This window comes from Marinobacter fonticola, assembly GCF_008122265.1.
Lineage (GTDB): Bacteria > Pseudomonadota > Gammaproteobacteria > Pseudomonadales > Oleiphilaceae > Marinobacter_A > Marinobacter_A fonticola.
Window position 1 is genome coordinate 2,528,853 of the sequence record NZ_CP043042.1, and the last position, 57,671, is coordinate 2,586,523.

General features: G+C 58.1%; 49 protein-coding genes (2 of these 49 cut by a window edge). 28 read left to right on the forward strand and 21 right to left on the reverse strand.

The features are described 5' to 3' along the window. A protein-coding gene (locus FXO11_RS11225; protein ID WP_148863055.1) for a LysR family transcriptional regulator crosses the window boundary here: on the reverse strand, positions 1 to 869 show its 5' portion. Its footprint begins 142 nt before the window's first position; the window shows 869 of its 1,011 coding nt (coding positions 1-869); its start codon is at positions 867 to 869; its stop codon lies off the left edge, out of view. Between the two features lie 469 nt (positions 870 to 1,338). On the opposite strand from FXO11_RS11225, the gene FXO11_RS11230 reads away from it, so the two are divergent. Together FXO11_RS11230 and FXO11_RS11235 are read left to right on the forward strand one after the other, a co-directional pair. Beyond that, positions 1,339 to 2,112 (forward strand): hypothetical protein, encoded by a 774-nt coding sequence (locus tag FXO11_RS11230; protein WP_148863056.1) that lies wholly within the window; start codon positions 1,339 to 1,341, stop codon positions 2,110 to 2,112. A gap of 31 nt (positions 2,113 to 2,143) precedes the next feature. Further along, on the forward strand, positions 2,144 to 4,471 hold the full coding sequence (locus tag FXO11_RS11235) for a hybrid sensor histidine kinase/response regulator (RefSeq protein WP_148864889.1): 2,328 nt from the start codon (positions 2,144 to 2,146) through the stop codon (positions 4,469 to 4,471). A 124-nt stretch (positions 4,472 to 4,595) separates the two neighbouring features. Here FXO11_RS11235 and FXO11_RS11240 read toward each other — a convergent pair whose 3' ends face one another. From FXO11_RS11240 to FXO11_RS11250, 3 genes are all read right to left on the reverse strand, one after another. Continuing rightward, complete coding sequence (locus FXO11_RS11240) at positions 4,596 to 5,060, reverse strand: MarR family winged helix-turn-helix transcriptional regulator (RefSeq protein ID WP_148863057.1); 465 nt, start codon at positions 5,058 to 5,060, stop codon at positions 4,596 to 4,598. A gap of 45 nt (positions 5,061 to 5,105) precedes the next feature. Beyond that, on the reverse strand, positions 5,106 to 5,591 hold the full coding sequence (locus FXO11_RS11245; protein WP_148863058.1) for a glutathione peroxidase: 486 nt from the start codon (positions 5,589 to 5,591) through the stop codon (positions 5,106 to 5,108). A gap of 133 nt (positions 5,592 to 5,724) precedes the next feature. Beyond that, a complete protein-coding gene (locus FXO11_RS11250; protein ID WP_148863059.1) occupies positions 5,725 to 6,393 on the reverse strand; it encodes a DNA-3-methyladenine glycosylase I in 669 nt (222 codons plus the stop codon). 135 nt (positions 6,394 to 6,528) lie between these two features. Here FXO11_RS11250 and FXO11_RS11255 point away from each other — a divergent pair, with 135 nt between their 5' ends. From FXO11_RS11255 to FXO11_RS20275, 4 genes are all read left to right on the forward strand, one after another. After that, a complete protein-coding gene (locus FXO11_RS11255; protein ID WP_148863060.1) occupies positions 6,529 to 7,743 on the forward strand; it encodes a pyridoxal phosphate-dependent aminotransferase in 1,215 nt (404 codons plus the stop codon). 26 nt (positions 7,744 to 7,769) lie between these two features. Then, positions 7,770 to 8,234 carry a hypothetical protein gene (locus FXO11_RS11260; protein ID WP_148863061.1) on the forward strand — a complete coding sequence of 155 codons (465 nt, stop codon included), beginning with the start codon at positions 7,770 to 7,772 and terminating at the stop codon, positions 8,232 to 8,234. A 180-nt stretch (positions 8,235 to 8,414) separates the two neighbouring features. Then, positions 8,415 to 9,290, forward strand: a complete 876-nt coding sequence (gene htpX, locus FXO11_RS11265; RefSeq protein WP_148863062.1) for a protease HtpX — start codon at positions 8,415 to 8,417, stop codon at positions 9,288 to 9,290. 277 nt (positions 9,291 to 9,567) lie between these two features. Next, complete coding sequence (locus FXO11_RS20275; RefSeq protein WP_168203161.1) at positions 9,568 to 9,723, forward strand: PA1571 family protein; 156 nt, start codon at positions 9,568 to 9,570, stop codon at positions 9,721 to 9,723. Between the two features lie 25 nt (positions 9,724 to 9,748). Here the strand turns inward: FXO11_RS20275 and pdxB are convergent, their stop codons facing one another. The 3 genes from pdxB to FXO11_RS11280 form a co-directional block, all read right to left on the reverse strand. Next, complete coding sequence (gene pdxB, locus FXO11_RS11270; protein ID WP_148863063.1) at positions 9,749 to 10,897, reverse strand: 4-phosphoerythronate dehydrogenase PdxB; 1,149 nt, start codon at positions 10,895 to 10,897, stop codon at positions 9,749 to 9,751. A gap of 12 nt (positions 10,898 to 10,909) precedes the next feature. Beyond that, positions 10,910 to 12,184 carry a DEAD/DEAH box helicase gene (locus FXO11_RS11275; protein ID WP_148863064.1) on the reverse strand — a complete coding sequence of 425 codons (1,275 nt, stop codon included), beginning with the start codon at positions 12,182 to 12,184 and terminating at the stop codon, positions 10,910 to 10,912. A gap of 128 nt (positions 12,185 to 12,312) precedes the next feature. Next, positions 12,313 to 12,843 carry an elongation factor P hydroxylase gene (locus FXO11_RS11280; RefSeq protein WP_168203162.1) on the reverse strand — a complete coding sequence of 177 codons (531 nt, stop codon included), beginning with the start codon at positions 12,841 to 12,843 and terminating at the stop codon, positions 12,313 to 12,315. A gap of 216 nt (positions 12,844 to 13,059) precedes the next feature. On the opposite strand from FXO11_RS11280, the gene dsbD reads away from it, so the two are divergent. After that, the gene (gene dsbD / locus FXO11_RS11285; RefSeq protein WP_148863065.1) at positions 13,060 to 15,018 is read left to right on the forward strand and encodes a protein-disulfide reductase DsbD; all 1,959 of its coding nucleotides are present in this window, start codon (positions 13,060 to 13,062) and stop codon (positions 15,016 to 15,018) included. After that, positions 15,015 to 15,875 (forward strand): DMT family transporter, encoded by an 861-nt coding sequence (locus tag FXO11_RS11290; protein ID WP_148863066.1) that lies wholly within the window; start codon positions 15,015 to 15,017, stop codon positions 15,873 to 15,875. Before dsbD ends, FXO11_RS11290 begins: the two co-directional genes overlap by 4 nt. A gap of 24 nt (positions 15,876 to 15,899) precedes the next feature. Here FXO11_RS11290 and tusA read toward each other — a convergent pair whose 3' ends face one another. Next, complete coding sequence (gene tusA / locus FXO11_RS11295) at positions 15,900 to 16,139, reverse strand: sulfurtransferase TusA (protein WP_148863067.1); 240 nt, start codon at positions 16,137 to 16,139, stop codon at positions 15,900 to 15,902. 98 nt (positions 16,140 to 16,237) lie between these two features. On the opposite strand from tusA, the gene FXO11_RS11300 reads away from it, so the two are divergent. Next, positions 16,238 to 16,522, forward strand: coding sequence for an antibiotic biosynthesis monooxygenase family protein (locus FXO11_RS11300; RefSeq protein ID WP_148863068.1), 285 nt, complete (start codon positions 16,238 to 16,240; stop codon positions 16,520 to 16,522). Between the two features lie 84 nt (positions 16,523 to 16,606). Here the strand turns inward: FXO11_RS11300 and rlmM are convergent, their stop codons facing one another. Next, entirely contained in the window at positions 16,607 to 17,674 is a 1,068-nt protein-coding gene (gene rlmM / locus FXO11_RS11305; RefSeq protein WP_148863069.1) for a 23S rRNA (cytidine(2498)-2'-O)-methyltransferase RlmM, read from the reverse strand. 117 nt (positions 17,675 to 17,791) lie between these two features. On the opposite strand from rlmM, the gene FXO11_RS11310 reads away from it, so the two are divergent. Beyond that, a complete protein-coding gene (locus tag FXO11_RS11310) occupies positions 17,792 to 19,609 on the forward strand; it encodes a sensor domain-containing diguanylate cyclase (protein WP_227545864.1) in 1,818 nt (605 codons plus the stop codon). A 64-nt stretch (positions 19,610 to 19,673) separates the two neighbouring features. Here FXO11_RS11310 and FXO11_RS11315 read toward each other — a convergent pair whose 3' ends face one another. Next, a complete protein-coding gene (locus FXO11_RS11315) occupies positions 19,674 to 20,318 on the reverse strand; it encodes an alpha/beta family hydrolase (protein WP_148863070.1) in 645 nt (214 codons plus the stop codon). Positions 20,319 to 20,646: 328 nt separating this feature from the next. Between FXO11_RS11315 and ccoN the strand changes: the two genes are divergently transcribed. From ccoN to FXO11_RS11365, 10 genes are all read left to right on the forward strand, one after another. Then, positions 20,647 to 22,077 (forward strand): cytochrome-c oxidase, cbb3-type subunit I, encoded by a 1,431-nt coding sequence (gene ccoN / locus FXO11_RS11320; RefSeq protein ID WP_148863071.1) that lies wholly within the window; start codon positions 20,647 to 20,649, stop codon positions 22,075 to 22,077. Positions 22,078 to 22,094: 17 nt separating this feature from the next. After that, positions 22,095 to 22,703: a cytochrome-c oxidase, cbb3-type subunit II gene (gene ccoO / locus FXO11_RS11325; protein WP_148863072.1), complete on the forward strand. Its 609-nt coding sequence runs from the start codon at positions 22,095 to 22,097 to the stop codon at positions 22,701 to 22,703. Between the two features lie 5 nt (positions 22,704 to 22,708). Then, positions 22,709 to 22,894 carry a cbb3-type cytochrome oxidase subunit 3 gene (locus FXO11_RS11330; protein ID WP_148863073.1) on the forward strand — a complete coding sequence of 62 codons (186 nt, stop codon included), beginning with the start codon at positions 22,709 to 22,711 and terminating at the stop codon, positions 22,892 to 22,894. After that, a complete protein-coding gene (ccoP, locus tag FXO11_RS11335; protein WP_148863074.1) occupies positions 22,891 to 23,790 on the forward strand; it encodes a cytochrome-c oxidase, cbb3-type subunit III in 900 nt (299 codons plus the stop codon). Before FXO11_RS11330 ends, ccoP begins: the two co-directional genes overlap by 4 nt. Before the next feature lie 107 nt (positions 23,791 to 23,897). Beyond that, positions 23,898 to 25,328: a cytochrome c oxidase accessory protein CcoG gene (gene ccoG / locus FXO11_RS11340; RefSeq protein ID WP_148863075.1), complete on the forward strand. Its 1,431-nt coding sequence runs from the start codon at positions 23,898 to 23,900 to the stop codon at positions 25,326 to 25,328. A gap of 28 nt (positions 25,329 to 25,356) precedes the next feature. Continuing rightward, positions 25,357 to 25,872 carry a FixH family protein gene (locus FXO11_RS11345; RefSeq protein WP_148863076.1) on the forward strand — a complete coding sequence of 172 codons (516 nt, stop codon included), beginning with the start codon at positions 25,357 to 25,359 and terminating at the stop codon, positions 25,870 to 25,872. A 3-nt stretch (positions 25,873 to 25,875) separates the two neighbouring features. Further along, a complete protein-coding gene (locus tag FXO11_RS11350) occupies positions 25,876 to 28,365 on the forward strand; it encodes a heavy metal translocating P-type ATPase (protein WP_148863077.1) in 2,490 nt (829 codons plus the stop codon). 100 nt (positions 28,366 to 28,465) lie between these two features. Further along, positions 28,466 to 28,744 carry a cbb3-type cytochrome oxidase assembly protein CcoS gene (gene ccoS, locus FXO11_RS11355; protein WP_148863078.1) on the forward strand — a complete coding sequence of 93 codons (279 nt, stop codon included), beginning with the start codon at positions 28,466 to 28,468 and terminating at the stop codon, positions 28,742 to 28,744. Continuing rightward, the gene (locus FXO11_RS11360; protein ID WP_148863079.1) at positions 28,734 to 29,429 is read left to right on the forward strand and encodes a sulfite exporter TauE/SafE family protein; all 696 of its coding nucleotides are present in this window, start codon (positions 28,734 to 28,736) and stop codon (positions 29,427 to 29,429) included. The genes ccoS and FXO11_RS11360 overlap by 11 nt, the downstream gene beginning before the upstream one ends. 194 nt (positions 29,430 to 29,623) lie before the next feature. Continuing rightward, a complete protein-coding gene (locus FXO11_RS11365) occupies positions 29,624 to 30,115 on the forward strand; it encodes a hypothetical protein (RefSeq protein ID WP_148863080.1) in 492 nt (163 codons plus the stop codon). Between the two features lie 86 nt (positions 30,116 to 30,201). Here FXO11_RS11365 and ttcA read toward each other — a convergent pair whose 3' ends face one another. After that, a complete protein-coding gene (gene ttcA, locus FXO11_RS11370; RefSeq protein ID WP_148863081.1) occupies positions 30,202 to 31,098 on the reverse strand; it encodes a tRNA 2-thiocytidine(32) synthetase TtcA in 897 nt (298 codons plus the stop codon). A gap of 227 nt (positions 31,099 to 31,325) precedes the next feature. On the opposite strand from ttcA, the gene FXO11_RS11375 reads away from it, so the two are divergent. The 3 genes from FXO11_RS11375 (at position 31,326) to FXO11_RS11385 (ending at position 33,811) form a co-directional block, all read left to right on the forward strand. Next, the gene (locus FXO11_RS11375) at positions 31,326 to 31,997 is read left to right on the forward strand and encodes a TetR/AcrR family transcriptional regulator (RefSeq protein ID WP_148863082.1); all 672 of its coding nucleotides are present in this window, start codon (positions 31,326 to 31,328) and stop codon (positions 31,995 to 31,997) included. Positions 31,998 to 32,069: 72 nt separating this feature from the next. Then, on the forward strand, positions 32,070 to 32,741 hold the full coding sequence (locus FXO11_RS11380; protein ID WP_148863083.1) for a DNA-J related domain-containing protein: 672 nt from the start codon (positions 32,070 to 32,072) through the stop codon (positions 32,739 to 32,741). 83 nt (positions 32,742 to 32,824) lie between these two features. Then, complete coding sequence (locus FXO11_RS11385) at positions 32,825 to 33,811, forward strand: polysaccharide deacetylase family protein (protein WP_148864892.1); 987 nt, start codon at positions 32,825 to 32,827, stop codon at positions 33,809 to 33,811. Positions 33,812 to 33,873: 62 nt separating this feature from the next. Here FXO11_RS11385 and FXO11_RS11390 read toward each other — a convergent pair whose 3' ends face one another. The 6 genes from FXO11_RS11390 to aceE all read right to left on the reverse strand — a co-directional run bounded on the left by FXO11_RS11390 (position 33,874) and on the right by aceE (position 43,470). After that, on the reverse strand, positions 33,874 to 35,097 hold the full coding sequence (locus tag FXO11_RS11390; protein ID WP_148863084.1) for a MalM family protein: 1,224 nt from the start codon (positions 35,095 to 35,097) through the stop codon (positions 33,874 to 33,876). Positions 35,098 to 35,155: 58 nt separating this feature from the next. After that, on the reverse strand, positions 35,156 to 36,781 hold the full coding sequence (locus FXO11_RS11395; RefSeq protein WP_148863085.1) for an OmpP1/FadL family transporter: 1,626 nt from the start codon (positions 36,779 to 36,781) through the stop codon (positions 35,156 to 35,158). 42 nt (positions 36,782 to 36,823) lie between these two features. After that, positions 36,824 to 37,849: a transporter gene (locus FXO11_RS11400; protein WP_148863086.1), complete on the reverse strand. Its 1,026-nt coding sequence runs from the start codon at positions 37,847 to 37,849 to the stop codon at positions 36,824 to 36,826. A 63-nt stretch (positions 37,850 to 37,912) separates the two neighbouring features. Then, positions 37,913 to 38,713, reverse strand: a complete 801-nt coding sequence (locus FXO11_RS11405) for a C39 family peptidase (RefSeq protein ID WP_148863087.1) — start codon at positions 38,711 to 38,713, stop codon at positions 37,913 to 37,915. Positions 38,714 to 39,114: 401 nt separating this feature from the next. Then, positions 39,115 to 40,785 carry a dihydrolipoyllysine-residue acetyltransferase gene (aceF, locus tag FXO11_RS11410; RefSeq protein WP_148863088.1) on the reverse strand — a complete coding sequence of 557 codons (1,671 nt, stop codon included), beginning with the start codon at positions 40,783 to 40,785 and terminating at the stop codon, positions 39,115 to 39,117. 21 nt (positions 40,786 to 40,806) lie between these two features. Further along, positions 40,807 to 43,470: a pyruvate dehydrogenase (acetyl-transferring), homodimeric type gene (gene aceE / locus FXO11_RS11415; RefSeq protein WP_202980342.1), complete on the reverse strand. Its 2,664-nt coding sequence runs from the start codon at positions 43,468 to 43,470 to the stop codon at positions 40,807 to 40,809. Between the two features lie 283 nt (positions 43,471 to 43,753). On the opposite strand from aceE, the gene malT reads away from it, so the two are divergent. From malT to malK, 3 genes are all read left to right on the forward strand, one after another. Beyond that, a complete protein-coding gene (gene malT, locus FXO11_RS11420) occupies positions 43,754 to 46,513 on the forward strand; it encodes an HTH-type transcriptional regulator MalT (RefSeq protein WP_227545869.1) in 2,760 nt (919 codons plus the stop codon). 245 nt (positions 46,514 to 46,758) lie between these two features. After that, positions 46,759 to 48,375: an alpha-glucosidase gene (locus tag FXO11_RS11425; protein WP_148863091.1), complete on the forward strand. Its 1,617-nt coding sequence runs from the start codon at positions 46,759 to 46,761 to the stop codon at positions 48,373 to 48,375. A gap of 29 nt (positions 48,376 to 48,404) precedes the next feature. Continuing rightward, positions 48,405 to 49,520, forward strand: a complete 1,116-nt coding sequence (malK, locus tag FXO11_RS11430) for a maltose/maltodextrin ABC transporter ATP-binding protein MalK (protein ID WP_148863092.1) — start codon at positions 48,405 to 48,407, stop codon at positions 49,518 to 49,520. A gap of 104 nt (positions 49,521 to 49,624) precedes the next feature. On the opposite strand, the gene FXO11_RS11435 is transcribed toward malK, so the two are convergent. The 4 genes from FXO11_RS11435 to malE all read right to left on the reverse strand — a co-directional run bounded on the left by FXO11_RS11435 (position 49,625) and on the right by malE (position 54,689). Next, on the reverse strand, positions 49,625 to 50,788 hold the full coding sequence (locus FXO11_RS11435; RefSeq protein WP_148863093.1) for an MFS transporter: 1,164 nt from the start codon (positions 50,786 to 50,788) through the stop codon (positions 49,625 to 49,627). 166 nt (positions 50,789 to 50,954) lie between these two features. After that, positions 50,955 to 51,845 (reverse strand): maltose ABC transporter permease MalG, encoded by an 891-nt coding sequence (malG, locus tag FXO11_RS11440; RefSeq protein WP_148863094.1) that lies wholly within the window; start codon positions 51,843 to 51,845, stop codon positions 50,955 to 50,957. Positions 51,846 to 51,854: 9 nt separating this feature from the next. Continuing rightward, positions 51,855 to 53,351 (reverse strand): maltose ABC transporter permease MalF, encoded by a 1,497-nt coding sequence (gene malF, locus FXO11_RS11445; RefSeq protein WP_264766168.1) that lies wholly within the window; start codon positions 53,349 to 53,351, stop codon positions 51,855 to 51,857. Between the two features lie 141 nt (positions 53,352 to 53,492). Continuing rightward, positions 53,493 to 54,689, reverse strand: coding sequence for a maltose/maltodextrin ABC transporter substrate-binding protein MalE (gene malE, locus FXO11_RS11450; RefSeq protein ID WP_148863096.1), 1,197 nt, complete (start codon positions 54,687 to 54,689; stop codon positions 53,493 to 53,495). Between the two features lie 321 nt (positions 54,690 to 55,010). Between malE and FXO11_RS11455 the strand changes: the two genes are divergently transcribed. Together FXO11_RS11455 and FXO11_RS11460 are read left to right on the forward strand one after the other, a co-directional pair. After that, positions 55,011 to 56,825, forward strand: coding sequence for an alpha-amylase (locus FXO11_RS11455; protein WP_148863097.1), 1,815 nt, complete (start codon positions 55,011 to 55,013; stop codon positions 56,823 to 56,825). Between the two features lie 13 nt (positions 56,826 to 56,838). Then, positions 56,839 to 57,671, forward strand: partial view of an aldo/keto reductase gene (locus FXO11_RS11460; RefSeq protein WP_148863098.1) — the 5' portion only. 22 nt of this gene lie beyond the right edge of the window; 833 of the gene's 855 nt are visible here — the first part of the coding sequence; its start codon is at positions 56,839 to 56,841; its stop codon lies off the right edge, out of view.

A 57,671-nucleotide genomic window follows, 5' to 3' on the forward strand; every position in this document is an offset into this window, starting at 1 on the left:
GGGCTCCAGGCCATTTTCAATTCGAAGGGGGGGATTCTAAACGGCGGCACCTTGACCACCAAATTCGGATTGTCTTTTTGTAGCCATGCCGCCCGGCTGGGCAAGGTGGCGATCAGGTCATGCTGCTCTGCTAACAGCATGGCTACTTGGTAGTGGCGGGTGAAAACGGAAATTTGACGTTTGCGTCCCATCAGCGTCAAGGCTTCATCCACCCAGCCCAAACGCTGTACATCCTTGGGGTTTACCCCGACGCCGACACCGAAACCGGTTTTGCTGACCCAGATGTGACTTGCGTCCAGGTAGGTATCCAAGGTGAAAGGCTCTCTCAGGATAGGATTGCGAGCATTCATCAGGCAGGCGAAATACTCCGTCCATAGGGTTTTTTGGTGAAAGGATTGGGGCAATTTGTCGAAGCGGTTGATGGCCATATCCAGACGGCCCTGTTCCACATCCAAAAAACTGACGTCGCTGGGCGTCAGTACATCAAGCGTCACATGCGGCGCTTCTTGCCGGATTCTGCGCAAGACGCGCGGCATCAGGCAGGATTCCGCGTAGTCACTGGCCATGATACGGAAAACCCGATGACTTTCCGCAGCGGCAAATTCCGACTTGGCCTGCACCGCACGCTCTATGTCCGCCAGCACGTTACGCACTAAAGGCTTGAGCTCCAAAGCCCGCTCGGTAGCGGTCATGCCCTCGCTAGTGCGCACCAGCAAGGGATCGCCAAAAAGGTCCCGCAACCGGCGCAGGCCGTTGCTCATGGCGGGCTGGGTGATGCCCAGGTGGTTAGCTGCCTTGGTGACGTTTTGCTCACGCAAGAGTACATCGAGGTAAACCAGCAGGTTTAGGTCTACACGGGAAATATCCATTCTCTAGCCCTGTAAACGGTATTCGGAAGACCGCAGCATATCATTCATAAAAAAAATGAAAACAGAGCGTGCATCATCCGAATCCATTAACACACTGCTCGCAACGTCAAATCTTGCCAACTGAGCACCTTACACACACAACTTAACCCTTTGACTGATTGTATTGCGCTATACTCGGGCGGACATGCGCCACCTACCCTACCGGAACCGGCGACCACGCTACGTTTAGCGCTGCCGGCAAGGGTGCTGAATCGTTAGTTATTCCACAGATTTTCAGGCATCAGAGGGTGTTGCAAACTGTCGCGAACGGGTTGAGCAGGTCGGAATTTCAGCGAAAGCGCCGTTGACCAAGGAAAAATAGGCACGGTGATCGGATTTGCACCGCAAAAGGAATTCCAACGCCGTAAGGCTGACTGCTGTCGTTTTGCAACAGCCTAACTACAGGTACTGAAAGACGGCCGTAAGAATTATGGATACCACTACAATCGTCATCTTTTTCGCTGTTATCGTCCTGTTGTCGATTGCCGCGATTGTCTTCACTCAGGCGCGGGAACGAGCGAAAATAGATCGCGCCCGGCGGGTAAAAGCCCTTGAGGACAGTTATCGCCTAAGCCGTCGACTGCTGGAGGAACTACCCCCGCAATATTTGACACGCGATCTGAAGTCGATCCTGCTTATGCGGGGAGAGGAAGTCTGCCGCGAACTCGAGCCTCTAAAGAGCAACCTCCCGGTTAGCCAATGGAAAGCCGAAATCCAGACCCGCAGACAGCAGATGGAAGACGGAGCCGATGAGCGCTCGCCCCAGCGCATCGAAACGCCGGCTCGGGCTAATGAAGTCAAAGGCCTGTTGCAGACTTTGTTCAAAGTTGTCGAAGGCATGCAAAAGCGCAACCGGCTAGACAGCAAACTGGCGCGCAAGAACATGAAGCTGATCCTGTTCCTGATCCACAAAACCCAGGCCGATCTGCATGTCTCCCAGGCCAGAGAACACACTCGCGAGCAGCAGTACCGCAAAGCCATACACGCCTACCACTTAGCGTCGACCGAGCTGGGTAAGGCGAAAGACAACCCGATGGCGCTGAAGGCGGTCAAGAGCTTCAGAACGCGCATCAAGGAACTCGAAAGTGTGCTTGCGGGCGAAAGCCCGAAAACCGAGGATGAAGAAAAGCATCGCCTGAACAAGGAATGGGATTCATTCCTCCACGACGAGGAATGGAAAAAGAAAGCGGACTACGACGAGTAAGGTCCGGACAAGGATTGTTTGAACCGTGAGCATGCCCTTCACTAAACGCCTGTCTTTCCGGCTGACCCGTAGCACGGTTCTGTTGGCGATGCTTTTGGGCATTCTGCTCAACATGTTCCAGGTTACCCTGGATTACTTTCACGCACGCAAGAGTATGGACGAGGAAATCCGGGCGCTGATGGACATCAGTTACAGCCCGGCCTCCCAAATCGCCTATAACATCGATACGCGACTGGCTAAGGAATTGCTGGACGGCCTGCTACGCCATCCGGCCATCGTCGATGCCCGTATCGCCGACCCCGATGGCCGCATCCTCGCGGCTTCGAACCGCCAATCCAGCGACTCCCGCTACCGGGTGCTAAGCGACTTCCTGTTCGGCCCCAACCGGGAGTACAGCGAGAATCTTCGCGTTCCCCAACTGGAAGAGATTCCGCTGGGCCGGTTAGAAGTGCGCATCGACACCCATCATTACGGCACAGCGTTTATCAGTCGCGCAACCAACACGTTGATCAGCGGCTTCATTAAGAGTCTGGTGCTGAGCATCATTCTGCTGTTCATTTTTTACTTTATTCTGACCAAACCCCTGCTGAGGGTGATCCAGTCGCTACGCGAGGTCGAACCTAAGGCTCCGGAAAAAATGCGGCTGCCCGTTCCAGCGAAGCACGATGATGACGAGATCGGCCAGATGGTCGGCATTATCAACCAGCACTTGGATACGATCGACAACAGCCTCGACCAGGTTCGGCTTGCCGAGAGCAAGATGAAGCATTATTCCTCCAAACTGGAACGCGAGGTGGAGGACCGAACCCGGGAAATTTCGGAAAAGAACGAGGCCCTGCAGCGAGGTAACCGGGCTCTGATCAAGACCAAGGAAGATGCCGTCCACCGCGCCCGCAGCCGCGCCAACTTCTTGGCCAGCATGAGCCACGAGATTCGCACTCCCCTCAACGGCGTGCTGGGCATGCTCAATCTCGCCCTCGAAGGCGAGCTCGAAGGCAGCCAGCGCAACCGTCTTGAAATCGCTTACAACGCCGGTCAAAGTCTGCTGAGCCTCCTTAACGACATCCTCGACATTTCCAAGGTCGAAGCGGGCAAGTTGAGCCTGGAGGCGATCGAGTTCAGCCTTAGGGATGTCATCGAAGAGTGTGCAACCCTGCTGAGCCAGCAAGCGCGAAACAGACAGATCGAACTGGTCATCGACCTTGATCCGGCGCTACCGGAAATCTATCAGGGCGATCCCACGCGCGTGCGCCAGATCGTCAACAACCTTCTGGGCAATGGTATTAAGTTCACCGAATCGGGCGAGGTGCGGATTCGCGCCCGCAATCAGAATGGCGAAACGCGGATTGATGTGATCGATACCGGCATCGGCATGGCTGAAGATACCCTGCGGCGGATTTTCTCGCCGTTTTCTCAGGGCAAAGCCGATACCACCCGGCGTTACGGCGGTACGGGGCTTGGTCTGACGCTATGCCGGCAGCTGGTCGAACGCATGCACGGTCAGATCAGCGTGGAATCCCGCGAGAACAAGGGCACCCACTTTACCGTGATATTGCCCATGCCGGTCCGAGCACCGGCACGCGCTGCAGACTTCACCTCACCAGCCTTAAAGGAGTTTGGTGTCGCCCTCGATATTTCCCATGCCAATCCGCATCGATTGCCTCTGGAACGCCAGCTTCAGGCTTGGAATATTCCGGTTCTCGAGCCGGATGCAGAAGCACCGAGCGCGTATCTCTGCGAGACAACCGCCTGGACCCGTGGCGCACTCACCGATCGCCGCCTGCCCTGCCCGTTGATTCTGCTCGGCGAACCCCAGCAATCGATCCGGTCGGTATCAGGAAGCGAGCTACGCGTTGTGACGCTGCCTCTACGCCGAAGCCAGCTTGAGGAAGTGCTGAACGTAGCGACCGGCGGTACGGCGAAAGTCCGCGATGGAGGTGAGGAAGCCATTTCCCAGCCGAGCGAAGGCCTGAGCATCCTGTTGGTGGAAGACAACCGGGTGAATCAGATCGTTGCCAGCAGTATGCTGCGCAAGCTGGGCTACCGGGTAGATTTGGCGGAAAACGGTGAACGAGCCATCTCCGCCCTCAATCACAGCCGCTACGATATCGTGCTGATGGATTGCCAGATGCCGGTGCTTGACGGCTACGAAGCGACTGAACGCATCCGTCGCAATCCGGCTTGGCGTGAGCTTCCCATCATCGCGGTCACGGCGAACGTCATGCAGGGCGATAAGGACGACTGTCTTGCCGTCGGCATGAACGACTACATCACAAAACCCTACAACAAGCACGAGCTGCAAAACATTATCGAGCGCTGGGCCGCCAACGGCGGCACACGCAGCCGAGACCCGGAATAGTCGCTCAGGACTTTAGCGCATTGCGCCGTGAATGGTCTGGCCCCCATCCGGAGCCCTTGGCAAAACCCAGCGCCGGACGTGGGCCCTGCCTGGCTGCCAGAGACCCTAGAGTTTCCTTATTACCCTAGGGCAACCGATCCAGCAGGGACTGTAGCGACGCCCTTAAATTCCGCGCCTGTGCCAGTTCCAAACCGCTACGGCACAGCAGAGCCCCGGGGATTTCCAGCGCCCGCTCTCGCAACTGTCTTCCCTCGCCGGTCAAACGGACCGTAACGATCCTTTCGTCGTCTACACGACGCGTGCGGGTGAGCAAACCTCGCGCTTCGAGCCGCTTGAGCAGTGGTGTCAGGGTGCCGGAATCAAGCCTCAGACGCCGCCCCAGCCAAGACACGCTGATGACCTCCTCCGCTTCATTCGCCACCGGGGCAGCTCGATCCGCTTCCCACAACACGAGCATGACCAAATACTGTGGATAGGTCAGCCCAAGCGCATCCAGCAACGGCCGGTATAGTCCTGTCATCGCCCGGTTTGCGGCGTACAGGGCAAAACAGACCTGATTATCGAGCGCCAGCGGGTCGTCGCTGTTCATAATTGACTCTTCGTTTGTGGCCGGCTTCCCGTCCACAGCCGACACCTAAAGAAGTTTCTCGATGTCCTTGCGAATGGCCTCGGGTTTTGCCGTCGGCGGGTAGCGCTTAACCACAGCACCCTTCGGATCGACCAGGAACTTGGTGAAGTTCCACTTGATCTTCTCCGACCCCATAACCCCCTTTGCCTCGCCTTTGAGAAACCGGTATAGCGGGTGGGCGTTCGGGCCATTGACCTCGATTTTGGCGAACATGGGAAAGTCCACACCGTAGTTGAGGCTACAGAACTGGCTGATCTCGTCATCGGAGCCCGGATCTTGGCTCATGAACTGATTACAGGGAAAGCCCAGGACCTCGAAATGCTCTCCGCCCAAATCTTGGTGTAGCTTTTGAAGCCCATCAAACTGGGGCGTGAAGCCACATTTGCTCGCCGTGTTAACGATCAGGAGTACCTTACCCCGATAGTCGCCAAGGATTCGGCTTTCGCCTTTGATGTCTTTAACTTCGATGTCGTACAAAGCCTGCGCAGACATAAGCCTCTCTCCTGAGCTCTGCCGAGAAAATGTCCCGCACTTGCTCAAACGGGCCGGGACATATTTTTGTAAATTGTATTGTGCACAACCAAAATAGATTAACAAGCATTGAAATCCGCCTGGCCCGCCAGGACTAATCGACGGTCATCGAAAGGATTCGACTGATATGAGCCAACGGTCGCCCGCATTGAGATTGCCACTCGATGAAAGCATCGTTGACCTTTTGCCTATCCGCTTTGCGGCTTGGCTTTCCGTCCACAGCGTCGCTGGCGATCAAGGCAGCTATGACATCATCGGTCAGCAGGAACGTATCGCGACCGGCGAGACGCAAAAATCGGGCACCGGATTGCCCGCCCATACGCTGGAAACGTTTGCCCAGCCAAGCCCATAAGCCGAACAGATCGCTGTCTGGCCAAGCCGCGATAACCTGACCAAACCCGCCTTCAGCTTTACTGATTCGATGCATCTCTCCAGCATTGGCCGGAATGGTCCGCAACTTGCCCCAGTGCCGAATCAAGGCTCGATTCTGCATCGCCTGTTCCAACTGCTCTTCAGATAGCAGCATGAGCTTTTCCGGCTCGAACCCCCAAAAGTACGTTTCGAAAGCCGGCCAGCGGTCGTTGATGACGCTATGTTTCATACCGGCCTGGAATATCCGTCGCGTCATCGCTGACAGAAGCTCCCGGTCAGGCCTATTCGCAACCTCTTGCGTGGAAAGAACCGCCGGCATGAGCCCGGCTAGCGCCTCCGGCCCTCCGACCCGGGCTGCGGCGCGATCTTCGATCACCTGAAAAGCGAGCATGACGTCTTCCTTCACTCATTTTTTCGGCATTGTGCCACTTTTCATCACAATTCAGCAGGGCTACGCCCTTTCTACCGTGTGCGGGCTTTAGCTAGAATAACCGCCTTAACACTGAGCATCGGGAAACGCGCCATCATGCAGAATTACAAGAAGTCGTCGAAACTGGATAACGTGTGCTATGAGATTCGTGGTCCGGTTTTGCGCGAGGCGCGTCGCATGGAGGAAGAAGGCCATCGCGTTCTCAAGCTCAACATTGGCAATCCCGCTGCTTTCGAGCTGGACGTTCCCGAAGAGATCCAGCAGGACGTGATCTACAACATGCCCGCAGCCCAGGGCTATGTGGAATCCAAAGGGCTGTTCTCTGCACGCAAGGCGGTAATGCATTATTGCCAGCAACGCGGCATCGACAAGGTGGATATCGATGATATCTATCTGGGCAACGGTGTCAGCGAGATGATCGTCCTCTCCATGCAAGCGCTGCTGAACACCGGCGACGAGGTGTTGGTCCCCGCCCCCGACTATCCGCTCTGGACTGCTGCAATTACGCTCTCCAGCGGCAAACCCGTGCACTATCATTGCGATGAAGCTCAGGACTGGTTCCCGGATATCGACGATATCAAAAGCAAGCTGACCTCGCGCACGCGGGCCATCGTGTTGATCAATCCCAACAACCCGACCGGCGCGGTCTATCCGAAGGAATTGCTGGAGCAGGTGATTGAACTGGCCCGCCAGCACAACCTGATTATCCTGTCCGACGAGATCTACGACAAGATCCTTTACGACGGCGTCGAACACGTTCCCACCGCTTCCCTGGCGGACGATGTGCTGTTCTTTACCTACAACGGCCTATCCAAGAACTACCGGGCGGCTGGCTACCGCTCCGGCTGGATGATCATCAGCGGTGCCAAGCACAAGGCACGTGATCTGATTGAAGGGATTGAAATGCTGGCCTCCATGCGCTTGTGCTCGAACGTGCCTGCACAATTGGCCATCCAAACCGCGCTAGGCGGCTACCAGTCGATCAACGACCTCGTGGTCCCGGGCGGGCGGCTCTATGAGCAACGTCAGACTGCGTGGGAAATGCTCAACGACATCCCCGGCATTAGTTGCGTGAAGCCGATGGGCGCATTGTATATGTTCCCCAAGTTGGACCCGAAGCGCTACCCGATCCATAACGACGAGAAGATGGTCCTCGACCTATTGCTGCAGGAGCGCATTTTGCTGGTCCAGGGTTCGGCGTTCAATATCGAAGATAAGCAGCACCTGCGCGTGGTCTTTCTGCCACGGGTCGATACCCTTGAGGATGCCGTTAAACGGCTGGCCTACTTCCTGTCGACCTATCAGCAGTAACTCACCGGATCGGCAACGGTACACGTATGGCTGACATTCATATCGAAGAATTCTACCGGGATACCGCCATCGTCCTGGTACAGCTCTACAATGCGTTTCCGCGCAAGGTCAGCCTCTACGTCGAAGATATCTCCGGCCCGGATACCCCGGACGAATTCGGGCTGCACAGCCGGCGCCACCGGGCCTGCTTCGGCGCCATGCTTTGGCTGGCCGAAGAGGGGCATATCCGGTATCAGGACACGATCGCGCAGGACGCCGTGGACCAAGTGGTCCTGACTCAACCGGCCTTCACCCGCCTCAACGCGGTCGTCAAGATCGAGGCTCTGCCAGCCTCGTTGGCCGGAACCTACCCCGAAGATACGGAAGGCTTGCCTCCGGCAATTCAGGCCGAATACGCCACCAACATCCACTTGCTCCGGGTTGCCTTGAAAAAGGGCAATTCGTCGCTGATTGCGGATGCCGTCCAGGCGATCCTCTTCCCCGCAATCTAAGAAAGCGTTGGATAATTTTCAGTCCAAGCGGTATCCAAAGCCTATTCGGAGGTTTCGGTGGGAACTTGCCCGTCGCGCGACTGTCGCTAACGTGCAACGGTTAATTTGACGTAAGCCCATTGAAGGCAGCGCTCGCGGCCCCGATATTGATGGCCTAAGCACTTGGTTAATGGAAAACACATGAGAATCCTGCTCTTTCTGGCCACCAACCTGGCCGTTATCCTGGTTGCAAGCATTACCCTACAATTGCTGGGCGTGGATACTTATCTGAATCAGCAAGGCATTGCCTACGGTAACCTGCTGATCTTCGCGGCCGTGTTCGGCTTTGCGGGCTCATTCATCTCGCTGCTGCTTTCCAAGCGAATGGCGATGTGGAGCACCCGGGCCAAGATCATCGAAAGCCCGCGCACGCCGGCCGAGCGTTGGCTGGTGGACACCGTGGGCGAACTGGCCCAGCAAGCCGGCATCAAGATGCCAGACGTGGCTATATTCCCAGCCAGCCAATCCAATGCTTTTGCGACCGGCTGGAATAAGAACGATGCCTTGGTAGCCGTAAGCGAAGGGCTGCTCGGCCGGTTTAGTAAAGACGAGATCCGTGCCGTCCTGGGTCACGAAATCGGCCACGTGGCGAACGGCGACATGGTCACGCTTACCCTGATACAGGGGGTAGTGAACACGTTCGTGATCTTCGCCTCACGGATTATCGGCTCGGTCGTAGACCGGACCGTATTTAAGAGCGAGAACGGCCACGGCCCGGGTTTCTTTATCGTGAGCATCGTTGCGCAGATCGTCCTCGGCATCCTGGCAAGCACAATCGTATTCTGGTTCTCTCGTCGCCGTGAGTTCCGGGCTGATATTGCTGGCGCGCAGCTGGCAGGGCAAGCAGCGATGATCGGCGCACTTGAACGCCTGAAGCGTGAAAGTCAGATTCCCGATCAAATGCCGGATTCACTGGAAGCATTCGGTATAAACCGGGGGACGCGTCATGGTCTTTCTGCCTTGTTCATGACCCACCCGCCATTGGAAGACAGGATTGCAGCTCTGCAACGCATGTAATCTTTGGAAACGCTGCTGTCTGTTTAAGTTGAAGTACGTGTAACCTTGAGTGGGGCGAATTCTTCGCTCCACTTTTGTACACTATTCACTCGCCCCAAGCTCTGGGAATTTTTATTTTTTAACGACTTTACCTCTACCTACTTTGCCTCTAACTGTTGAAAGTTGATGTGATTAAGAAAACAGTCACGCCCTGGCTGTCATCTTGACGACACAATGAGCCAGTAGTCTTCAATCAGAACGTTGAAGAGAGGTCACTACCGTGAAGCAGGAAAAGCGAATGACTGAAAGCTGGATGAATGGCGCTGCCATCGTTCTCTCTGACGGCCGCGAAATACCTATCACGGACACCATGGTCCGCAAGTCCCTGGAAGAGTTGGCCGAAGAAAGCGAGACCAAGGCGGGGTCCTACGAGCGGGCCGCTTCGTCGAATTAACCCGACGTGCACGTGTTGAGGGGAACTAGAGTTTCAGCTTGAACTCCAGCGCCTTGAAAACCTGCTGGAGTTCTTTTGCCCCACCCTTGAGCTGCACCTTCGTGCTAGAGAACTCTCGTCGCACCGGATAATCTCGACGCATCGCGTCGAAGGCAGCAGCACGCTCCCCATCGGACAACTTAAAAACCCTTCGATAACGAGCATCGTCCTTACGCACGTCATAACAGGCCCTGATAGCCACGTGCGCTGCATCACGCGCGTTCGCAGAAGAGGTAAACGAAAGCTTGCTCAGTGCTGGATCAGCCATGAACTGGCCGCTCTTCTTACGTACCGGTAGACCGAGAAAGCGACATAAGGCCTGGTAGACCATTTCCGTGCCGCCGATTTTGCCTTCCAGACTATAACCGGCAATATGCGGCGTCATCAGCCAAACCCGGTTGGCCAGTTCTTCGTCAACCTCGGGCTCCCCTTCCCAGACATCAAGCACCACGCGCGGCGCATCCGGCTGGACGAGCCGTGCGTTGAGGGTATCGCAGTCGATAACGCCGCCGCGGCTGGTGTTGATCAGCAGCTGCGCCTCATGGAGATTCTGCAGCCGCTCGGTATTGATCAGATGGCGGGTGGGGTGATCGCCCTGTTTGGTCAGAGGCGTATGTAGCGTGATCACATCGCAGGCCAAGGCCTCGTCAAGACTGCAGAAATCGTCGGCATCCTCAGCCGCCTCACGAGGCGGGTCGTTCACCTTGATATCGAAACCCAGTTTATCCAGGCGGGTGGCAAGACGCTTGCCAACGTTCCCGGCGCCAACGATACCTACCGAAAGTTCGGTCCAATCGTCCAGGCCGCGTTGCTCGGCATGGACGGAGAGAACGCTGAGAACGTACTCAACCACGCTGGAGGCGTTGCATCCTGGCGAACAGGCGAATGCAATGCCCTGGGATTCGAGCCATTGAACATCGACATGATCCGTGCCGATCGTCGCCGTACCCACGAATTTGACCCTGCTGCCGTTCAACAGCGCCTGATCCACGCGGGTCACCGAGCGTACCAGCAGGATGTCCGCATCTCGGACGTCCGCCGGTGTCATCGTCCGGCCAGCGACCCGGCGGATGGTGCCAATTTCTTCGAAGAACTGATCGAGTAAAGGGATATTCTCGTCTGCGACAATCAGCATGGTTCGTTTACCTTACGCCCTGCGTTGACGACGCCCGCCGCCGGAGGGCGGCCTACGGCGCGCACCGCGCTTACGCTCGACAACGGGTTTTTCGAGCGGCACCATCAATGCCTCATCCGGCAAGGTACACGTCAGCTTCTGGCCGATGTAGGACTCGATAGCCGGCAAGGAGAAGGCATCGTCCTCACTGGCGAAACTGATCGATACACCATGCTCGCCCGCTCGACCGGTACGGCCAATGCGGTGGACATAATCTTCGGCGTTTTCCGGCAGGTTATAATTGAACACGTGCGTCACACCGCTAACGTGGATACCCCGGCCGGCCACGTCGGTCGCTACCAACGCCTTGATCGACCCGCCCTTGAACTTGTCCAAAGTGCGCAGCCGTTTGTTCTGTGCGATTTCCCCGGATAACAACGCCGTACTAACGCCCTGTCGACGCAGGTCTTCCTCCAGGTCGCGGCACTGGTCGCGACGGTTGGCAAAGATGATGGCCTTGCTGACTTCCGGTCGCTGAATATAGTTGACCAGAACCCTTAGCTTTTCGTCTTCGCCCACCATGTAGACTGTCTGCTCGACCCGCTCTGCGGTTTTTTGCTCGGGCTCGATCTCGACGAATTCGGCACTTTGGGTCCACATTGAAGCCAGGTTCAATACATCCTGGTTAAAGGTGGCACTGAAAAGCAGGGTCTGACGCTCTTCCTTCTGCGTACACTTACGGAGAATACGTTTCACATCCGGAATGAAGCCCATATCCAGCATGCGATCCGCTTCGTCGATAATCAGCAGGTCAAGCTGATCGAGGAAGACATCCTGGGAGCCGAGAAAATCAATCAAACGGCCTGGCGTCGCGACCAGGACATCGACCACGTCGTTGCGCAACTGATCCCGCTGGCGGTCATAGTTCATGCCGCCAAGAACAGTGACGACGTTGTGGCCCGTGTGGGCACAAAGCTCTTCGGCATCCTTTGCGATCTGCAACGCGAGTTCCCGGGTCGGCGCCAACGCCAGCACACGGGGTTCGGACGCGTAGCGCTCGTCGTCCGGGATAGGCGATCGGAGCATGCGCTGAATGGCGGTAATCAGGAAGGCAGCGGTCTTGCCAGTGCCAGTCTGAGCCTGGCCGATCAGGTCGTGACCGGCCAACGTCAGAGGTAAGGTTTCCGCTTGTATCGGCGTACAAAACTCGAAGCCGATCTCGCCGATGGCTTTCTGGAGCTTGCCGTCCAGATCAAAAGCGGTAAAGCGGGTCTTGCCCTCATCTACAGGTACTTCAGTCGTATTCAACGGGTCCTCCCCAACTATCGGACGCACCAGTCTCAACGCCAACGGTCTCTGTTGGGGCGATTGACCGATTGGTGCTCTGGTCATCGTATGTTGCCCGGCGCCTTCAATCGGCCCCGGCTGGCCGGCATTCAGGCTTTGAAAAGCTGCAGGTCAAAAACAGCCCGCCGGTTATAGAATATCAGCAGCGTATCAAGAAAAAGCCGCGCCCGCTGAGGCAAGCCGCGAGCCAAGTAGTCTCGGGCCTGGCAGGCCACGCTAGCGCGAAAGCTGGCTTCATCGCTGGCCCCGCCACCGGACAGATTGTCGATACTGATAGTGAACGGTACGCCGGCAGCCGCTGAAAACAACCACTCCAAAGCCTGCGGCTTCACCTCAACCTGTTCGAACGCCGCCTGCTCCGTTTCTGTGCGGCCATCGGCACAATACCAATAACCGTAGTCGTAAAGTTGGCGGCGTTTTTCACCGGCAATACACCAATGGCTAACCTCATGTAAGGCGCTGGCAAAATACCCATGAGCGAAGATGACTCGGTGCACATCGTTCTCGTCACGAGCTGGAATATATTCCGGCTCCTCGCCTCCACGGACCAGAATGGTTCGCCACTGATCGCGAAAGAGATCGTTGAACAACATGATGAGGTCGTCAGGGTGGTGTTTCATGCGTGCGCCATTGTGCGTCTTTCGTTCAACTATTGCCAGTGCCCCTCGCCGCTGGGCAAGTCCTATAGGGCGACGCCGGGCGTGCAACTTCGTTCGGAACTTTCTGATACTATCGGATCTAATGTTTTCGCTCGCCAGCGGGAGCCTGGGCAAATAGCCGCCCCGGATTTCTTTTTACTGCTCTATTCTCCTTATTGAATCGATAAGCATGACCGCATGATCCAGTATTCTACGCAATTCTCAGGTTATCCAATCGGATTAGCTGTTGCGGCCACCCTTCGTTGTTGCGCAGTCCGTTATGCAGCCCGCCAGCTTAGGCTGGCATTACTTTTATTATCCTGCCTGACCCTGATTCTGTTTACGGCGGGAGCCGCAGCCTTCGATCTCAAGTCGGTAACCGGCAATCAGGGCATGGGCGAGTTTTTACCCGTCGACGAAGCGCTGCCTTTCTCCTCCAGCCTTACCGATCAGGGCGTCCAGATTGTCTGGAACATTGCGCCGGAACATTATCTGTACCGTGACCGAATCGCCGTGACCGCGACCGAACCCGGCGTCACCGTCGGCGAGCCTTCGTTTTCGTTGCCCGGACACTTAAAAGACGACCCTTACTTCGGCGAAGTCACGGTATTCACCGAACCGGTACAGGCCACAGTGCCGGTCGAATTGCCGGAAGGAATGACCGAAGCGAATTTGCAAGTGCGCTATCAGGGGTGCGCGGAAGCCGGCCTGTGCTACCCGCCACAGACTCAAGACGTCTTATACGTTGCCTCTGCCGGCGCCGCGCCCGGCACCCCGTCCGGCCCGGGTCCGTCGCCGGCCGCTGCGGTCAATCCGGCGCTGGACACGGCAAGCGCCTCAGGCATTGCATCCGTCCTTGCCAACCAATCAACGCTGGTTATTGTGGGGCTCTTTCTTCTGTTGGGCCTGGGACTGACTTTCACGCCCTGCGTATTACCCATGATTCCCATTATCTCGGCGCTGGTCTCCAACCGCACGACATCGAGTACTCGTCAGGCGGTCATGCTCGCCTTCAGTTACGTTATGGGGATGGCGCTTACCTATGCGGCCGCGGGCGTCCTGACCGGCTTGCTTGGAGCGAGTTTCAACCTGCAGGCCCAACTCCAGGCGCCGGCGGTGCTGCTGGTTTTCGCTACCTTGTTCGCGCTGTTTGCATTGTCAATGTTTGGCCTTTTCGATATTCGCCTTCCCCAGGGCATCACTCATCGTCTCAACCAGGCCAGTTCGCAACTGACCGGCGGCCGCGTTGCCAGCGTGTTCGGCATCGGCGCCCTATCGGCATTGATTGTCTCGCCGTGCGTATCTGCCCCCCTAGCCGGCAGCTTGCTATACATTAGTACCACGCAGGACGCCGTTCTCGGCGGCGTTGCGCTGTTGGCGCTAGGTATCGGCATGGGAATGCCATTGATCCTCGTGGCCGTCGGCGGCCGTCGATTCCTGCCAACCGCGGGGCCGTGGATGAATACCGTTAAAGCTATTTACGGCGTAATGATGATGGCGGTGGCTATTTGGCTACTGGAGCGTCTTGTGCCGGGTTGGATCAGCCTGTTGCTCTGGGGCGTACTGGCCGCGGTTACCGGCGTCCAACTAGGCGCGTTCGAAAGCGCAAGCGCCGGATGGCAGCGAACGTGGAAAGGTTTCGGGCTGGTGCTGTTCAGCTACGCGATCCTCTTGCTAGGCGGCGCGCTGGCAGGTGCGCAAGACCCGCTTCGTCCGCTGTCACCCTTCACCGCCCAAACTCGAATGACGGCGGATAGCGGGGAGGCAGCGATTGAGGAGAGCGTTTTCCGCCGGATCAGCTCGCCGGCCACGCTAAAGCAGGCACTGGCAACGGCGGCCCGCGCCAATCAACCGGTGATGCTGGATTTCTACGCCGACTGGTGTATCAGTTGCAAGGTCATGGAGCGCAATGTCTTTAGCGACAGCCGGGTGCGTTCGGCCATGGCGCCGCTGACCCTGCTACAAATCGACGTAACGGAGAACTCGCCGGACCAACAAGCCCTGCTGGACGAACTCGGCCTGTTCGGTCCGCCGGCGATTCTGTTCTTCGACGCCGATGGCGAGGAAATCGCCCGGTCCCGGGTCATGGGGGAAATGGACCGGACTGAATTTCTGGCGCACCTCAAGCAAACCCTGTCCCGATCCAGCATCCTATGACGCCACTCCAGCGTGGCGCCGCCTGCGTCCTGGCGGGCGAGATGCTGTTAGCCGTAATGGGCGCCATCATTAAGCATCTCGCGCCGGAGCTCCCCAACACGGTGCTCGTATTCCTACGCAATCTGATGGGACTGGCCATCATCTGTCCGCTGGTGCTCTATCGTGACGGATTTGGCGGCTTGAAAACCCGCCATTTACGCTTCCATCTCATGCGCGCAGTCATCGGCGTTAGCGCAATGTACTGCTACTTTTTCAGTCTGGAAAAACTGGTTTTAACCGAAGCGGTATTACTAAAGCTCACGGCGCCTTTCTTTATTCCTATCATCGCCCTGCTGTGGCTGCGCGAGAGCACATCGCGGGTCATCTGGCTGACTATTGCCGCGGGTTTTGCCGGCGTGCTGGTGATCCTCGACCCCACCTCGGCCGACGTCGAAGACTATTTGTTCGTCGCCGCGGGGTTGGCGGGCGCGCTGCTCGGCGCTACAGCGAAGGTCACCATTCGACGCATGGGTGTGTCCGAGCCCAGCGGACGTATCGTGTTCTACTTCGGCTTATTCGGCTCCCTGGTCACCGCGCCTGCCGCGCTGGCCACCTGGGTGACGCCCTCGCCTTCAACCTGGGTGTGGCTGGCGCTGCTGGCGATATGTGCCACAGTGGCTCAGATGCTGATCACGACCGCCTACCGTATCGCGCCCGCCGGGCAAATCGGTCAGTTCACTTATTCGTCGGTGATCTTTGCAGCGCTGCTGGGGTGGGTCTTCTTTATGGAGCCGGTCACTCATTCGCAAATGCTCGGCTGCATCCTGATCGTCGGCGCCGGCCTGATCAATCTTCGCCAGCGGCGCGCACCGGCCTGACCGACTAGAAGCTATGCAGGAAGACTATTCGCCGCGCCGGATGTAATAGACGAAATGCGTGTCGTCATGATCCTCTTGAACCAGCGTATGGTTCAAGAACTGGCAAAAGCGCGGTACATCCCGCGTAGTGGACGGGTCGGTGGCGACCACCTTGAGGATGCCGTCGACCGGCACCTCAGCCATGCGATTATGGAGCATCATCACCGGCTCTGGACAAACCAGCCCTGTCGCGTCAAGTTCAAGGTCGTAGGTCGGATCAACCACAGCTCGCCTCCCGTTACGCCCGGCACTGAAGAACCCGGGCAAGATGTCCATTATGGTGCTAGATTAAATTATAAGAACAATAAGTTGTGGAGGCCATCATGATCCGGGTATTGATTGAACGCCATATAGCAGCCACCCTCGAATCCACCTACGAAGCGGCGTCCAAAACGTTACTCCAAACGGCAATCAACGCACCTGGGTTCGTTTCCGGTGAAACGTTGGTCGATGCCAAGGACATGAACCATCGCCTGACATTATGCAACTGGCGCTCCGTTGCAGACTGGGACCACTGGTTTCACTCCGAGGATCGCAACGCCCTGCTCAACGAACTCAAGCCAATGATGGACCAGGATGAAAAAATCACCATCCTGGAACAGTGCTGATTACTCTTTAGTGTTTCCGGAGAGGCGTTCCTAGAGATGAGTGCTTATGAAAACCAGTGGTTCTGGAGATCGCTTCAGCGCAGATCAGCTCAACCGCTCGATAAAGCAGGTGATCTCTTCGCGATCGTGATACAGATGGCGGGCGCGCAGCCGAACTTGTATCCCTGATGCTTCAAGCGTTTCAAGCATGCGCTCCCGACAAGTCAGCCATTCTTCGTAGCGCTTTTTCATGGGTAGCTTCAGGTTAAAAACGGCGAAGCGGCACAAGCGCCGACAGAGCCAGTCCGTCACCATGTCTGCGGTGCGACGCGGCTTGTCGACGATATCGCAAACCATCCAGTCGACGCTGCGCTGGGGTCGCCAGAGGTAACCATCGGCGCGGACATGCTCAACATGCCCGGAGGCCATCAACTCGGGATCCATTGGGCCGTTGTCCACAGCGGTCACCAGCATGCCCTGACGAACCAGTTGCCAAGTCCACCCGCCTGGCGCTGCACCAAGATCCACCGCTTTCTTGGCGCCGCCGAGGTAATCCAGCCACTGGGATTCCGGGATAAAGACTTTCCAAGCCTCTTCCAGCTTCAGCGCCGAGCGGCTCGGAGCCGAGGCGGGCAAGCGTAAGCGGGGGATGCCACTCAGATAAGGTGAGCGGTTGCTCCGATGACTCAGACCAAGGATCATTCGGTCAAAGGCAGGTAGAAAAATGTCCAGTCGCCAGGGATTGTCGTCGTCATCGACCAAAAAGCCGGTGTCCCGAAGTGCGCGGGAGAGCGGCGAGACCCATTTTCTCGCAAAATTGGTCAGGTCGCGATCGGTGCTGTCGTCGGGAACACGGACTTCAACCCGGGCCGCCGGCGGAAACGTTTCCAGCGCTCTGAGGGCCTCCAGCACCGCTCCAACCCGATCACCCGGCGGCAGCACCAGATCTGCGATAATCTGGAACCAATCACGGGTGAAGACCAGGTCCGACAGGGCCAGTTTATCTAGCAAATCGCTCGGGCTGGCGCCGTCTGCCAACGTAAACAAGACCCGACCCTGGCCTGTCTCAGGCAGGAAGTAGCCGTAATGGCCGACCTCGGCGGCGGCATCGGTGATTTCGCGACCGGCCTCCGTTTCGAATCCGGCTCGACAAAACAAGAAAACCTGACTCATATCTCAACTGTACGAATAATTTTCATGGTTTAACGCCGGAGATCAGGCAGCTTGGTTATAATCCGCCGCATGCTGTATCCGAACATGTTATTTTGGGCCAAATGGGCCTCAACGGCCGTGAAGGTCCTCGTCATCCTGGGCGTTTTTCTCTCCAGTTCGGACGCCTTTTCCCAGCCATTACCCGCCTGTCCTGAACTCACCATTGACGATCCGCAAGCGCGCGCCCGGATCTACCATCACCTCTGCTTCTTTACCGAGAAACGCCCTTCGGCGAGTGACGCTCTCTCACCGGCCATCCGTTCACCGGTACATATCCCCGAAACCGTCGAATGGACCGCGGGCAATGGGCGCGAGCTGTCTTTCGCGCAAACGGACGGCAATTATTGGTTGCGCCTGCGTCTGATTAACACCTCGGCCCATGCCGGCTATTGGTTCCTGACGCTAGATTACGCACCGCTGGACAACATCGTCGTGTGGGTCGGTCAGGACGGCGACTACCGAAGCATCGAAACCGGCGACCGGCAACCGTTCGCTTCCCGGCAGGTAGACTACCGCTATTACCTGGTGCCCGTCATTCTGGAATCCGGCGAATCGACGGAAATTTTTATGCGCATCAGCAGCAATGGCGCTATTAACCTGCCATTGAGCCTTGAAGAACCGTCGCATCTGATTGCCACTACAAATCACCTGACGCTTACCCACGGCCTGTTTTACGGCGGGCTTTTGATCTTTTCCATCTTCAACCTGCTGCTATTCGTCAGCACCGGTACCTCGTATTACTTCTATAACGCCTTTTACATGCTGGCTACCGGGCTCTTCCTGTTCTCCATGGGCGGCTTTTCCTTTCAGTACCTGTGGCCCAACAGCCCCTGGCTGGCCAATATGGCCATTCCGCTATCGGAAGGTCTCAGCACCCTGGCCTTCACCCTGTTCGGCCGCTCGTTCCTGGATATCGACGCCAATCAGCCGCGGCTGTCCGGCCTGTTAAAGGTACTGGCCGGACTCAGTGTATTGGTCATCGCCCTCTGCTTCATGCTGCCCTACGCCGCCATCATCAAGATCGCCACGATCTATGGGCTGGCCTGCATCGCCATCCTTTTCTGGATTGGCGTGCAACGGTGGCGTCAGGGCTACTCTCCAGCCAAATGGTATGTGCTGGCCTGGTCAACCATGGCTCTCGGCACCTGTATCTATGCCTTGGCAGCCTTCGGTTATCTGGCGGACTTTCTCGCTCGGGAGACGCTAATGCAAGCCGCGGTCGGCGTCCAGATCCTCCTGCTCAATTTCGCCATGGTCCAGCGCTGGCGCATGCTTAACGAAAAATTGTTGGGCATGGAAACCGCTGCCAAGCAGGAACTGGAAGCGCGTGTGGAAGAGCGCACAAACCAGCTTAAAGAAACCATGCGCCAACTCAAGAACGCCAACGGTCGCCTGGAACAGCTCAGTATTCGCGACGGGTTGACCGACTTGCATAATCGACGTTATCTCGACGAGACCCTTCCGGGCATCTGCGGCGAAGGGCGCCGAACCCAGTTGCCCGTCGCGCTGATCCTTCTGGACGCAGACCGCTTCAAAGCCATCAACGACACATTCGGCCACCCTTTTGGCGACCAGTGTCTAAAACGCATTGCCTTCAATCTGATCCGCCACGCTCAGCGGCCGCAGGATGTGGCCGTGCGTTACGGTGGTGAGGAGTTTGCCGTGGTTTTACCGAAGACGGACAAAGCCGGCGCCATTAACGTAGCCGAACGGATTCTTGGGGAAATGCGTAAAGATAGCATTAAGGCGCCGGACGGCTCGACCATCACACTGACTCTCAGCGCCGGCATTGCCATCTATCACCGCAAAGAGACGCCGGATGATTTTGTACAGCGCGCAGATAAAGCGCTTTACGCCGCAAAAAAAGCGGGACGAGACAGGATCGTTTGCGCATGAGCGCTACCTTACTGCAGCTCATCTGACGCCCTCGACACACGTGGGGCGACATCGGAGTGCGGCTCTACCGTTTAACGCCTTGGCCTCCGGCAATTGCGATCATCCATTTCGCTGCGTTGCGAGCGGCCTGCTCAATTAACCCTTCCTGTGTCAGCCCGGATACCTTTCGCGGTTTGAAGTCATGCTCACCGTCTTCCAGCCAATTGATGGCGACCGGCGGCTCACCCCCGAAATGCCGGTGGACTTCGTCCTGCCGGCCGAAAGGATCCCGGGTGCCCTGCTGGATCAGCACCGGCACCGAGAAACGTTCAAAATGCTCCGTTCTCCACCGATCCAGTTTTCCGGGCGGATGAAAGGGATAACCAAAACAGACGCATCCCGATACCGGCGCCTGGTCGGCCGCGATCAAGCTGGCCATGCGGCCGCCGAGGGATTTCCCGCCGATGAACAGATTTTCCGCGCCCCCGGCGTACTGCTCGATCTTTTGCCGGAATTCCGCGATGAGCGTGTCTGCCTTAGTCGGTGGCCGTTTCTTGCCATCCTCCCGACGTCGCCGCATATACTCGAATTCAAAGCGCACGACTTTAATTTCCTGGCCAGCCAGTGCCTCTGCAAGCTGGTCCATAAACGCTGAATCCATAGGCGCCCCGGCACCGTGGGCTAGCAGCACAACATTATTGCCGATACCACTGCTCACAATATCAGTCATATATTGTCACCAATTATCCGCATCACAAATAGGCCAACTTTGATACAATTCACCAACTAACTCCGATATGTTTTTCGCGCCTGGAAAGCTACAGGCCATCCGCAATCACGGCGTTCTCCCAAGCGACTACCAGCCACTAAGCGCGAACAAAAACCCTTGAAAGCCATACTCGAAACGCACCGTAAACGGCTGAACGAAATACCGCTAAACCCTGTCATGCCGCCGATTACAGAGGCTTTTTTCATTGACTTGAATCGTTGCAAATAGGTATCCGTTTCTCCATACTTGCGGCCTCTAATTTTCCCACTCGTAATCCTCTGGTAAGGCTATGAGCACAGTTAATCCAAACCTGACATACAACTACAAGGTGGTGCGTCAGTTCGCCATCATGACTGTAGTCTGGGGTATCATTGGGATGAGCATGGGCGTGCTGATCGCAGCACAGCTCCGCTTTCCTTTTATGAACTTCGACTTGCCCTGGACGCACTTTGGCCGGCTGCGTCCCCTGCACACCAACCTCGTTATCTTCGGTTTCGGTGGTAGTGCGCTCTTCGCAACCTCCTACTATGTGGTGCAGCGCACCTGTCAGGCGCGGCTATTCTCGGCCGGTTTGGCGAGCTTCACCTTCTGGGGCTGGCAAGCGGTGCTCGTAGCCGCAATCATCACCCTGCCAATGGGACTCACGTCCACTAAGGAATACGCGGAACTCGAGTGGCCCATCGACATCCTGATTACCCTGGTGTGGGTGACTTATGGCATGGTGTTCTTCGGCACCATCGTGAAGCGCAAGACCAAGCACATCTACGTGGCTAACTGGTTCTATGGCGCCTTCATCATCACCGTCGGCGTCCTGCACATCGGCAACAATCTGGCGATTCCCGTCTCCGCTTTCAAATCCTACTCCATCTATAGCGGCGTTACCGATGCCATGATGCAGTGGTGGTGGGGGCACAACGCGGTAGGTTTCTTCCTGACCGCCGGTTTCCTCGGCATGATGTACTATTTTGTTCCCAAGCAAGCGGGCCGTCCGGTCTATTCCTACCGCCTGTCTATTGTTCACTTCTGGGCCCTGATCGCGACCTACGTCTGGGCCGGTGGGCACCACTTGCATTACAGCGCGCTGCCGGACTGGGCCCAGACCGCAGGTATGGTCATGTCCTTGATCCTCCTGGCGCCAAGCTGGGGCGGCATGATCAACGGTATGATGACGCTGTCAGGTGCCTGGCATAAACTCCGCACCGATCCGATTTTGCGCTTTCTGGTGGTCTCGCTATCGTTCTACGGCATGTCCACGTTCGAAGGCCCGATGATGGCCATCAAAACCGTCAATGCCTTGTCTCACAACACCGATTGGACCATCGGTCACGTGCACTCCGGCGCACTCGGCTGGGTGGCGATGATCAGTATCGGCGCTATATACCATCTGATCCCGCGTCTCTGGGGGCTGCAGAGTATGTACAGCGTCGGCCTGATCAATCTGCATTTCTGGCTCGCCACCATCGGCACCGTGCTCTACATCGTCGCCATGTGGGTCAACGGCATCATGCAGGGATTGATGTGGCGCGCGGTCAACGCCGACGGCACGCTGACCTACAGCTTTGTCGAAGCACTGGAAGCCTCTAAACCAGGCTACCTTGTGCGCTTGATCGGTGGAGCGATCTTCCTGTCCGGTATGTTCGTCATGGCCTACAACGTGCGCATGACCATCCGCCAGAAAGACGCTGTTGCACTGGATAACAGCATCGCCCAGGCCGCCTGATCGGGAGAGAGACCATAATGAAGCATGAAGTAGTTGAGAAGAATATTGGCCTCATGGCCGTGCTGATCCTTGTCGTGATCAGCGGCGGCTTCCTGGTCGAGGTTGTGCCCCTGTTCTTCCTCAAGGAAGTGAACGAGCCGATCGCTGGCCTGGAGCCCCTCACACCGCTGGAGATGGAAGGCCGTGATATCTACATCCGCGAGGGTTGTCACGTCTGCCATACCCAGATGATCCGTCCGTTCCGCGCCGAAACCGAGCGTTACGGCCACTACTCCGTCGCCGGCGAGTTCGTCTACGAGCATCCGTTCCTGTGGGGCTCCAAGCGCACCGGTCCGGACCTGGCGCGCGTCGGCGGCCGTTATTCGGACGCTTGGCAGCGGGTCCATCTGTATAACCCGCGCGATGTTGTGCCGGAATCCACCATGCCGGCCTTCCCGTGGCTGTTCGAGCGCAAAGTGGATGCTGACGGCATCACCGGCAAGCTCGAGGCCTATCAGGCACTAGGCGTGCCGTACACCGATGAGCAGATCGCAGCAGCACCCGAGGACATCCGCGGCAAGTATGAAATCGAAGCCCTAGTGGCTTACTTGCAGCAGCTCGGCACGGTGCTTTCAACCAAACGGTGATAGCGATGGATATCAATGATGTGCGCGGGATTCATACCCTGCTCGTTTTGATCGCGTTCATAGGCATCTGCTGGTGGGCTTATAGTGCCCACCGCAAGAAGTCCAATGACGAGGCGGCCCATTTGCCCTTCGACGACGAAGAGATCGATCAGCGCACACAGCAGAAAGATAAGACGGAGAACAAAGAATGAGTACCTTCTGGAGCATCTGGATCAGTGTGATCGTGCTCGGCACGGTATTTGGGTGCTGGTGGCTGCTGTGGGCAACCCGAAAAAGCCAGACCACCGACAAGGAAACCGACCGCACAACCGGCCACTCCTTCGATGGCATCGAAGAATACGATAACCCGCTGCCCAAGTGGTGGTTCCACCTGTTTACCGCGACCTGCATTTTTGCGCTGGGCTACCTGGCGCTCTATCCCGGGCTGGGCAGCTATGACGGCTTGCTGGGCTGGACGCAAGAGAACCAGTGGGAAGAGGAAATGCAGCAGGCCAACGCAAAATACAGCGAGCTTTACGCTCAATACGGTAATGTCCCCATTCCCGAGCTGGCCCAAAACGAGGATGCTCGTAAGATGGGTCAGCGTTTGTTTGCGAACAACTGCGCGGTTTGTCATGGCTCTGCAGCCCGAGGCGCCATTGGCTTCCCTAACCTGACTGACGATGCCTGGATCTGGGGCGGCGAACCCGACCGCATCGTAGAAACGCTTCATCAAGGGCGCCAGAACGCAATGCCGGCCAAAGGCCTGATGCCGAACATGAGCAACAGCCAGGTCGAAGCGGTGGTGAACTATGTACTGAGCTTCAGCGGTCGCGAAAGGGACGCTGCGCTGGCCGAGCAGGGCTCGCAGATTTTCGGCCAGGCTTGCGCTGGCTGTCATGGTCAGGATGCCACGGGAAATCCCACTATCGGCGCACCGAACCTGACCGACGAGGCTTGGCTATACGGCAGCACCTACGAGTGGATCAAGGAAACGGTGACCTTCGGTCGCCAGAACCAGATGCCGGCCCAGGAAGGTCGTCTGAGCGACGATCAGATACACGTCCTGGCCGCCTATGTCTACGGTCTCTCCCGTCGCGGGGAATGATCGCTAGAGGATGGCGCCAGCCGGCGCCATCCGCCAAGGCGCTGTCTTTTGAACCCTGGATAGGGCTCCTGTCCAGGCTTGAAGAGAGAGCCCAGTGAGAGGTACCGATGAGCAGTCAAATACCGGTCAAACAGATTGACCCTGCGACTGACGCCTCCTCTAATAAGAAAAAACCAGAGACCGTCGAACTCTACGCCAGCCGCAAGAAAATCTACGTCAAGTCCGTCCAGGGCCTGTTCCAGCGCATCCGTTTTTTCAGCCTATGGGCGCTGATGGGCATGTATTTCTTGTTCTGCTGGATTCGGATCGGCGGCGAGCCATTAATTCTGTTCGATCTGCCGGCTCGGGAATTTCACCTGTTTGGCACCACGTTTTTCCCCAAGGACTTCATTCTGCTGTCAGGCATGCTGATCATTGCTGCCTTCGGCCTGTTTTTCGTCACGACGCTATTCGGACGGGTCTGGTGCGGTTATACCTGCCCGCAAACCGTATGGACGTTCATCTTCATGTGGGTCGAGGAAAAGGTCGAAGGAACCCGCAATAAGAGAATGAAGCTCGACGAGACTCGCAACAACATCGAGAAAGTCGTCAAGAAATCGTTGAAACATGGCATTTGGCTGGGCATCGCCTTTGCCACCGGTCTCACCTTTGTCGGCTACTTCTATCCGGTACGGGAACTGGCCATTGACCTATTCACACTCCAAGCCAACGGCTGGGCGTACTTCTGGGTCGGTTTCTTCACCGTTGCGACCTATTCCAATGCCGGCTGGTTGCGCGAGCAAGTCTGTCTCTACATGTGCCCTTACGCCCGCTTCCAGTCTGTGATGTACGACGACGATACACGTGTCGTGGCCTACGACTTCAACCGGGGCGAGCCCCGTGGCGGCCGGAAAAAGACTGCCAGCAAGGAAGAACTGGGCCTTGGCGATTGCATCGACTGCGGCCAGTGCGTTCAGGTCTGCCCGACCGGCATCGATATCCGCGATGGATTGCAGTACGAATGTATCAATTGCGCACTCTGTATCGACGCCTGCGACGAAATCATGGACAAGATGGACTATCCCCGAGGATTGATCCGCTATGCCACCGAGCACGAGCTGGAAGGCAAGCCGTCTAAGATTTTTCGGCTGCGGACCGTTGGTTACGGAATTGCGCTGCTGCTGATGATCGGGGCGCTGGTATTCACGCTCGTCAGCCGCGTGCCCATAGAACTGGATGCACTGCGTGACCGTGGCGCCCTGTATCAAATGAACGGCCGGGGAATGATTGAAAACTCCTACACCCTGAAAGTGCAAAACATGACCGAGGTGCCGCAAACCTTCAGCCTGAGCGTGTCGGGTCTCGAGTCCGCACATATCCTGACCGACACCCAATTCCGGCTGGGCGCCGGCGAGAACCTGTCGCTACCGACCGTTATCGAGGTAAGTCCGGAGTCTGTCACAGACACCAACAACGATATAATGTTCACAGTCATTGCTGCAGGCAACGCGGATCTCAGGGCAGGGACCGAAAGCCGGTTCCTTGGCCCACGTCGTTAAATCTGAATCCTAGCGAGGCTTTGCAATCATGTCCGATGATGCCATTAATCCCCCAGGCCCATGGTACAAACAATTTTGGCTCTGGTTCATACTGGCCATACCCGGGATTACTATCGTCTGGTGCATCTTTATGATCACCGTCGCCGTGAGCACCCAGGGTGCCATGGTCAATGACGACTATTACAAGGAAGGCCTGGGGATCAACATGGAGCTGGCCCGGGACCGACTGGCGGCGGATTTGGGCCTCGCCGGTACCGTCCGCTTCGATAATCAATCGATTCGCATGGACCTGGAAGAAGCCGGCCAGCCGGCGAACTTCGAGTTCCTGGTCCTCAACATGGCGCACCCCACTCTGGCCGAGCAGGACCGCCGCATCCAGCTTCAGCGTGTGGACGAAGGTGTGTACGAAGCGCGCCTGCCCACCGCCCTGGAAGGCCGCTGGTATTTGGAACTACGGGGACCAAGTAACGACTGGCGCCTGAAAGGCCAGGCCGCCCTGCCCGCGTCCATGCAGCTGCAGCTGCTACCCGCCCAGCAGGGGTAACGTTTGTCTGCCGAGGTTTGCTTCCACTGCGGCGAGCCAGTCATTGGCGAACGCCGTGCGTCCCTCGAAGTCGACGGCGTCGAACAGGCGTTCTGCTGCCAGGGCTGCCGTGCTGTCTGTCAGTTGATTCTCGACGAGAACCTCGACGGCTTCTATCGGCACCGAACGGCCAGGCCGGCAACGCCCAGGCCCGTGGACGAGCGCGATAGAGAGCAGCTTCGTTTGTACGACCATCCGTTGGTACAGGACACGTTCGTTACCGATCTGGAAGCGACCGACGCCACACCCGACCTCAAGGAAGCTCAGCTTTTAGTAGACGGCATTACGTGCGCGGCTTGCATCTGGCTTCTTGAACACCACCTCGCACAGCAGGCCGGTGTCGAGCAATTTACCGTCAATCACTCCACGCGACGGGCGAGGCTGATTTGGAATCCGGCACAAACTCAGTTGAGCGAGTTGCTGATTGCAATTTTGGCCCTAGGCTACGCAGCGCGTCCGTTCGAACCGGATCAAGCCGAAGCGGCGTTACACCGGGAGCGGCGTTCTGCGCTAATACGCCTGTGTCTTGCCGGTGTCGGCACGATGCAGAGCATGATGCTGGCGGTGCCGCTTTACTTCGGCCTGATCAGCGGCGTCACCGACGAATTTATTCAGTTTTTCCGTTGGGTCAGCCTGATCGTCGCCACCCCCGTCATTCTCTACAGCGCCCGACCGTTCTTCGCCAACGCACTGCGTGACCTGCGCAGCCGGCACTTCACCATGGATGTACCCGTCGCCCTCGCAATCGGCCTTGCCTACGCTGCCAGTGCCTGGGTCACCGTTACCGGTGGCGAAGACGTCTATTTCGAGTCGGTCTGCATGTTCACCTTCTTTCTCTCCCTGGGACGCTACATCGAAATGCAGGCCCGCTATCGGGCAGGGTTGACCGGCGCGGCGATGAACAGCCTGACGCCGGCCATTGCCACCCGGCGCCGCGACGAGGATGAGTTTGAAGTCGTACCGGTACACCAACTGCAATTGAACGATATTATCGAAGTAAAGCCAGGCGAAGTGATTCCGGTGGATGGGGTGATCCATAGTGGTCAATCCACCTTGAACGAAGCCGCCCTTACCGGCGAGTACCTGCCGGAACAGCGCGGCCCCGGTGCTGTCGCTCACGCCGGTTCCATCAACGGTGAGAGTCCTCTGTCCATTCGTGTGGAGCGCACCGGCAGCCGTACCCGGCTGTCCAGCATCCTGCGCATCCTCGACCGGGTCCAGGCCGAGAAACCACCGGTGGGACGTATGGCGGACCGGGTTGCCGGTCTGTTCGTTAGCCGGATCCTGTTGATCGCCCCGCTGGTTTGGACCGGCTGGTGGCTCGCCGGATCCGACCGGGCCTTCGACATTGCCCTATCGGTGCTCGTGGTCACCTGCCCCTGTGCGCTATCGCTGGCGACGCCCACGGCGATCACCAGTGCCACGATGACATTGCGTCGAATGGGTTTGCTCCCGACTCGCGGTCACACCCTGGAGTCCCTTAACACCATCGATACCGTAGTATTCGACAAAACCGGTACGCTGACGGAAGGCCGTCTAAGCCTGACTCGATGCGATGTCTACGGCAGCCACACGGAACACGAATGTCTCGCTCTCGCTGGGGGGTTGGAGCGGTATTCCGAACACCCTATCAGCCACGTTTTCCGGGACAAGGCCCACCCCACCTTCCCTGTCAACGACGTGGTGAATCACCTGGCCGGTGGGCTGACCGGCGACTATCGCGGGAAAAAGCTGGTTATTGGCCACGCGGAGTTCGTGTGTCAGCAAACAACGATCGGTAATCTGCCAGACCCCGAAACGGGCCTCGCTATTTTTCTCGCCACCGAGTCGCAATTGCTTGCACGCTTCCTACTCGACGATGAACCTCGTGCCGACGCATTGGAGACAATAAAAGGCTTACAGGCGTTAGGATTGAACACGGTTCTGCTCAGTGGCGATCGTTCAGGTCACGTGCAGCGGATCGGCAAGCTACTGGGCATCGACGATGTGCACGGCCAAGCATCGCCCGAGGACAAACTTGCCTATCTTCGACAGCTGGAAAGCCGGGGTTGTCACGTCATGATGGTTGGCGACGGTTTAAACGATCTGCCCGTCATGGCCGGCGCAGAGGTATCCGTAGCCCTGGGCAGCGCCGCGGACCTGACCCAGCTTCGGGCCGATGCTATCCTGCTCAACGGCCAATTGAGCCGTCTACTGGACGCCCTGGACATAAGTCGGAAGACGCGCCGGATCATTAAGCAAAACATGGGCTGGGCGCTACTGTACAACCTGTGCGCTTTGCCATTGGCCGCTGCTGGCCTGATTCCACCCTGGGCTGCAGCATTGGGCATGTCCCTGAGCTCGCTGATCGTCGTACTCAACGCATTGCGGCTCGGCAAGACTGCCGAGACCGAACACCCACCGGCTCATCCCCCCGGGTTGGAGGTGGTGCCTCGCCCTGATACGGTAAGCTGAACGGTCCCTTCAAGTTGAACGACCCCTTCAAGTTGAACGGCCCCTTATCAGTATCAGTTGAATTGTCATTAATGAAAACACAGTCGATTGAGGCTCCGGTTTGGAAATCGTTTACCTGCTCGTTCCTGTCACGCTTATTCTGGTCGCTCTTGGCATCGCTATTTTTTCCTGGGCGGTAAAGAACGGTCAGTATGACGATCTGGAGGGGCCTGCACACCGCATCCTCTACGACGACGACCAGGATATGATTCCGGACGACGCCAAAACCGAACAGCAAGTGGAACAGAGCCCCAAGCGCCAGCGCGAACAACAGCATCAGCACGAGCACCCCCTGTCACGCGGCAAAACGGCGGTATCCACCGACGACGATGGACGGTGAGCTGTTACTGAGCTATCCCAGTGCCTTCATGATCGGACTACTGGGAAGCGCGCATTGCCTCGGCATGTGTGGCGGCATCAGTGCGTCACTCTCTCTCGCCGTGCCTGTGGGGCGTGGATTTCGTTTTCGCCAGACAGTGCTGCTTCTCGGCTTCAACTTCGGCCGTATCGCCAGCTACGTATTGCTTGCCACGCTGCTGGCACTGATCAGCACGCAGGCCGTCGATTCATGGGCCCAGTTGGGGCCGGTGCTACGAACCCTGGCGGGGGTGCTGCTGATTTTCATGGGCCTCTCCATGGGCCAGTGGTGGCAAGGCATTCACTATGTCGAACGGATCGGCGCGCCAGTCTGGCGACGACTATCACCCTTAACCCGGCGTTTCACCCCCGTCCGCCACCCTGCTCAAGCGCTCGGCCTGGGGCTTTTATGGGGCTGGCTACCCTGCGGGCTGATCTATAGCACCTTGGGCTGGGCCGCACTCCAGCCCACAGTGGGTTCGGCGGCCTTGACCATGTTCTGCTTTGGCCTTGGCACGTTGCCATCCATGCTAACCACCGGCTTTGCAGCCTCCGGCTTGCAAAAACTCCGCACCCACCGCCTGTTCCGGCAAATCACGGGAGGCGTATTGGTGCTGTTTGGCCTATGGACGCTGCCTGCGACCAGCCACCTGCTGCACTACCTCTGAACTTCGCGTGGGCAAGATTTGACAAGATTTAATGTGCAAATATTGACCACTCGGTTTTGACTGCGCTAAGTTGATCATGTACTTAGCTTTACTTGCTCAAGTGAATTTCACAGAGCGAAGCATAAGTGCACGTTCTATATGCAGGCTTCGTTGTAACAATGGAAGGTTTGCAGGTTCCATAGAGGGCCAAGCTTATGTCGCAGGCATCCGCACTGCTAAATCAGGTCATTCGTCCGGTTTCCCAAGCCTTGGGCGAGGACCATCCCGTCATCGAAGAAATTTTGCTAGGCGCGGCAACGCTGAGAAGTTTCGATCCTTTCGCGGAGGGGCAGGAAGAAGGCTTAGGCGTATTCGGCATATCGCCAGAGTTACACCGTCAAGTCTGGGATGAGTTTCTGGCCTTTCGCCCCGAACTGGCAAGCCAAGTGCGTGGTTTTGCCAGTCAGCACCAGTTTCTGCTAAATCCGGATGCGGAATTGGTGACCAACACCCGTTACGCCGCAGCGATTGCGATCAGCGCGTTAGAGTGGGTTAAGCCATCGTGGCCATTACCGGACGATGCGTACGCGCTAACGCGGCTCTGGTCGGGATTGACCCACGTTCATGAGGAAAACTACCTTAGCCGGCTGCAGCGGACTCTGGAAAAGCTCTGCGATACCGCAACGCAGCCGCAATACGCGGTTTAGGCGAAGGGTTAGCAAAGTCCGGGGCAAGCCAGGACGCGGCGTCAGCTCCGTGTCCTGGTGGTTCTGGAGCTCGGTTAATGAGCTACCTAGATATTAAGCACATCCAATCTTTCGAACGCGGGTACTTCCTCGGAAAGGGCTCCATCCTGTTTGGCAACGGCCCCACCCTGCTGCCGCCAGTCCACCTCCAGGTTTTTGAAATCGTAAATCGCCGGATCGGCCAAGTGGGACGGCGTCACATTGCAAATTGCCCGAAACATCGACTCGATACGACCCGGGTGCTGACGATCCCAGGTGTTCAGCATGTCCTTGACCACCTGACGCTGAAGATTCTCTTGGGATCCACACAGGTTGCACGGAATGATCGGGAACGCACGCATGGCCGCATAGCGTTCGATATCTTTCTCCCGCGCATAAACCAAGGGACGGATGACCACGTTGCGCCCGTCGTCGCTCTTGAGTTTGGGGGGCATGGTTTTGAGGCGGCCACCATAGAACATGTTCAGGAACAGCGTTTCCAGCAAATCGTCCCTGTGATGGCCAAGCGCAATCTTGGTCACCCCATGTTCTTCCGCAAAGTTATAGAGAATGCCCCGGCGCAGGCGAGAACATAAGCCGCAAGTCGTCTTCCCTTCCGGCACTTTGTCCTTGACGATGCTATACGTATCCTTCTCAATGATGTGGTATTCAACGCCCAGTGCTGAAAGATATTCCGGCAGGATGTGTTCAGGAAAGCCTGGCTGTTTCTGATCAAGGTTGACGGCAATCAGCTCGAAATCCACCGGAGCGCTACGCTGGAGGTTGAGCAGGATATCCAGCATGGCATACGAGTCTTTACCACCGCTGAGGCAGCACATTACCTTGTCGCCAGCTTCTATCATGCTGAAGTCGGCAATCGCCTGACCCACCTCTCGCCGCAGGCGTTTCTGCAGTTTGTTGTGTTCCAGGCTCGTCTTGCGGTTGTCTGTAAGCTGTTCTGCCATAATCCTGCCGGACGTTGAAAAATGTGGAATCAGTTAGAAAAAGAGGTCAGCGTTGAAAAATGCGATCAGTAAAAAATGGGGTGAAAGTATACCGGAAGGACCCGCCATTCGTCAGTATCCCGGCTTTCACGTATACCTGTAATCGACCTTATCGGTGACTCTAGCTAGCCAAGGATGACAAATAGTTCATAATAAACCTTACTGACCCAAGGATAGGGGGAATCATTATGCGAGGCGCCACACCAGGCCCAGCAGCTAGAAAGGTCGTTAAACAAGGGAAACGCGAACTCAACCGCATCAACAACCGTCGCGCTATCCTGCATGCGGCCCGGGAGTGTTTTCGCGAACGCGGCTACGAACAGACCACCATCCGCGACATCATCCGCCGTACCGATCTGGCTGCCGGCACGTTCTACAACTACTTCTCCGACAAACGCGATATCTTCATTGCGTTGCTACAGAGCTTCTTGGGCAATTTACGCACGTTGATCAAGGCCGGCCACCGAAACGCCCGGGACGAGCTCGACTTAATACGCTCCACCTATTTGGCTCTGTTCCGTGCAACGGCCGAAGACCCCATCATCTATGAGCTGGCCTATCGCAACGATCAGGCTATCCGTGAACTGTTGGGGGCGGACCTGCTGGGGCTGGCGATGGCGTCGCTGGAAGAGGATCTCCGCCGCGCAGTGGCCAACGGGCTGATCGACATCGACGATCAGGACTACCTATCCGCAACGTGCCGGGGGATTGCCTACGAGATGAGTCTCCAGCTCGCCCACCGGGTAGCGGACGCCCCTGAACGCGCCGAGGAAGAAGCCGAAAGGGCCGCCGACTTCGCTGTCAATATGCTCCGGTACAGCTTTTCGGCCGACTCACGGCAATGGCGTAGTCAGGTCTGAATAGGGCTTGGAAAAATACGGCCGAAGGTTGCCCCGCTTTCACTTTGGTAACGACTCGCTTAGGCTTTAGACATGAATAAAGAGTCGCCTACTTATCTACCTGACAGCAGCGAACGCCAGAACGCCGCAAGCGCGGCGGCGTTGCGACAGAAAATCGCGGCCATGATGGCGGCGACAGAGGCCATTCTCCGCGAAGCGTCCGAAGGTATTACCGAGCTTTCGTTGATCAGGCGTCTGCAGCAACCACCGTGGCAGCTGCTTGAGGCCATTGATTTTTCCGATCCCGCAGGCCTCTATCCGGCGCATTTTCTGGTGTTCCATTGCCTATACCGATTGCGCGACGACCTCGCCGCCGAGGGCGAAACTATCGATATTTCGCCACTGAGAATCCGGTTGCGCGGCGATCCCGTTGTAAGCAGCAAGGGTCTGCCTGGCGGGCAGGATAAGCTACGGCTTTTTTACCTCGACCTCTCCCAGTATGATCTGTCGGAAATGGCTGTGCGTCGAATGCTGGATGATTTCTGGGCAGGGCGCGCGCCATCCCGCCTGACGCCGCAGGAGCTGGATGCCGCCGCACAGGTGCTTGGCTTTGGTGAGCTGCCCGAGAACTTCGATACCGTACGGCAGGCTTACCGGCGGCAAGCGATGCGCGCGCATCCTGATCGTGGTGGCACCAAAGAAGAGGTTCAGGCCCTTAACGAAGCTTTCAACGTGCTACGCACTTATTTCCTGTCTGCTGTATAGAACGAGGGGATTTATTAATCGTGACCGGAAAACGACTTTTTTCTGTTGCTGCACTGGCCGCCTCAACACTATTGGCCTCCAGTATGCCGGCCCGCGCTGATCTGGCTGTTCTGCAATACCATCACATCAGCAACGAAACACCCTCTGCTACCAGCACGACACCCTCCCTGTTCCGGGGCCAGATCGACATGATCCAGAACCTTGAGCTACCGGTTCGCCCGTTGGAGGACGCGACGAAGTCCGCGCTCGCGGGGGAACTGGGCAAGGAGCCGGTGATCGCCATCACCTTCGACGACGCCTACAGCTCAGTCTACGAAACCGCGGCCCCCCTTCTGCTCCAACGGGACATGCCGTTCACGATATTCGTCAATACGCAGGCTATAACCGAGGGCCGCCGGGGTTACATGACCTGGGAGCAACTGAACGAGCTGGCCGCCAACCCGGAAGTGACTATCGGCAATCACAGCGCCGACCACGGCCACCTGGTACGCAAACCGGACGAGACGGAAGATGCCTGGCGCGAACGGGTCACCACCAGCCTGGACGAAGCCCAAGCGACGCTGGAGAAAAAACTGGGCCAGACGAAGCCTCTATTCGCCTATCCCTATGGCGAGTTCAGTGCGGCATTGGAGGCGCTGGTCGCCGAGCGTAACTGGTACGGTTATGGCCAGCATTCCGGGGCTGTCGGGGAAACTTCGGGCGTGACCCGGCTGCCGCGTTTCCCTATGGCAACCAGCTATGGCCAGCTTTCATCCCTGGAAAACAAGCTTATGAGCCGTGCCCTGCCCGTGGCGGCCGATAGCCTGCCCGACGGCATCGTCGACATCAATCCGCCAACGATGACGCTGGAGCTGCCGGAGGATATGAAACCCGGCCCGCTGACCTGCTATGGCTCGGGTGCGGGTCGGCTCAACGTCACAGAAACAGGACAAGGACATACCGTCAAGGTGAGCGCCGACACAACATTCTCCAGCCGGCGTTTTCGCTACAACTGTACCTACCCGGCAGGCAATGGCAGATTCTACTGGCAGTCCGTCCAGTGGGTGGATCTGTCGAAACCGGAGGACTAGTCACTCAACGCAATCACGCCGTTACGGGTCAATTGCTCGTTGCTTGAACAGCCCACAAGCAATCAACCCTCTATCTGCGCCAGCCCTAGCACTCCCTGCCCGGTATGCCGGATAACGGTCGTGCCTTCTTCGGTTTCAAATACCGTCTGGCCGGCCTGATCTTGCTCACGGCTCATGATCAGCAACCACCGATCCCCCTGGACGGGAAAGACCGGCACACGCGCTTCCAAGTAGCCCAAGCTGTGCCAGTTTTCGGGCTGATAGTCGAACGCCAGCTCAGTCACCAAACGTTGGGTTTTCATCTCCTGATCGAGAAACACGAGAGTGGGCAGAAACACGCCCTGCTTCACGTAAGAGCGCACCTGCATCACAAATGCCCGACTGTCCGCCGCGCTCGGTAGCGGCACCAGCCGGTAGACGCTGGTGCCGGTGGAGAAGTCGAACTTCGGCGCCAAAGCATCCAGGTCCAATTGGAACTCCCGTGAGTCGTCCCAGTCTCCCACATCCTTTTTGGGCAACTCACCGCAACACTGCCTGGCCCAGTCCTCCAGCAGGGTCTCCGCCCTGTCGAGACCTAAAACCGTCAGCGCCTCGGCGTTGGCTCGTTCGACAACGGCCTGCCGGGATCCATCGATAACCAGCCCCGGGGTTAGCGACGGCGCTGAACGATCCCCCGAGGGTTCCTCGAAGCCGCCCTCTGGCCGGTAGTAATCAACCCGGACATTGCCCTGGGCATCACGCCAGGTGAAGTAAGGCAGTGGATCCCCTTCGCGGACGAATCCCTTTTTCGCCAGTTCGTTGCCGTCAGGATAGTTTTCCAGGGTGTACTCTGGGTCGATCAATTCCGAGTCGATCGATTCCGAATCGGTGGATTCTGAATCGGCGTCCTTTGCCGGTTTTTTTTGCGTATAAGTGTCCTTGACCGCAGGTTTGCTCTCTTTGACGATAACCGGCACTGGCGCGACATTGTCCGCGGACGCCGCCGGGACTGGTCCGATGACGGGCTTATCCTTGGCGTTCACGGCCGACTTGGAGCCGGGTTGTCTCGACTGATTGTTCTTGGGCTGGACTGCCTGCTCTGCCTGCACCTGATCGATCCGTTTTTCGACGGGGCTTTCCCGCTCGGTGATCGGCGACTGTCTGACCCGACCGAATTCATCGACCCAAGTAAAGTACCGTTGCTGCCCGTCTGAGGACGGCGCAGTCGAGCATCCGGTGGATAACACAACGCCCGGGAGAACCAGCAGCCAGATCAGTCGCCATAAGATCACAGAGTTACGCTTCATATGGGCTCTCACGAATATCTGTCGCTTTCTACGATGAAACGCCGTTCTCGTCTCTTGCTCAGAATTTGGTTCGGAAACTCAGGCCGGCCATAACCACGCGCAACGATGTCTTCACGTCCAATCCGGCATAAGGGTTATAGATAATGTTGGTAATGCCGTCGCAGTTGATATTACAGCTGGTATCGGCTGGAATTTCCTCGATAGAGTGAAGGTAACTGAGGTTCATGTCGATCTGCGTATCCCGGTCCCAGCGGTACCCCATGCCGACGCTGTAGAGATTGGCGCCACCAAAAGGCGCCATAATCGATCGCTGATCGTCGGGAATAACCGAGTCCCGGATCTCAACCCCGGCCCGCAGATCAAGGCGGGACGAGGCGTGAAATTCGGCGCCGAAGGCCCAGTTCCATTGATCCTTGAAGCCCAGCGGCAAGCGCAGGGAATTCGGTGTGGCGTTGTCCGGCGACAGTATTCGCGCCGCATTGAGGAATTCCAGATTGCGATCAAAACGGAATTCCAGGGCATCCCACTCCGAATAATCCGTCCAGCCCACGTCGACATTCAGGGTAAGCCTGGGGTGGACCTTGACGCTAACACCGGTCTGGAAATGCTGGGGATACGTCAGATCCAGGCTGACGTTGCCCGACTCGCGAGGCGCACCTGACGGCAGGCTCAGAATAGCCGACCCGATGGCGCCCAGGATGGAACTGTTGACGCTTTGCCAAAAGCCGGACCAGTCCTCGGTATACTCGATCGCAAACTGGCCTTTCATGTTCATGTCGGCTTCGGAGGTATAGCTGGCCCCCCAGCTGAACCAGTCGGTCGGCTCCCACATGACCCCCAGCGCGTAGGTGGGCGACATGGTTTGCTGCACGTCGATACTCAGGGCACCGATGTCGTCCCAGGGGCCCACGTTACCCCCACACAACGCCAGCCATGGCGCCAGCGGTTCGTCGCCCGACTCGCAGTTGAACGCGTCCTGCAGCACTTCCGCCACACCCAGCAACATATTCGGCGCCCGCATATACTGATCGGCCGCGATACCCATATGCGACAGGTGGATACCCGCACCTACCGCCCACTCGTCATTGACCTCATATCCCACGGTGGGCGACAGATAGGTGGTCCGCTGCAAGGCGGTTGCCTTTGGCTGATAGCTACCCGGATCTTCCTTCTCGCGGTAAAAACCAGCCGCCATGGGCATGTAGAAGGCGTTACCAAAGGTCAGTTTCGATCCCGGCTTTTTGATACTGATACCCGCCGAGGGTGCCATTGCGGGACCGGGTGGCAACTTCTGCAGACCATATCCGGGGATGTAAAGCGCCACAGTATTGGTATGGCTGTGGCTATTGGCCACCCTGTCTCGCTGTTCGCCGGTAACGGGATCGGTCTCCAGGCCATCGATGCCGAAAATGTTGTAGCCTTCCGGTGCCGTAAAATCCGCATCGTTGTCCAGATAGATACCCAGGAGGTTCACCTCGACCTGGCGGCCGTCAAGCTTGGTGAGCCCGGCAGGGTTGTAGTGGATCGCCATGATACCCGGCGGATCGGCGGTAACGGCATTTCCCAACGCCAGTGCCTTAGGGTGAATAGTCAGATTCTGCGCCAATTGCGCATGGGCACTGCACGACACAGCCCCGGCCGCCAGGGCCCCGATAATTCGTGTTCTGCAGCGATTAGGTCGCATTTCATTGATCCCTTGCCGATAAAACGTCTGTCGTCTTCTCGATTACTCCCGGAGTCCCGAGAAGTTGATCGGCAGGGAAACACCCAATGAAAAATCGGGTGCGTCTTCGGTCAGGCCGATGCCTACACTGGTGTTAATGATGGTGGTGTCGCTGACCCGCGTGCCCAGCGACAAGCTTAGGAAGCCGGTCATCTGGTCCTGGGCGACCGCTGCTTCGCCGTTGCTGAAAGTCAGCGTCGTTTCGTCGCTGTAGCTGATCTGGCTGGAAACACTGAGAGAGATGTCGTATGACAGCGAATAGGCGAAGCCCATGGAGGCAGACAAACCAAAGCCGGGTTCGACCGTGGTCAACAACCGCGCGCCGCGCACCTGTTCAAGATCCTCAACCTCCACGTTGTAGCTGGCGCTGGCCGAACCGAAAAGCACCACCGGGTCGAGCACCTTCGACATACTGACGCCGCCGGCCACCGTGTAATAACCGCTGCCGGTGGACAATTGGCGATTGACGTCGATCTCGTAAGGGCTGACGCCGGTTTTGGTGGTGATGGAGGTGAACAGGGTGGTCGACATCTTGCCCGGTATATACGCCGCCGGTTGCCAGCGGGCCGTAAAGGAGACATCGCCGATATCGTAGATTTCCAACTCATCCTGCGTGTCGTACTTCACCACCAGCGGAATACGGGTGCCGATGGTCAGGTTGTCGAATAGCCCGTAATCGTAGGAAAAGGCGTTGGTAAAATTGTGCGTGGCCGACGGCACAATATCCAGATTTCGCACCGAACCATCGCTGATGTTGACATCAAGCCGCTGATCGCCCGTGTAGGAGTAGTCAAAAGAATAGGTCAGCGCATGCGTGCCATTCTTTTGTAACGAGTAGTTCTTTTCCGCGGACTGGAAAACCTCTTCCAGCTGCTTGGTGGAATCCTCGTCTTCTTGCTGTTTCGCCAGCGCCTCCCGCGCCTTATCGACGTTTTCTTCCTGAGCCCCGTTATTATCCTGCGCCCAGAGTAGGGTCGGCTGACCCGCAACGGAACAGATGATTAAACCTCGCACAACCCAACGATTCATCCCAGCTCCCTTATTATTCGCATTTCGTTTCCCCGACGTGCGGCATACAACCGGTACCGGCCATCAGTTGCGCCGGTAATACAATTGTTTGCGCGTGTTCTCGACGGTGCCGTCAGAATTATTCTTCTGTCGTTCAAGCAGGTTATTGATGCGGCGACTGGTCGCCTCGTGGAACTCCGGAATGGTGTCCAACGCAAACAGCGTCATGGTTTGGTCATCCACAAAACGCATGTCCTCTTCCTTGAGTTCAAGCGCGTCCAGGGGTTTGTCGCTCCCGGGAAACACGATAAAGAGGACGTTGTCGTCCCACTTTTCCTCGAACTGCGCCAGGGTGAAGGAAATGTTGCCCACGGACGGGTCGGCAATGAACGCGCGGTTATCGCGAATCGCGCGCAGTACCACAAAGTGTTTGAATCCGGCATGTTTAATAGGAACGATGGCTGGATGGTCCAGCTCTTTGAGATCCGCAATGCTGGCGCGAAAGCCTCCCGAGGGATAACCCAGCGCAGTGACCAGCCGCTTCATGTCCAGCATAGAGAACGCCCTGCGCTCGACAATCCGGTCGCTTTCGCCGTAGTGCAGCAGCCCTTCCATGACCTGACGTTCGTTCAGGTTGCGGCCCAGGTAATACTTCAGCACCGTAGTCAGCGCCGCCGAGCCGCAGCTGTAGTCATAGGCCTGCCGCACAATGTTGCGGTATCGCTGCTCCACAAGAGGTGCGACGCCGACGTCCCAGCGCAACTCCTGCGGGCTGTCATCGAAATTCTGTTCGATGACGATGACGCCGGGGTCACGAGGCTCAACGACCGTGGCCTCCTGAACCATCGCAAACGTCATGAGGGATCCCGCCAGCACGAGAATCATGGCAAAAACGCGTCCTTTTTATTTTGAGTTCGGCTTCAGTTGGAGTCCGGCATTTGGGATTATTTGGGTCTGCTGAACAGTCGTTATTGTTAGTGGACGCCCGCTTTATCGTTGTTGTCAGGCGGTCGCCGTTACATCCTGTTACGCTAAGATACCGGATTGATAGATCGCTGAAAGATAACTGTGCCTCAAATCCACTGGCGGCCAGAAGGCCGTCCGAGGCGGTTTTGCGAGCCAGTTCACGTCATCGGAAAAGAGCAGGCCATGGGGATTGATTCAAAGAAAAGAAATGTTCCGGAAGGAAGAGTGAGGTGTCGAGATACCACAGAAGGGGAAACGGACCGGGGGTCGAAAAGGGAGCGGCCGCCACGTGACAGGTCGACCGCTCCAACAGTGGCAACTTAGAGTAGGAGTTGGCGCAAGTCCTCGAGACCTTCGCGCAATGTGTTGGTGAAGCGTGCCGCATCGGCCCCATTGACGGCACGATGATCGTAGGACAACGACAGCGGCAACATCAGCCGTGGCTGGAATGCCGAACCATCCCAAACCGGTGCCATGCTGGACTTGGAGACACCCAGAATAGCCACCTCGGGCGTGTTGACGATCGGCGTGAACGCCGTGCCGCCAATACCGCCAAGACTGGTGATCGTGAAGCAAGCGCCTTGCATTTCTTTGGGGCCAAGCTTCTTATCGCGCGCCTTTTGGGCCAATGCCTGGGCCTCTTCCGCGAGCTCCCATAGACCCTTCCGGTCAACGTCGCGAACGACCGGCACCACGAGGCCATTCGGCGTATCCACGGCAATGCCGATATGGATGTAACGCTTGCGGATGACCTCTTTGCGGTCCATGTCCAGCGACACGTTGAAGTTGGGATGCGCCTTGAGTGCGTTAGCGCAGATTTTCAGTAGGAAGGCCATCGGGGTCAGCTTTACGCCGCGTTTCTCGCCCTCCGCCTTCTTCGACTTGCGGAAGGATTCCATCTCCGTGATGTCCGCCTGTTCGAACTGCGTCACGTGGGGCACATTGAGCCAGCTGCGCTGCATGCTATCCGCGGTCAGCGTCATCAAGCGGTTCATGGATTCCCGCTCGATCTCGCCGAACTGGCTGAAGTCGGGCAGCTTCACGCCGGGTAGGCCGGCACCCGCAACCGCTCCCTGGTCCTGGGATTTGGCGAGGGCCTGTTTGATATAAGCCTGGACGTCTTCCTTGAGGATACGATGCTTCGGCCCGGAGCCCTGAACCCGGCCCAAATCGGCACCCAGTTCACGAGCCAAGCGGCGTACCGCTGGGCCGGCATGGACACGCTTGCCGGAGTTCGGCGCGGGTTCCGGGTCAGGCTGGGGTTTTGATTCCGGCTTGGCTGCTGCCGACGACGACTTGGACGCAGCCGACTGGCCGGTTTTTGCCGGCGCCGATGCGCTTTCAGCACTGGAGTCGGACACCTCGGCCTTGGGTCCGGATGTGCCTTTGGAGACTTCCATCTGGCCAACCACATCGCCTTCGCCAATGCGATCGCCCACCTTCACGGAGATCGACTTGATCGTGCCGGCCGCCGGTGCCGGCAGTTCCACCGATGCCTTGTCGGATTCCACCACCAGAATCGCGGCTTCCTGATCAACCGAATCGCCAGCCTCGACACTGATTTCAATCACTTCGACGGATTCGGCACCCCCGAGATCGGGGACCTGAATATCCTGAACGCCGCCGGAAACCTGAGCCTCCTCGGACGACTGCGGGGCGTCCTCTGCTGGCGCATCCTGTTCGGACTCCTCGTGTCCAGGCTCCTCTTGCTCACGCTCTTCAGCCGTCGATGGTGCCGCTTCGCCGCTGCTTTCATCGCCCGCTTCCAGCTGGCCGACCACATCGCCTTCGCCGATGCGGTCGCCCACGCTGACATTCAGGGCGGTTATTTTGCCAGCTTTGGGTGCCGGCAGCTCAACCGACGCTTTGTCGGATTCCAGGACCAGAATCGGATCTTCTTCCGCAACGTTGTCGCCGACGCTTACGCTAATCTCGATGACCTCGACCGACTCCGAACCGCCAAGGTCAGGCACACGAATATCTTCTGCCATAGCTGTGTCTCCTTATCGGGTTCAGTTGATCGCCGGCGCGGGCTTGTCGGCGTCGATACCGAATTCACGGATGGCGTCTTCAACCACGTCCGCCTTGATTTTGTCCTGTCGCGCCAAAGCACTCAGCGCAGCCACGACCACGTGACCACGATCGACCTCGAAATGGCGGCGCAGTTTTTCACGCGTATCGGAGCGGCCGAAGCCATCGGTGCCCAGTACGGTATAGTCCGCCGGCACCCACGCCCTCACCTGCTCGGCATACAGACGCATGTAGTCAGTCGACGCAATGACCGGGGCTTCGGAGCCGGCCAGGGTGTCCTGCATATAGGCGGTGCGCGGGCGCGATGCCGGGTGCAGCCGGTTCCAGCGCTCCACGTGCGCGCCGTCGCGGGCCAGTTCAGTGAAGCTGGTGACGCTGTAGACGTCGGAGGCCACGCTATAGGTTTCCGCCAGGATCTTGGCCGCTTCACGCACTTCGTTAAGAATGGTGCCGCTACCCAGCAAACGCACGGCGTGCTTGGTCTTCTTCGATCCTTTCTTTGCGCCCTGGCTTTCCAGTTTGTAGATGCCGCGGACGATGCCTTCTTCGGCACCTTCGGGCATCGCCGGATGGGCGTAGTTCTCGTTCATCAGCGTCAGGTAGAAGTAGACGCTCTCGTTGTCGCCATACATGCGTTGCAGGCCGTGACGCACGATGACCGCCACTTCATAGGCAAAGGTCGGATCGTAGGACACGCAGTTGGGCACGGTGGCGGACAGCACATGGCTATGGCCGTCCTGGTGCTGCAGACCTTCGCCGTTCAGGGTGGTACGACCGGCGGTACCGCCCAGCAGGAAGCCCCGGGCACGCATGTCACCCGCTGCCCAACAGAGATCGCCCACACGCTGAAAGCCGAACATTGAGTAGAAAATGTAGAACGGAATCAGAGGATAATCGTTGGTGCTGTAGGACGTCGCCGCGGCGATCCAGGCGGACATGGCACCGGCTTCGTTGATACCTTCCTGCAGGATCTGGCCCTTGCGGTCCTCGCGGTAGTACATAATCTGGTTGCGGTCGTTGGGCGTGTACTTTTGCCCTTCTGCGGTGTACATGCCCACCTGACGGAACATACCGTCCATACCGAACGTCCGGGCTTCGTCCGGAACAATCGGCACCACGCGGGAGCCAATCTGCTTGTCCTTGATCAGGGTGCCCAGCATGCGCACGAAGGCCATGGTGGTGGACAGCTCGCGATCACCGCTATCCTGCAGCTGCTGCTTGAAAGTCTCCAGGGGTGGGATGGTCAGCGGCTGGCTGTCATGGCGCCGCCGCGGCAGAGAGCCGCCGAGCTTGCTGCGCATCTTCTGCAGGTACTGCATTTCCGGAGAGTCCGGCGCCGGCTTGTAGTACGGCATACTCTCGATATCGTCATCGGAAATCGGTACGCCAAAGCGGTCACGGAAACCCTTGATAGTGTCCATGCTCAGCTTCTTCTGCTGGTGCGCCGTGTTCTGCGCCTGCCCCTGCTCACCGAAGCCGTAGCCCTTGATGGTATGAGCCAGAATGACAGTCGGGCCGCCCTTGTGATTGACGGCCTCGTGATAGGCCGCATAGACCTTGTAGGGATCGTGGCCTCCACGGTTCAGAGCATAGATGTCGTCATCGGACATGTGTTCGACACGCTTGAGCAGCTCCGGATCGCGTCCGAAGAAGTTCTGGCGCACGTAGCCGCCACCATTGGACTTGAAGTTCTGCATCTCGCCATCGACCGCTTCGTCCATGACCTTCTGCATACGGCCATCGTCGTCCTGCTCGAACAGCGGGTCCCACAGACGTCCCCAGACCACCTTGATCACGTTCCAGTTGGCGCCGCGGAAGATGCCTTCGAGCTCCTGAATGATTTTGCCGTTACCCCGCACCGGCCCGTCCAGGCGCTGCAGATTGCAGTTGACGACAAAGATCAGGTTGTCGAGCTTTTCGCGGCCGGCCAGGCCGATAGCGCCCAGGGTCTCAGGCTCGTCGCACTCGCCGTCACCGATGAAACACCAGACTTTGCGATTTTCGGTCTGGGTCATTTCCCGGTTATGCAGGTACTTCATGACATGAGCCTGGTAAATGGCCTGTATCGGCCCCAGACCCATGGAAACGGTCGGGAACTGCCAGTACTCCGGCATCAGCCAGGGATGGGGGTAGGACGACAACCCATCGCCATCCACCTCATTACGAAACTTGTCCAAGTGCTCTTCGGTCAGACGCCCTTCCAGGAAAGAACGGGCGTAAAGGCCCGGCGAGGAATGGCCTTGAAAATAGATCAGATCGCCTTCGCGGGTTTCATCGCCGGCGTGGAAGAAATAGTTGAAGCCCACATCCAGCAGCGTCGCCATGGACGAGAAGGAATGGATATGGCCGCCCAGCTCACCGGGACGTTTATTGGCCCGGATAACCATCGCCAGCGCGTTCCAGCGGATCAAGGAGCGAATGCGGCGCTCCATGAATAGATCGCCCGGCATACGCGCTTCGCGCCGGGTGGGGATGGTATTGCGGTACGGCGTATTGACGCTGTACGGCAAAGAGGCACCTTCCCGGCTAGCGCGCTCACCCAAACGTTCGAGCAGAAATGCGGCCCGATCTAGTCCTTCCTCACTGAGCACGGACTCCAGCGCTTCAACCCATTCCCCGGTTTCCGTCGGATCCTCATCATGCAACATCTACTATTCTCCTCGTGCGGAAGCTGGGCTCGACCGGCTTGGGTTTCGACTGGCTCTATAGGGGCGGACCTGTTCATAATGGCGGGAACCACTGCGATCAGGGGGCACTAACCAGGCGATCTGAGACCAGAACGCAGCCCTGTTAAATGCTACGTCGTTACGTTGTACGACTTTGGTAGCGATAGACTTTTGTAGTAATAAATAAATCAATGTATCTTTTTAGCGCTCTATAATAGAGTTTTTTTACTATTATTTACAACAAATAGACGTGATGGCGACAATGATGAAAACAACAATCGAGCCGGGTCAGCGCACCTACATCAGCGCGAAGACCCTGCCGCCGCAGGCACCCACGGCGCTAATCGCAAGAGAAAAATTCAATGATTTATTACACGAGACCGACCCCGTTGGCCTGCTACTGATCCAGGCCCCCGCGGGCTACGGCAAGACAACGACCCTAGCGGAACGCATGGCCGCCCTGGACGCGGACGTCGCCTGGTACCGTATTGATAGCCAGGACAATACGCCGGGCCAATTCGCCGCGTATCTTGCTCGCACGCTTGAGGTCAACCGGCCAGGCACCTGCCCGGCAACACTGCGCCAGCTCGCGGAAACCGGATTCGATAACCTGCAGGCCTTCCTGACCGATCTGCTTGCCGAAATGCCGCTGGAAGCCGATCCCTTATATGTGGTGCTGGACGACTTTCATTTGGTCACCGATCCGGAAATCCACGACGCGGTGCGCTTTTTGCTGCGCCACCAGCCGGGCTACCTGACCCTCGCGATCCTGACACGGACGATACCGCCGATTGGCGTTGCCCAGCTGCGGATGCAAGGTCATATGCTTGAAATCGGTTCGAAGGAGCTCGCCTTCGACGCCGACGAGGCGCAGACCTATTTCGAGACAAGACTGACCTACGAAGTGTCACGGGAAAGCATCGAACGTGCGGTCCGCCGTGTGGAAGGCTGGGTCTCGGCGCTGCAGCTGCTGGCCGCCAGCGCATCGACCAGCGTCGCTTTCAACGAAATGGTGGCGCAGTTCGAGGAGGGCAATCAGCACGTCTTCGACTACTTCGACGAATTAATTGGCCGTAGCTTGGATGATAACGCTCTAGGGTTTTTACTACGGACCTGCGTCCTGGATCGTTTCAACGCGTTTATGGCGATGCGCGTCGCCGGGCATCAGGATGGCCAGGCGCTGCTGAACCAATTGATCAACCAGGGTTTTTTCGTGATTCCGCTGGACAGCAGCGGTCTCTGGTTCCGTTACCACCCCCTGTTCAGTGCCTATCTGCGCCACCTGCTAGCCTGTTCCGCCCAGGAAAACGTGACGGCGCTGCATCAGAAAGCCTGCGATGCCTGGCGTGAACTGGATCAGCCCGAAGAAGCCGCACGCCACGCGGTCAAAGCGCAAGACCCGCAGCGCATCGTGCACATTCTGATGGACAACGGGCGTGCCTTTTTCACCGAAGGACAGTTCTCGCTACTGCAGCAGTGTCTGGATGCGCTGGATCCGTCGACGATTGCCGATGAGCCGATGCTGACCCTACTGCGCGCCTGGGTCGCCCAGGGCCAGTACAAGTTCGATGAGGTGGAGCAGTGGCTCGCCGCCGCCGAAGCCAAGCTCAAAGAACACTTGGACGACGACAATCTACGCTCGGTACGTTGCGAGTTCAGCGCGGTGCGCGCCCAGGTCGCGATGAATTTCGGTGACGCCCATAGCGCCCTGGGCCTGGCCACCGACGCCATGGAGCAGGAAGCCCGTTTACTGCCCACCTCAAAGGTTGCCGCCGCGTCGGTCATGGGCGAAGCCCTGTTTGTCGAGGGCCACCTGAAGGAAGCCCTCGCCCGCATGCAGGACACGGAAACCCTGGCCCGTGCCCACGGTGCCCACCAGAACGTGCTCTGGGCCCTGTGCCAGCAGTCGGAAATCAGCGTCGCCATGGGGCTTCTGCAAAAGGCCTACAATGTGCAGGAACGGGCCTTCCAGTATGCCGAGGAATACCATCTCGACCACCTGCCGATCCTGGAATTCCTCTACCGTATCCGCAGTCAGATCATGTGGGAGTGGCACCACCTCGAGAATGCCGAACGCTGCGCATTACAAGGCATCGAAATTCTCGAAGCCCAGGGCGAGCGCTGGTATCTGCAAAGCTACACGTCGCTGGCGAAAGTCGCTCAAGCCCGCGGCCGGCAGACACTGTGTGCGGACTACATTCAGAAGATCCAGAAAATGCTGGCGTCCGGCGAATACCACATCGACTGGGTCGCTAACTCTCACGCCACCATGCTGTCCTTCTGGGATGCGGTCCGCGACCGCGAGGCGATCCAGCGCTGGCTCACGGCGGCGCCGGAATACACGATCGACGACGCCACCAACCACTTCCTGCAATGCAATGCCCGCAACTGGGCTCGTGCCTATCTAAGCCTAGACCAGCCGGAAAAGGCCCGGCCGATCCTCGAAGGTCTGCAAACGGTGGCAGAGCGCGTCGGTCTGCAGACGGACCTCAACCGCAATCACATTGCGCTGGCCCACCTGCACTGGCAGCAGGAAAATCGGGAGAGCGCCCTTTACTACATGCGTGAGGCCTTGCAGCTGGCCAGCACCACCGGTGCGGTTGGCAGCTTCCTGCGCCTGGGCAAGGTGCTGATTGTTTTGCTCAAGGCCCTGATCAACGACAACCTGATAGAGGGCATGGAATTGCAGCGCGCCGAGCGGCTCATCCAACTGTCCCAGCAACAACGGGATTTCAGCCGTGCCATCCGCATTTCCCTGGACGAAGCGATTATCCAGGACATCATCGACCGGCCAGACGTACCCGAGCTGATCCGCACCTCACCGCTGACCCGGCGGGAGTGGCAAATTCTCAGCCTGATCCATGCCGGTCTCTCCAACGACCAGATTGCCGAGCACTTGAAAGTCGCGGCCACCACCGTGAAAACACACATTCGCAGCCTCTACCAGAAGCAGAACATCGCCCATCGTTCCGAAGCCATCGAGCTGGCCCGGGATCTGCTCAGCAAGATCCAGGGGGAGTAGAAAAGCAAGCCGTCCTCCGGGGAGTGGGAGCCGTCTCCGCCCCCTCCTCCCCCTCCCTACGCCAGCAAAAACACGAGCGGGAGGATGCTTAGAGCTGCACGGCGAAGCACCATGTGGGAACCACAAAAACAAGAGGCCGAAGGACGGCTCGGGCGTGCGATCCACCCCGCCACGACTCCGGAAGCTTCCCAAAACCGACCTTGGTCCTGGTCTCTACAATTGACCACGACAGTTCTGAGTGAGGCATGATGCAAAAGAATCCAGATTGGTGGCGCGGCGCAGTCATCTACCAGGTTTACCCACGCAGCTTTTTCGATTCCAACGGCGATGGCATCGGCGACCTTCCCGGCGTCACCGCCAAGCTGGACTACATCGCCGGCCTGAATGTCGATGCGATCTGGCTCTCGCCGTTCTTCACCTCACCCATGAAGGATTTCGGTTACGACGTCTCCGACTACCGTGGCGTCGACCCCATTTTCGGCACCCTCGACGATTTCGACACGCTGACTGCCGAGGCCCACAAGCGCGGTTTGAAGATTATGATCGACCAGGTGCTGAGCCACTCCTCCGATCAGCACGCATGGTTCAAAGAAAGCCGAGCCAGCCGCGATAATCCCAAAGCCGACTGGTATGTCTGGGCCGAAGCCCGGGAAGACGGGACACCACCCAACAATTGGCTGTCGGTCTTCGGCGGTTCCGCCTGGGCCTGGGATAGCCGCCGCCGGCAGTATTACCTGCACAACTTCCTGGCCAGCCAGCCGGACCTGAACTTCCATAACCCGGCGCTGCAGGATCAAATGCTGTCCGAAGTCCGCTTCTGGCTGGATCGCGGGGTCGATGGCTTCCGCCTCGACGCCATCAACTTCTGTTTCCACGATCCGCAACTGCGCAACAACCCGCCCAACGACGCAGTACAGGAAGCTTCGATCGGTGTGCGTAAAGAAAACCCCTACGCCTACCAGCACCACAAATACGACAAGACTCAGCCGGAGAACCTGGCGTTTCTCAAACGCCTGCGCGCCCTGCTGGACGACTATCCCGGCACGACCACCGTGGGCGAAATTGGTGACGATAATTCACTGCAGACCATGGCCGACTACACCAGCGACGGCGATAAGCTACACATGGCCTATTCCTTCGACCTGCTGACCGAGCAGAACAGCGCGGCGTTTATCAAGCGCACGGTCGAAACCATCGAAGACAAGCTCGAAGACGGCTGGCCCTGCTGGGCGATCGGCAACCATGACGTCGCCCGCGTTGCCTCGCGGTGGAAAGCCGACTCGCCGGAACAGATGAAGCTGTTCATGATCATGATGCTAAGTCTGCGCGGCAGTGCCTGCATCTACCAAGGCGAGGAACTGGGCCTGTCCGAGGCGGAACTCGAATTCGAGGATCTGGTCGATCCTTACGGCATCAGCTTCTGGCCGGAATACAAGGGGCGCGACGGCTGCCGCACACCGATGGCGTGGGTGGCCCAGGCGACTAACGCAGGCTTTTCCAATGCGAAGCCCTGGCTTCCGGTCTATACGGAGCATCTAAGCGCTGCCGTGGACGTACAGGATCAGCAGGAAACGTCGGTTCTACAGGCTTACCGCGAGTTTCTGGGCTGGCGTCGCCAGCAGCCGGTGTTGTTCACCGGCGATATCCGTTTCCACGAGAGCCCCGCCGACACGCTTCTGTTCAGCCGTAAAAATGCGCAAGGCGAATACCTCGTTGCCCTGAACTTCACCGGCGACACGGTTAGCCTTGAGCTTCCGGCTGGCGCGTCGGCCATCGATAACGCACCGTCCTGCCTGAGCGGACAGTGGCAGGGTTCCAGCGTCACCCTGCCCGCCTACGGGGCCGGTATCGCAGCCGTTTAATCACGCACCAACAATAAAGATTGAAGACTATGGCAAGCGTCACTCTACGAAACGTCTACAAACGCTTCGGCGAAGCCGAAGTCACCCGGAACGTCAATCTGGACATCCAGAACGGTGAATTCGTTGTCTTCGTCGGCCCATCCGGATGCGGCAAATCGACGCTGCTGCGTATGGTTGCCGGTTTGGAAGACATCACTGAAGGCGAGCTTTATATCGGCAACGACAAGGTAAACGACCTGCCGCCGAAAGACCGTCAAGTGGGTATGGTGTTCCAGTCCTATGCCCTCTACCCGCACATGAATGTCGCCGAAAACATGGCCTTCGGGCTCAAGCTGGCGCACGTCAAGAAGGACGAGATCGATCGCCGGGTACAGGAAGCCGCGCGGCTGCTGCAGCTCGACAGTTTGCTCCAGCGCAAACCCAAGGACCTGTCCGGCGGCCAGCGCCAGCGTGTAGCCATTGGCCGCACCATCGTCCGCGAGCCGGCGGTGTTCCTGTTCGACGAGCCGCTATCCAACTTGGATGCATCGCTGCGGGTACAGATGCGGATCGAGATCTCCAGCCTGCACAAGCGCCTGGGTGCCACCATGATCTACGTCACTCACGATCAGGTGGAAGCGATGACCATGGCGGACAAGATCGTCGCGCTGGACAACGGCGCCATCGCACAGGTGGGCAAGCCTCTGGAGCTCTACCACTACCCGGCCACCCGGTTCGTGGCTGGCTTTATCGGCTCGCCCAAGATGAATTTCATCGATTGCCAGGTGGTCAAGGCCGACAGCCAGGAAGTCACTGTCGGTATGCCGGGTGCGACCGAGATCACGCTACCGATCAACGGCGCCGAACTCGAAGCCGGTGAAACCGTCACGCTAGGGATTCGCCCTGAGCATTTCTGCAGCGAAGATGACTGCGACCTCGCCATGCAGGGCGAGGTTAGGGTGGTCGAGCGCCTCGGCTATCAGACGCTGGTTCACCTCAATGTCGAAGGTGTCGATGGCATCATGACGATGCGTACCGAGGGCACTAACCCCATTCAGGAAGGCGACGCTATGGTGCTGGGTATCAAGCCCGAGATGTGCCATCTGTTCCGCCAGGACGGGGCCGCTTGTCCGAGACTGTTCAAGGAACCCTGCGTCGATCTCTAAATCGCTGGACGCTGCATTGCAAACCGTTTGTCACGTTATTGCCCGCCCCGCGCGGGCCTTTTTGTATCTTGGGTTCGCGTAAAGTAGGTTGGTAGCGGCCCGTCTTAATCGCGCAACACCCGCGAGCTCAAACCCGCGCCCACCAGCATCACCGCCAGCACGAAAAACGAGGTAGAAAGGCTGGTCGCTTCAGCCAGAAAACCGATACCCGCCGGCCCGACCAACACGCCCATATAACCCATGGTTGCCATCGCCGGCACCGCCGTATGTTCAGGCATAACAGTCTGCCGCCCCACACTGGTGAACATCACCGGAACGATGTTGGCACAGCCGGCGCCGATCAGCGCACAGCCAATCAGCGCTACCGTCCAAACGGGCGCGAAGACGGTCAGCAACATACCGGCCGCCGCCAGGAAACCACCGACCATGACCACACGCGGACCGCCCAGACGCGCGACCACCCGGTCGCCCAGGAGTCGGCCCAGGGTCATGGTGACCGAAAAGGCAGCGAAGCCGAGACCGGCATGGGCGGCGGCGACATCCAGGTTTGAAATCAGGAAAACCGCGGTCCAGTCCAGCATCGCGCCCTCGCTGAGGAAGGACACAAAACAGACCAGCCCCATGATGATGACGATACCGCGGGGGAGCGCGAAGGCCGGACCGTCACTGGTGGAGTCATCCCGGCCTTCAGCGGTCAGGAGGTTGGGCATCGCCAATAGCAGGCCGAGCACGATCAACGCAACGACACAGAATGTCGCCTCAAGGGGCGAGACCGCCAGACTGAGCATTAAGGTCATCCCGGCGGCGCCGACGATAGCACCGAGACTGAACAGCCCGTGAAATCCGGACATCATCGAACGGCCGCTCGCCCGCTCCACGACGATAGCCTGCATGTTCATGGCAACATCCACCGAACCGATACCGATGCCGAACAGAAACAGCGCCGCCACCAAGCCGGGTATATTCGAAAGCCCAGCCATTAACGGCAACGCAAGACAGAATAGACCGGTGCAAGCAACAATAACCCGACGGCAGCCCAGCCGTGTCACCAGCGGACCCGTTACCGGCATAGCAAGGATGGAGCCGGCACCGAGACACAGCAAAAGCAGCCCCAGAACGCCCTCGCCAATACCCAGCCTATCCTTGGCAAACGGCACCAGCGGCGCCCAGGCCGCCAGGCCCAATCCGGAAATGAAAAAGACGAGCCGCGTTGCCGTTTGTTGGCGGCGCCCCTCGATGCCCTCGGTACAGGTCGACGCTGAAGTCATTCACAGATTCCTTATGGCAACAAAAAAGCCCCGGAACAGCGCGGGAATGCACTGTTTCGGGGTCGCGTAAGGGCTCGTTAAGGAAGACGCAACAGGTTTCGCGAAATCGGGTGGTCGGGAGCTGATGCCATGGACCACCCAAAAGGCTTACAGTCGTTTCGCTAATCTACCCCTTCACACCGCCAGCCGTCAGACCACCAACAATCCACTTCTGGCAGTACAGGAACACGAGCGTAATAGGCAGGCCGGAGAGCACAGCCGCCGCCGCGAAATCACCCCACAGGTAATTCTGCTCGTAGAGGTATTGCTGAGCACCTACCGCCAGCGTCAGCTTATCCGTATCGACCAGGAGGATCGATGCCATGGGGTATTCCATGATCGTCATGATAAATGCCAGGATAAACACCACCATCAGGATCGGCACCGACAGCGGCAGCAGGATATAGCGGAAAGCCTGCCAGGTGGTGGCGCCATCGACGATGGCTGCCTCCTCCAGGGATCTGTCAATGGAATCGAAATAGCCCTTAATGGTCCAGATGTGCAGTGCCATCCCGCCTAGCGAAGCGACGATGACCGCGCCGTGGGTATTCAAACCCAGCCAACTGACGTGGTCGCCGATTTCGTTAAATAGCGCATAGAGCGCCACCAGCGATAACACTGGCGGGAACATCTGGAAGATCAGCATCGATTTGAGCACAAAACCCTTGCCGCCGAAGCGCATGCGGGCGAAGGCGTATGCGCTGGTGGTTGACAGCGCGAGGATCAGAATCGAAGACACCACCGCGATCTTGACGGAATTCCACAGCCACAACAGCACCGGGAAAGGTGGCTGGGTAACGTTGCCGGCCGCGTCGGTGTACGGGATACCTAACGCCAGGAACCAGTGCTCCAGCGATGGCGACTCCGGCAGCAGACTGCCGGTGGCAAAGTTACCGCTGCGGAACGAGATCGAGATCACCATCAGCAGCGGAAACAGGATCAGCGCGATAAAGCACAGCATCCCCAGATGGGAGGCCAGCACCCGGTATTTGGTAGAGCGGGGTTCAACCATTGCCATAGCAGCCTCCTACACCTTGACCTTGGACAGTTTGAGGTTGATCAGCGACAGCGCGCCCACCACCACGAAGATGACGGTGGCAATCGCGGCTGCCAGCCCGAAGTTCTGGCCCGAATCCTGGAATGCGATCCGGTAGGTATAGCTCACCAGCAGATCCGTCGTGCCCGCCGGAGTGCTGGCGCCAATGATATCGGGCGCACCGCCGGTCAATAGGGCGATCAATACGAAGTTGTTGAAATTAAAAGCGAAGCTGGCAATCAACAAGGGCGCCAGAGGCTTTATCATCAACGGAAACGTGATGTTCATCAGGTTGTTGATTGGCCCTGCCCCGTCCATTGCCGATGCTTCGTAGAGGTCGCGCGGGATCGCCTGCAGCAGCCCCATGCACAGCAGCATCATGTAGGGATAGCCAAGCCAGGTGTTGACGATCAGAAGCATGGACCGCGCCATGGTCGGATCGCTGAACCAGTCGGGCCGAACCCCGAACAGATTTTCCAACACCAGGTTGATCTCACCGAAGTTTTGGTTGAACAGTCCCTTGAACACCAGAATCGAGATAAATGCAGGAACCGCATACGGCAGGATGAACATGGTGCGGTAAAAGCCCTTGCCCCGGATCTGGTCCCATTGCAGCAGATTAGCCAGCAGCAGGCCGAGGATCAGGGTGAAAATCACCGTGCCTACGGAGAATACCAGCGTCCAGGCGAAAATCTGCAGGAACGGTCCACTGATGGTCGGATCGGTGATGACCTTCTCGTAGTTATCCCAGCCCGTATTCACGGTCCAGCCAGGCGTTAGCCGCTCGCCCTCGGCATTTTGATAGAACCCGGTATCGTGATTGGGAAAATAAGTGACGCCGGTACGCTGGTTGGTCAGCGCACCATTCTCGCTCATCTCGTACAACGGCTGGATGGCGCCAAAGTCACGCAACCCGACCATGGTCAACTGGCGACCGTCCTCGGTTTCCAGCTTCAGCACACCCAACGACTTACGATTTTTAATGATCTCCCGCATCCCCAGCGGCTCACCTTGCGGGGCGCTACTGACCGGCAGAACGGGCACGGACTCAGCATCGCCGCTATCGAGGCTAACCGGCGGCGACTGGAGATTCTGGTGCTGACCTTCCAGATAGATCACATAGCCCGTGTCGGTCTGGTAAAGCTCGTAGCCGTAGCGCACCGATTCGGACTGGTAGGTGCGCCCGAGCAGATTTTCCTGCACCCGGTCGAAACTCAGTAGATTGCTTGCGCTGTAGTTCGTGAAGCCAATACCGACGGTATACATCAGCGGAAAGATGACGAACAGCGTCATCCCGGCGACCGCGGGATAGATGTAGCGATGGGCATACATTCGCCGGTCCACGAACACGAAGACAGCCGATGCGGTCAACACCAGGAATAGCATCGCGAACACGAATTCGCGCTGAGCATACAGCGCCAGGATCAGGTACAGCGCCAGGCCGACCACGATGGCCAAAAGGCCCCACTTCAGAATATTTCGGGTCATGAAAGGTTTGCTTGTTGCGCGAGGATAGGTCAGCGTCTCGGTTACCATTGTAGTCAGCCCCGTCAGTTGGTGCCTGAACACCGGTTACACACGCGTAACCGGCGTCCGGCAGCAGTACACGCTGCCGCCGGACTGAGGCCGTTATCGGGTGATGCGGCTTGCAGCCGTATCCAGAGCTTCCTCGACGGTCTGACGGCCAGAGGTAATGTTTTGCAGGGCCGGGCCCATGGACGACCAGAAGGCGCCCATGGCGGGCACGCTCGGCATCGGCTCGCCGATCTGGGCGTTCTTGAACGTGGCCTCGATGTGCGGGTTGTCCGCGGACAGCTCGTCCATCAATTCCTTGTTCGCCACGGCACCGAGCGGTACATCGTCATCGACCATCTTCAGACCCTTGACCGACAGCGCGTAATTCTCGAGGAATTCCACCGCCAGAGCGCGGTTGGGGCTCGCCGTGTTAAGCGTCGCGGCCATCACACCGACCATGGGCTCAGGGGTGCCGCCATCAATGGTTGGCAGCGTGGCAACGCCGAAGTCGATACCACTCTTTTCGAGGTTGGCCCACGCCCAGGGACCGCTGATCATCATCGCCACTTCACCCTTGTTGAAGCGGGAATCCATGGCGCCGTAATCGGCTCCCCGTGGCATGACGCCCTGCTCGATCAGAGTGGCCAGCATCTGCGCACCCTTAACGGCGCTTTCGCTGTTGACGCCGGTATCGCTCACGTCGTAGCCATCATCGGTCTTCTTGAAGATATAACCGTCATTGGCGGCCAGCAGCGGCCAAGTGAAGTAGGTGTTGTTGTAGTCCCAAAGAATAGCCTTCTTGCCCTGCTCGGCCAGCTTCTTGTCCAGAGCAGGAATTTCTTCGAAGGTCTTGGGCGGCTCGGACACCAGATCCTTGTTATAGATCAGGCCGATGGACTCGACCGCCATGGGATAGCCGTAGACCTTGCCGTCAACGGTCACCGCGTCCCAGGTGAAGTCATAGTTGGCGTCGCGCGCGGACTGAGAGGGGTTCAGTTCGGCGATCAGGCCACTTTGAGCCCACTCGCCCAGGCGATCATGCGCCCAGATGAAAATATCGGGGCCGTTCCCGGTGGCAGCGGCTTGCTGAAATTTGTCCGTGGCGCTGTCCGGGTGAGCCACTTCGACAGGGATGCCGGTTTCCTCGGTGAACCAGTCACCGACTTCCTGAAGCCCGTTGTAGCCCTTGTCACCGTTGATCCAGACAACCAACTTGCCTTCCTCGATCTCGGCGTGAGCGGGACCCGCCGCGCCCAGGGTCGCAAGAATGGAGACGGCGAGCGTGCTGCGGATGAAATTGCGGCGATTCATTGTCAGTACCTCTCTGTTCTCTGCCTTATTGTTCTTGTCCGGTGTCTTTCTGAGGATAGTCGCACCGGGATGGTCGCACGTGTCGTTATTGCGATGATCAACATCGTCAGTGAAAACCGCAATGCGGGCATCAGCCCTGTTTTTAATCCCCGAGGCGTAGCGCGGGGGAGTAGGGGGTGTAGTTATTTCGGTCTACCCAAATCCTCGGGCCTCTGTTCTCATCAGCCTACTCCCAAACAAGAAATAGCGCTCTAACGGGGTACTCAACAACAGGCGCTCAATAACAGCGCGCTCAACAAGAAACATCGCCAGGAGAATGCTATGCGCCACCCCCTACGCTTCGCCCTGACCGGCCTGTGTGTTCTGCTCACAGGCTGCGCCGGCCCGGGCACCCAGCAAACTTCGACCGCTGCGCCGGTGGGTGCCAACAGTGTTAGCGACCGGGTCTGCGCTGTCTCCGGCGAACCGGTGCGTATTCCCGTGGGCGATGTTTTCGCCGACGGCGAGTGGGTGCGTGACTTCTATTCAGGCCGCAAGGCACGCGTCGAAAACGGGCGGGTCACGCTCGCGGCCGCCCCGGGCGCAGAAGGCCTGATTCTGCTGGAGTCCGTCGAAGCCGAGCAAGGCCAGTTCCAATGGGCGGGCGCCACGGTCTATTTCGTCATCACCGATCGTTTCGCCAATGGCAACGCCGGCAATGATAACGCCTACGGCAGGAAGCGCGACGGCGAAAAGGACATTGGCACCTTTCATGGCGGCGATTTCGCCGGACTCACCGAAAGGCTCGATTACCTGAAAGAGCTGGGCGTCAACGCCATTTGGATTTCGCCGCCGGTGGAACAGATCCATGGCTGGGTTGGCGGCGGCGATCAGGGGGACTTCCGCCATTACGGCTACCACGGGTATTACGCGCTGGACTTCACCCGTCCCGATGCCGCCTTTGGCAGCGAGGAGGAATTCCAGCAACTGGTGGACGAAGCCCACGAACGCGGTATTCGAGTGGTCATGGATATCGTCATGAACCATCCCGGCTACAGCACCCTGCAAGACATGCAAACCTTCGACTTCGGCGGCCTGTTCGACGGTTTCGAACAGTACTTACCCAATCGCTGGGGCGATTGGCAGCCCGAGTCATGGGAAAACCTTCACGCCTACCACGCCCTGATCGACTACGACCATCCGGATTGGTCCCACTGGTGGGGTGGCGACTGGGTCCGAGCCGGTATCGCCGATTATCCCGAAGCTCCCAGCGCCACGCTGGATCCTATCAAGGGCTCGCTCTCCTTTTTGCCGGATTTCCGCACCGCATCAGATCAGGCGGTCGATCTGCCCGCGTTTCTCGCAGCGAAAGACGACACCCGGGCGGTACAACTGGAAAACGCGACCGTCCGCGATTATCTGATCCAGTGGCACACGGACTGGGTTCGCCGCTACGGCGTCGACGGCTTCCGCGTGGACACCGTAAAGCACGTGGAGCCGGAAGCGTGGGCAGCGCTGAAAACAGCCGCTCAGCAGGCCCTGGACGAGTACCGGGCGGAGTATCCGGAGACCGCACTGCCGGCCGAAGACTTCTGGATGGTGGGTGAGGTCTTCCCCCATTCGGTGACCCGTAGCCAATACTACGACGCCGGTTTCGATGCGGTTATCAACTTTGACCTGCAGGACGAGGCCCTTGCCGGCGCCGCATGCCTGCCACACATGGAACCGATCTACGCCGGCTACAGCGAGTCCATGCACGGCGACCAGCCGTTCAACGCGATGAGCTATATTTCTTCCCACGACACCCGCCTATTCAGCAGCGAAGCCGATAGCGACACGGCCCTGCAGAAACGGGCGGCTGCCGCCCTGCTTTTCACACCGGGTACGGTACAGGTGTTCTATGGTGACGAGAGTGGCCGCAAAAAGGGGCCAAATGGCTCCGATCCGTATCAGGGCACCCGGTCGGATATGAACTGGGCCGAGCTGGACGATACGGCGACTGCTGAGACATTGCGCTACTGGCAAACCTTGGGGCAATTCAGGGAGAATCATCCGGCCATTGGCGCCGGACAACACACACAGCTTTCACAGGCGCCCTATACCTTCGCCCGGCAAACGCGTACGGACCGGGTCGTCATCGCATTCGCCCGCAAATAGAAAGGACCCGACTATGCCAACCCCCTACCCCGAGCTCATCCTCGGCTTCATGCGCCTGCAAGATTATCCGGAGCTGGGCCGGCCTGCGGAACTCGCACGCTGGATCGAAACCTACGTGGAGCAAGGATTCGATACCTTCGATCACGCCGACATCTACGGCGATACCGTCTGCGAAAGCGCCTTCGGAGAGGCCCTGAAGGCGACGCCTTCCCTGCGCAACAAAGTGCGCGTCATCACTAAGACCGACATCGTTCACGCCAGCGGCAATACGGTAAAACACTATCGAGCCGAGGCGGACTATATTTCCGCCGCAATCGACAGCGCCCTACACCGGTTGAACATCGAACGGATCGACACCTTCCTGATTCACCGCCCTGACCCGCTCATGCACGCACCCTCCGTTGCCCGCGCTTTGGAGACAGCGGTAGAAGCAGGCAAAGTGGCGCACATCGGCGTGTCGAATTTTCTGCCGGAGCAGTGGCGTTGGCTGCAGGCCAATACCCGTCTGCCACTGGTGTGTAACCAGAGCGAACTCTCTCTACGTGCGAATGCGGCCTTGTCCGATGGCAGGCTGGAAGCACACTTGCGCGACGATCTTCACTGGCTGGCATGGTCGCCCTTGGGCGGCGGAAACCTACAATCTGGAAAACTGTCCGAAGAGCTGGCACGGATCTCCAACGAGACCGGTCTCACATCGACCGCGCTGGCGATAGCCTGGCTGCGCATGATTCCTGGGACACCCACACCGGTGCTGGGCTCCATGCGTGCCGAGCGCATTGCCGAAGCACAGGCGGGGTTGCAGGCAAAGTTGCCGCGGACGGATTGGTTTGCATTGCTGGAAGCGGT

What these genes read in the sequence shown, in the direction of transcription:
- FXO11_RS11230 (WP_148863056.1), top strand. Translation starts at nt 1,339, where the DNA reads ATGGATACCACTACAATCGTCATCTTTTTCGCTGTTATCGTCCTGTTG.
- FXO11_RS11235 (WP_148864889.1), top strand. Translation starts at nt 2,144, where the DNA reads ATGCCCTTCACTAAACGCCTGTCTTTCCGGCTGACCCGTAGCACGGTT.
- FXO11_RS11240 (WP_148863057.1), bottom strand. Translation starts at nt 5,060, where the DNA reads ATGAACAGCGACGACCCGCTGGCGCTCGATAATCAGGTCTGTTTTGCC.
- FXO11_RS11245 (WP_148863058.1), bottom strand. Translation starts at nt 5,591, where the DNA reads ATGTCTGCGCAGGCTTTGTACGACATCGAAGTTAAAGACATCAAAGGC.
- FXO11_RS11250 (WP_148863059.1), bottom strand. Translation starts at nt 6,393, where the DNA reads ATGCTCGCTTTTCAGGTGATCGAAGATCGCGCCGCAGCCCGGGTCGGA.
- FXO11_RS11255 (WP_148863060.1), top strand. Translation starts at nt 6,529, where the DNA reads ATGCAGAATTACAAGAAGTCGTCGAAACTGGATAACGTGTGCTATGAG.
- FXO11_RS11260 (WP_148863061.1), top strand. Translation starts at nt 7,770, where the DNA reads ATGGCTGACATTCATATCGAAGAATTCTACCGGGATACCGCCATCGTC.
- htpX (WP_148863062.1), top strand. Translation starts at nt 8,415, where the DNA reads ATGAGAATCCTGCTCTTTCTGGCCACCAACCTGGCCGTTATCCTGGTT.
- FXO11_RS20275 (WP_168203161.1), top strand. Translation starts at nt 9,568, where the DNA reads ATGACTGAAAGCTGGATGAATGGCGCTGCCATCGTTCTCTCTGACGGC.
- pdxB (WP_148863063.1), bottom strand. Translation starts at nt 10,897, where the DNA reads ATGCTGATTGTCGCAGACGAGAATATCCCTTTACTCGATCAGTTCTTC.
- FXO11_RS11280 (WP_168203162.1), bottom strand. Translation starts at nt 12,843, where the DNA reads ATGAAACACCACCCTGACGACCTCATCATGTTGTTCAACGATCTCTTT.
- dsbD (WP_148863065.1), top strand. Translation starts at nt 13,060, where the DNA reads ATGATCCAGTATTCTACGCAATTCTCAGGTTATCCAATCGGATTAGCT.
- FXO11_RS11290 (WP_148863066.1), top strand. Translation starts at nt 15,015, where the DNA reads ATGACGCCACTCCAGCGTGGCGCCGCCTGCGTCCTGGCGGGCGAGATG.
- FXO11_RS11300 (WP_148863068.1), top strand. Translation starts at nt 16,238, where the DNA reads ATGATCCGGGTATTGATTGAACGCCATATAGCAGCCACCCTCGAATCC.
- rlmM (WP_148863069.1), bottom strand. Translation starts at nt 17,674, where the DNA reads ATGAGTCAGGTTTTCTTGTTTTGTCGAGCCGGATTCGAAACGGAGGCC.
- FXO11_RS11315 (WP_148863070.1), bottom strand. Translation starts at nt 20,318, where the DNA reads ATGACTGATATTGTGAGCAGTGGTATCGGCAATAATGTTGTGCTGCTA.
- ccoN (WP_148863071.1), top strand. Translation starts at nt 20,647, where the DNA reads ATGAGCACAGTTAATCCAAACCTGACATACAACTACAAGGTGGTGCGT.
- ccoO (WP_148863072.1), top strand. Translation starts at nt 22,095, where the DNA reads ATGAAGCATGAAGTAGTTGAGAAGAATATTGGCCTCATGGCCGTGCTG.
- FXO11_RS11330 (WP_148863073.1), top strand. Translation starts at nt 22,709, where the DNA reads ATGGATATCAATGATGTGCGCGGGATTCATACCCTGCTCGTTTTGATC.
- ccoP (WP_148863074.1), top strand. Translation starts at nt 22,891, where the DNA reads ATGAGTACCTTCTGGAGCATCTGGATCAGTGTGATCGTGCTCGGCACG.
- ccoG (WP_148863075.1), top strand. Translation starts at nt 23,898, where the DNA reads ATGAGCAGTCAAATACCGGTCAAACAGATTGACCCTGCGACTGACGCC.
- FXO11_RS11345 (WP_148863076.1), top strand. Translation starts at nt 25,357, where the DNA reads ATGTCCGATGATGCCATTAATCCCCCAGGCCCATGGTACAAACAATTT.
- FXO11_RS11360 (WP_148863079.1), top strand. Translation starts at nt 28,734, where the DNA reads ATGGACGGTGAGCTGTTACTGAGCTATCCCAGTGCCTTCATGATCGGA.
- FXO11_RS11365 (WP_148863080.1), top strand. Translation starts at nt 29,624, where the DNA reads ATGTCGCAGGCATCCGCACTGCTAAATCAGGTCATTCGTCCGGTTTCC.
- ttcA (WP_148863081.1), bottom strand. Translation starts at nt 31,098, where the DNA reads ATGGCAGAACAGCTTACAGACAACCGCAAGACGAGCCTGGAACACAAC.
- FXO11_RS11375 (WP_148863082.1), top strand. Translation starts at nt 31,326, where the DNA reads ATGCGAGGCGCCACACCAGGCCCAGCAGCTAGAAAGGTCGTTAAACAA.
- FXO11_RS11380 (WP_148863083.1), top strand. Translation starts at nt 32,070, where the DNA reads ATGAATAAAGAGTCGCCTACTTATCTACCTGACAGCAGCGAACGCCAG.
- FXO11_RS11385 (WP_148864892.1), top strand. Translation starts at nt 32,825, where the DNA reads ATGCCGGCCCGCGCTGATCTGGCTGTTCTGCAATACCATCACATCAGC.
- FXO11_RS11390 (WP_148863084.1), bottom strand. Translation starts at nt 35,097, where the DNA reads ATGAAGCGTAACTCTGTGATCTTATGGCGACTGATCTGGCTGCTGGTT.
- FXO11_RS11395 (WP_148863085.1), bottom strand. Translation starts at nt 36,781, where the DNA reads ATGCGACCTAATCGCTGCAGAACACGAATTATCGGGGCCCTGGCGGCC.
- FXO11_RS11400 (WP_148863086.1), bottom strand. Translation starts at nt 37,849, where the DNA reads ATGAATCGTTGGGTTGTGCGAGGTTTAATCATCTGTTCCGTTGCGGGT.
- FXO11_RS11405 (WP_148863087.1), bottom strand. Translation starts at nt 38,713, where the DNA reads ATGATTCTCGTGCTGGCGGGATCCCTCATGACGTTTGCGATGGTTCAG.
- aceF (WP_148863088.1), bottom strand. Translation starts at nt 40,785, where the DNA reads ATGGCAGAAGATATTCGTGTGCCTGACCTTGGCGGTTCGGAGTCGGTC.
- malT (WP_227545869.1), top strand. Translation starts at nt 43,754, where the DNA reads ATGATGAAAACAACAATCGAGCCGGGTCAGCGCACCTACATCAGCGCG.
- FXO11_RS11425 (WP_148863091.1), top strand. Translation starts at nt 46,759, where the DNA reads ATGATGCAAAAGAATCCAGATTGGTGGCGCGGCGCAGTCATCTACCAG.
- malK (WP_148863092.1), top strand. Translation starts at nt 48,405, where the DNA reads ATGGCAAGCGTCACTCTACGAAACGTCTACAAACGCTTCGGCGAAGCC.
- FXO11_RS11435 (WP_148863093.1), bottom strand. Translation starts at nt 50,788, where the DNA reads ATGACTTCAGCGTCGACCTGTACCGAGGGCATCGAGGGGCGCCGCCAA.
- malG (WP_148863094.1), bottom strand. Translation starts at nt 51,845, where the DNA reads ATGGCAATGGTTGAACCCCGCTCTACCAAATACCGGGTGCTGGCCTCC.
- malF (WP_264766168.1), bottom strand. Translation starts at nt 53,351, where the DNA reads ATGACCCGAAATATTCTGAAGTGGGGCCTTTTGGCCATCGTGGTCGGC.
- malE (WP_148863096.1), bottom strand. Translation starts at nt 54,689, where the DNA reads ATGAATCGCCGCAATTTCATCCGCAGCACGCTCGCCGTCTCCATTCTT.
- FXO11_RS11455 (WP_148863097.1), top strand. Translation starts at nt 55,011, where the DNA reads ATGCGCCACCCCCTACGCTTCGCCCTGACCGGCCTGTGTGTTCTGCTC.